The 57,086-nt window shown below is 45.9% G+C and carries 48 protein-coding genes and 1 other RNA gene; 15 read left to right on the top strand and 34 right to left on the bottom strand.

Annotated features, from left to right (window positions below):
• Nucleotides 1-128: 128 nt before the first annotated feature.
• The 4 genes from QUA03_RS15270 to QUA03_RS15255 form a co-directional block, all read right to left on the bottom strand.
• Nucleotides 129-752 (bottom strand): precorrin-8X methylmutase, encoded by a 624-nt coding sequence (locus QUA03_RS15270; RefSeq protein WP_333152258.1) that lies wholly within the window; start codon nt 750-752, stop codon nt 129-131.
• Nucleotides 753-873: 121 nt separating this feature from the next.
• Nucleotides 874-1,680, bottom strand: a complete 807-nt coding sequence (locus QUA03_RS15265; RefSeq protein WP_333082425.1) for a TPM domain-containing protein — start codon at nt 1,678-1,680, stop codon at nt 874-876.
• A 292-nt stretch (nt 1,681-1,972) separates the two neighbouring features.
• A complete protein-coding gene (locus QUA03_RS15260; protein WP_333213126.1) occupies nt 1,973-7,447 on the bottom strand; it encodes a WD40 domain-containing protein in 5,475 nt (1,824 codons plus the stop codon).
• A 683-nt stretch (nt 7,448-8,130) separates the two neighbouring features.
• A complete protein-coding gene (locus QUA03_RS15255; RefSeq protein ID WP_333213125.1) occupies nt 8,131-9,462 on the bottom strand; it encodes a P-loop NTPase fold protein in 1,332 nt (443 codons plus the stop codon).
• A gap of 338 nt (nt 9,463-9,800) precedes the next feature.
• Between QUA03_RS15255 and QUA03_RS15250 the strand changes: the two genes are divergently transcribed.
• Entirely contained in the window at nt 9,801-10,703 is a 903-nt protein-coding gene (locus QUA03_RS15250) for an FtsQ-type POTRA domain-containing protein (protein WP_333213124.1), read from the top strand.
• A gap of 370 nt (nt 10,704-11,073) precedes the next feature.
• Complete coding sequence (ftsZ, locus tag QUA03_RS15245) at nt 11,074-12,348, top strand: cell division protein FtsZ (RefSeq protein ID WP_190660599.1); 1,275 nt, start codon at nt 11,074-11,076, stop codon at nt 12,346-12,348.
• Nucleotides 12,349-12,461: 113 nt separating this feature from the next.
• Here the strand turns inward: ftsZ and QUA03_RS15240 are convergent, their stop codons facing one another.
• Nucleotides 12,462-13,241, bottom strand: a complete 780-nt coding sequence (locus QUA03_RS15240; RefSeq protein ID WP_333213123.1) for an MBL fold metallo-hydrolase — start codon at nt 13,239-13,241, stop codon at nt 12,462-12,464.
• A gap of 208 nt (nt 13,242-13,449) precedes the next feature.
• Between QUA03_RS15240 and thiD the strand changes: the two genes are divergently transcribed.
• Nucleotides 13,450-14,259, top strand: coding sequence for a bifunctional hydroxymethylpyrimidine kinase/phosphomethylpyrimidine kinase (thiD, locus tag QUA03_RS15235; protein ID WP_333213122.1), 810 nt, complete (start codon nt 13,450-13,452; stop codon nt 14,257-14,259).
• A gap of 84 nt (nt 14,260-14,343) precedes the next feature.
• Here the strand turns inward: thiD and dndE are convergent, their stop codons facing one another.
• The 3 genes from dndE to dndD form a co-directional block, all read right to left on the bottom strand.
• Nucleotides 14,344-14,745, bottom strand: coding sequence for a DNA sulfur modification protein DndE (dndE, locus tag QUA03_RS15230; protein ID WP_333206025.1), 402 nt, complete (start codon nt 14,743-14,745; stop codon nt 14,344-14,346).
• An 80-nt stretch (nt 14,746-14,825) separates the two neighbouring features.
• A complete protein-coding gene (locus tag QUA03_RS15225; RefSeq protein ID WP_333213121.1) occupies nt 14,826-15,215 on the bottom strand; it encodes a GxxExxY protein in 390 nt (129 codons plus the stop codon).
• A gap of 312 nt (nt 15,216-15,527) precedes the next feature.
• Nucleotides 15,528-17,525 (bottom strand): DNA sulfur modification protein DndD, encoded by a 1,998-nt coding sequence (gene dndD / locus QUA03_RS15220; RefSeq protein ID WP_333213120.1) that lies wholly within the window; start codon nt 17,523-17,525, stop codon nt 15,528-15,530.
• A 5-nt stretch (nt 17,526-17,530) separates the two neighbouring features.
• Here dndD and QUA03_RS15215 point away from each other — a divergent pair, with 5 nt between their 5' ends.
• Nucleotides 17,531-17,692, top strand: coding sequence for a hypothetical protein (locus QUA03_RS15215; RefSeq protein ID WP_333213119.1), 162 nt, complete (start codon nt 17,531-17,533; stop codon nt 17,690-17,692).
• 12 nt (nt 17,693-17,704) lie between these two features.
• Nucleotides 17,705-17,842: a hypothetical protein gene (locus QUA03_RS15210; protein WP_333213118.1), complete on the top strand. Its 138-nt coding sequence runs from the start codon at nt 17,705-17,707 to the stop codon at nt 17,840-17,842.
• Nucleotides 17,843-17,960: 118 nt separating this feature from the next.
• Here the strand turns inward: QUA03_RS15210 and QUA03_RS15205 are convergent, their stop codons facing one another.
• Together QUA03_RS15205 and dndC are read right to left on the bottom strand one after the other, a co-directional pair.
• On the bottom strand, nt 17,961-18,524 hold the full coding sequence (locus tag QUA03_RS15205; RefSeq protein ID WP_333213117.1) for a GxxExxY protein: 564 nt from the start codon (nt 18,522-18,524) through the stop codon (nt 17,961-17,963).
• A gap of 129 nt (nt 18,525-18,653) precedes the next feature.
• A complete protein-coding gene (gene dndC, locus QUA03_RS15200) occupies nt 18,654-20,321 on the bottom strand; it encodes a DNA phosphorothioation system sulfurtransferase DndC (RefSeq protein WP_333213116.1) in 1,668 nt (555 codons plus the stop codon).
• Nucleotides 20,322-20,506: 185 nt separating this feature from the next.
• Here dndC and QUA03_RS15195 point away from each other — a divergent pair, with 185 nt between their 5' ends.
• A complete protein-coding gene (locus tag QUA03_RS15195; RefSeq protein ID WP_333213115.1) occupies nt 20,507-21,685 on the top strand; it encodes a DNA sulfur modification protein DndB in 1,179 nt (392 codons plus the stop codon).
• Between the two features lie 67 nt (nt 21,686-21,752).
• Nucleotides 21,753-22,364 (top strand): hypothetical protein, encoded by a 612-nt coding sequence (locus QUA03_RS15190; protein ID WP_333198801.1) that lies wholly within the window; start codon nt 21,753-21,755, stop codon nt 22,362-22,364.
• A 1-nt stretch (nt 22,365) separates the two neighbouring features.
• Here QUA03_RS15190 and dndB read toward each other — a convergent pair whose 3' ends face one another.
• Complete coding sequence (gene dndB / locus QUA03_RS15185) at nt 22,366-23,499, bottom strand: DNA sulfur modification protein DndB (protein WP_333213114.1); 1,134 nt, start codon at nt 23,497-23,499, stop codon at nt 22,366-22,368.
• A gap of 245 nt (nt 23,500-23,744) precedes the next feature.
• Here dndB and QUA03_RS15180 point away from each other — a divergent pair, with 245 nt between their 5' ends.
• Complete coding sequence (locus QUA03_RS15180; RefSeq protein WP_333213113.1) at nt 23,745-25,337, top strand: DGQHR domain-containing protein; 1,593 nt, start codon at nt 23,745-23,747, stop codon at nt 25,335-25,337.
• 362 nt (nt 25,338-25,699) lie between these two features.
• On the opposite strand, the gene QUA03_RS15175 is transcribed toward QUA03_RS15180, so the two are convergent.
• The 16 genes from QUA03_RS15175 to QUA03_RS15100 form a co-directional block, all read right to left on the bottom strand.
• Nucleotides 25,700-27,640: an alpha-amylase family glycosyl hydrolase gene (locus QUA03_RS15175; protein ID WP_333213112.1), complete on the bottom strand. Its 1,941-nt coding sequence runs from the start codon at nt 27,638-27,640 to the stop codon at nt 25,700-25,702.
• A gap of 255 nt (nt 27,641-27,895) precedes the next feature.
• Nucleotides 27,896-28,474 carry a hypothetical protein gene (locus QUA03_RS15170; RefSeq protein WP_333213111.1) on the bottom strand — a complete coding sequence of 193 codons (579 nt, stop codon included), beginning with the start codon at nt 28,472-28,474 and terminating at the stop codon, nt 27,896-27,898.
• A 53-nt stretch (nt 28,475-28,527) separates the two neighbouring features.
• Entirely contained in the window at nt 28,528-30,120 is a 1,593-nt protein-coding gene (locus QUA03_RS15165) for a M36 family metallopeptidase (RefSeq protein ID WP_333213110.1), read from the bottom strand.
• A 720-nt stretch (nt 30,121-30,840) separates the two neighbouring features.
• Entirely contained in the window at nt 30,841-32,262 is a 1,422-nt protein-coding gene (locus QUA03_RS15160; RefSeq protein WP_333213109.1) for a methyl-accepting chemotaxis protein, read from the bottom strand.
• 349 nt (nt 32,263-32,611) lie between these two features.
• Nucleotides 32,612-33,460 carry an endonuclease/exonuclease/phosphatase family protein gene (locus QUA03_RS15155; RefSeq protein WP_333213108.1) on the bottom strand — a complete coding sequence of 283 codons (849 nt, stop codon included), beginning with the start codon at nt 33,458-33,460 and terminating at the stop codon, nt 32,612-32,614.
• 208 nt (nt 33,461-33,668) lie between these two features.
• Nucleotides 33,669-34,139, bottom strand: coding sequence for a DNA phosphorothioation-associated protein 4 (locus QUA03_RS15150; protein ID WP_333082402.1), 471 nt, complete (start codon nt 34,137-34,139; stop codon nt 33,669-33,671).
• Between the two features lie 88 nt (nt 34,140-34,227).
• Nucleotides 34,228-34,548 carry a nucleoside triphosphate pyrophosphohydrolase gene (locus tag QUA03_RS15145; RefSeq protein WP_333213107.1) on the bottom strand — a complete coding sequence of 107 codons (321 nt, stop codon included), beginning with the start codon at nt 34,546-34,548 and terminating at the stop codon, nt 34,228-34,230.
• A gap of 12 nt (nt 34,549-34,560) precedes the next feature.
• Entirely contained in the window at nt 34,561-35,214 is a 654-nt protein-coding gene (locus QUA03_RS15140; protein ID WP_333213106.1) for a Uma2 family endonuclease, read from the bottom strand.
• The gene (locus QUA03_RS15135; protein WP_333213105.1) at nt 35,204-37,267 is read right to left on the bottom strand and encodes an AAA family ATPase; all 2,064 of its coding nucleotides are present in this window, start codon (nt 37,265-37,267) and stop codon (nt 35,204-35,206) included. Before QUA03_RS15135 ends, QUA03_RS15140 begins: the two co-directional genes overlap by 11 nt.
• Nucleotides 37,264-37,539 carry a hypothetical protein gene (locus QUA03_RS15130; RefSeq protein WP_333213104.1) on the bottom strand — a complete coding sequence of 92 codons (276 nt, stop codon included), beginning with the start codon at nt 37,537-37,539 and terminating at the stop codon, nt 37,264-37,266. The genes QUA03_RS15135 and QUA03_RS15130 overlap by 4 nt, the downstream gene beginning before the upstream one ends.
• Nucleotides 37,540-37,626: 87 nt before the next feature.
• Nucleotides 37,627-38,994, bottom strand: coding sequence for a DNA phosphorothioation system restriction enzyme (locus QUA03_RS15125; protein WP_333213127.1), 1,368 nt, complete (start codon nt 38,992-38,994; stop codon nt 37,627-37,629).
• 96 nt (nt 38,995-39,090) lie between these two features.
• Nucleotides 39,091-39,660 carry a Uma2 family endonuclease gene (locus tag QUA03_RS15120; protein ID WP_333213103.1) on the bottom strand — a complete coding sequence of 190 codons (570 nt, stop codon included), beginning with the start codon at nt 39,658-39,660 and terminating at the stop codon, nt 39,091-39,093.
• A 34-nt stretch (nt 39,661-39,694) separates the two neighbouring features.
• Nucleotides 39,695-40,138 (bottom strand): hypothetical protein, encoded by a 444-nt coding sequence (locus QUA03_RS15115; RefSeq protein WP_333213102.1) that lies wholly within the window; start codon nt 40,136-40,138, stop codon nt 39,695-39,697.
• 198 nt (nt 40,139-40,336) lie between these two features.
• A complete protein-coding gene (locus QUA03_RS15110; RefSeq protein WP_333056143.1) occupies nt 40,337-40,717 on the bottom strand; it encodes a phasin-related domain-containing protein in 381 nt (126 codons plus the stop codon).
• Between the two features lie 23 nt (nt 40,718-40,740).
• Nucleotides 40,741-40,837, bottom strand: an RNA gene (gene ffs / locus QUA03_RS15105) — signal recognition particle sRNA small type.
• A gap of 23 nt (nt 40,838-40,860) precedes the next feature.
• Nucleotides 40,861-41,127 carry a YciI family protein gene (locus tag QUA03_RS15100; protein WP_333213101.1) on the bottom strand — a complete coding sequence of 89 codons (267 nt, stop codon included), beginning with the start codon at nt 41,125-41,127 and terminating at the stop codon, nt 40,861-40,863.
• Nucleotides 41,128-41,247: 120 nt separating this feature from the next.
• Here QUA03_RS15100 and QUA03_RS15095 point away from each other — a divergent pair, with 120 nt between their 5' ends.
• Nucleotides 41,248-41,802: a 2'-5' RNA ligase family protein gene (locus QUA03_RS15095; protein WP_333213100.1), complete on the top strand. Its 555-nt coding sequence runs from the start codon at nt 41,248-41,250 to the stop codon at nt 41,800-41,802.
• Between the two features lie 266 nt (nt 41,803-42,068).
• On the opposite strand, the gene QUA03_RS15090 is transcribed toward QUA03_RS15095, so the two are convergent.
• Nucleotides 42,069-42,773, bottom strand: a complete 705-nt coding sequence (locus tag QUA03_RS15090) for a ComF family protein (RefSeq protein ID WP_333213099.1) — start codon at nt 42,771-42,773, stop codon at nt 42,069-42,071.
• Between the two features lie 72 nt (nt 42,774-42,845).
• Between QUA03_RS15090 and QUA03_RS15085 the strand changes: the two genes are divergently transcribed.
• The 3 genes from QUA03_RS15085 (at nt 42,846) to QUA03_RS15075 (ending at nt 47,595) form a co-directional block, all read left to right on the top strand.
• Nucleotides 42,846-45,332, top strand: coding sequence for a putative PEP-binding protein (locus QUA03_RS15085; protein WP_333213098.1), 2,487 nt, complete (start codon nt 42,846-42,848; stop codon nt 45,330-45,332).
• Between the two features lie 456 nt (nt 45,333-45,788).
• Nucleotides 45,789-46,235 (top strand): hypothetical protein, encoded by a 447-nt coding sequence (locus QUA03_RS15080; RefSeq protein ID WP_333213097.1) that lies wholly within the window; start codon nt 45,789-45,791, stop codon nt 46,233-46,235.
• Nucleotides 46,236-46,560: 325 nt separating this feature from the next.
• Complete coding sequence (locus QUA03_RS15075) at nt 46,561-47,595, top strand: VOC family protein (protein WP_333213096.1); 1,035 nt, start codon at nt 46,561-46,563, stop codon at nt 47,593-47,595.
• Between the two features lie 33 nt (nt 47,596-47,628).
• On the opposite strand, the gene QUA03_RS15070 is transcribed toward QUA03_RS15075, so the two are convergent.
• From QUA03_RS15070 to QUA03_RS15055, 4 genes are all read right to left on the bottom strand, one after another.
• Nucleotides 47,629-48,540, bottom strand: coding sequence for an IS630 family transposase (locus QUA03_RS15070; RefSeq protein WP_333213095.1), 912 nt, complete (start codon nt 48,538-48,540; stop codon nt 47,629-47,631).
• A gap of 464 nt (nt 48,541-49,004) precedes the next feature.
• The gene (locus QUA03_RS15065; RefSeq protein WP_333213094.1) at nt 49,005-49,811 is read right to left on the bottom strand and encodes a DUF1838 domain-containing protein; all 807 of its coding nucleotides are present in this window, start codon (nt 49,809-49,811) and stop codon (nt 49,005-49,007) included.
• A 147-nt stretch (nt 49,812-49,958) separates the two neighbouring features.
• Complete coding sequence (locus QUA03_RS15060) at nt 49,959-50,246, bottom strand: RNA recognition motif domain-containing protein (protein WP_015179076.1); 288 nt, start codon at nt 50,244-50,246, stop codon at nt 49,959-49,961.
• Between the two features lie 971 nt (nt 50,247-51,217).
• Nucleotides 51,218-51,436: a hypothetical protein gene (locus QUA03_RS15055; protein WP_333040721.1), complete on the bottom strand. Its 219-nt coding sequence runs from the start codon at nt 51,434-51,436 to the stop codon at nt 51,218-51,220.
• A 182-nt stretch (nt 51,437-51,618) separates the two neighbouring features.
• Here QUA03_RS15055 and egtC point away from each other — a divergent pair, with 182 nt between their 5' ends.
• From egtC to egtD, 3 genes are all read left to right on the top strand, one after another.
• On the top strand, nt 51,619-52,407 hold the full coding sequence (gene egtC, locus QUA03_RS15050; protein ID WP_333213093.1) for an ergothioneine biosynthesis protein EgtC: 789 nt from the start codon (nt 51,619-51,621) through the stop codon (nt 52,405-52,407).
• Entirely contained in the window at nt 52,379-53,671 is a 1,293-nt protein-coding gene (locus tag QUA03_RS15045) for an ergothioneine biosynthesis protein EgtB (protein ID WP_333213092.1), read from the top strand. Before egtC ends, QUA03_RS15045 begins: the two co-directional genes overlap by 29 nt.
• Before the next feature lie 380 nt (nt 53,672-54,051).
• The gene (gene egtD, locus QUA03_RS15040) at nt 54,052-55,095 is read left to right on the top strand and encodes an L-histidine N(alpha)-methyltransferase (RefSeq protein ID WP_333213091.1); all 1,044 of its coding nucleotides are present in this window, start codon (nt 54,052-54,054) and stop codon (nt 55,093-55,095) included.
• Between the two features lie 170 nt (nt 55,096-55,265).
• Here egtD and QUA03_RS15035 read toward each other — a convergent pair whose 3' ends face one another.
• Both QUA03_RS15035 and QUA03_RS15030 read right to left on the bottom strand, forming a co-directional pair.
• Entirely contained in the window at nt 55,266-55,877 is a 612-nt protein-coding gene (locus QUA03_RS15035) for a hypothetical protein (protein ID WP_333213090.1), read from the bottom strand.
• Between the two features lie 415 nt (nt 55,878-56,292).
• Nucleotides 56,293-56,601 (bottom strand): RNA-binding protein, encoded by a 309-nt coding sequence (locus tag QUA03_RS15030; RefSeq protein ID WP_333213089.1) that lies wholly within the window; start codon nt 56,599-56,601, stop codon nt 56,293-56,295.
• Nucleotides 56,602-57,086: the final 485 nt, after the last annotated feature.

Raw genomic sequence — 57,086 nt, 5'->3', positions numbered from 1 at the left:
AAACTTATCTCGTCAAGGCGATCTCGAATTCACTCATTTTTCGCAATGCTGTTTTCTGACTTTTTCAGCAAGCCCTAAATAATCCAGAACGACTAATAACTAATAACTAATGACTGCTGACTTGTCGATCAACTGTTTCCCTCTTGCCCATAAGCTTGCCAAGCCAAATCCACCAGCCCGTTAACAATAGCCACAGCCACCACCGCAGAACCCTTGCGGCCCTCAATCCGAATGTGAGGAATCATCGAATCGTGCAGCCGTGACTTAGCCACGTCAACCCCCACAAACCCAGAAGGAGTCCCAATCACCAAAGCCGGTCGAATTTCCTCCGATTCAATCAAATCCACGATCGCCGACAAAGCAGTTTGAGCCTGGCCCACCACAAAAATCCCTTCAGGATAGCGTCTTGCCAAAGTTTCAATCCCCCAAGCCGCCCGCGTCCTTTCCTTTTGGGGGCGTGTCAAAGCCTCCATCGAACAGTAAACCGGATTCGCAAAGGTACTTTGGATTTGTGGCGTAATGCCCACCTGCACCATCGGCACATCTACCACGATCGTAGTTCGAGCAGCCAAAGCCGCCGCCCCAGCCTGCAAAGCCTGATCGGAAAAACTAATTAAAGACTTGTACTCAAAATCAGCAGTAGCATAAATCACGCGGCGGACTATTTCGTACTCCGCCGCGGAAAAACCGTGGTCGCCAATTTCGTTATCGATTAATCCCAGACTCTGGGCATCGCTTACGTGCCATTCCATTTGTTGGATAGCTGTCGCCTCTGAGTTGTCAGGTATCAGCTTACCAGCTTTTAGTCATTTGTTGACTGGTGAGTAACATCTACCAACTGCCAACTGCCAACTGCCAACTGCCAACTGAAAACTAAGTTTCCGACGATGAAGAAGATTTGCCCAACACCGGAGTCAGGAATGCCACCAAAACTCCGATCGCAAAACCAGCCACATTCCGAACCACAGGCAACCAGTCAGAAGTCCGAGTCACCACCGGCCCAAGTCCGAAGGCGAAAAACAGAATGCCCCACAGCGGCGAAAAAATCAGCGCCCACTGCCAAGCCACAACCTGTCCCGGCTTCCGAGGTTGAGCCGCAAACCCGCAGATGACGCCGCCAACCACCGAGGTAATTAACGTCAGAACCCACTGTTCCCTCGGCAAACCGGGAACCACGCGGCATCCGCCCTGACGCAAACAGCCTTCTATCGACTCCAAAGATTCAATAATTGCTCGATCTTCCCCATTGTCCCGCACAAAAAATTGATTACCGTAGCGGGTTTGCAGTTCCACCCAAAAAGTGCGCGGCAGCAGCGGATACAGCGAGTCGCCCACATTAAAATTGAGCAAATTGCCCCCTCGGGGGTCAGCAACTAGCAACACACTCTTGTCATCTAGCCCCCAATAGCTTTTGACAGCCAAACCGGGCGTGCGATCGTACTGAGTCAGCACTCGCAGTTTCCAGCCGGTTTCGGCTTCAAATGCCTTTAAATTTTTTGCCAAATTTTGTTCTTCAATATCTGTGAGGGCTTTAGCTAAATCAATGATCGGCGTCTGAGTTGACGGCAACAAATCGGGATTATTGAAAGCGTGGGCTGCTGGTGCGATCGTCCACACGGACAAAGCCAGACAAAATGCGACAACAGATGCTAGAAATTTTCGCGGGAAAAGCTGTGACATAGGAACTTATAATCCGGGTCTTAATTGTGAATGCTAGCTGGTGGTCTTAACCAGAGGATAAGAGAAAACTCATATTTCTTTACAATTATTTACTTTACAGGAAGCCGAGAGCAAGGGGAAGGAAAAAATAGTTTTTGAGAAAGGGGGAGGGGGAGGGGGGGAGAGAGGGAGAAAGTAGCGATCGAGCTCATCAAGGGGGTGAGTAAAATCTAAAATGCACTGAATCCCCCAATCGAAAATCTAAAATCTAAAATCGACTGAATCCCCCAATCGAAAATCTAAAATCGAAAATCTAAAATCGATTTGGTTTTGCCCCAACCCCCTCACAAAGACCCCGATCGCGATCGCTCACATTAGGATTAGTTCTCAGATAATCCCCCACCCAGTCGCAGCCCCTCACCAACAAATCATCAAGATCCAAATTCCACAAAATCACCCGATTATCTCGGCCCGCAGAAGCCAGAACCTTCCCATCCGGGCTAAAACTCACGCTCATCACGCTATCCTTGTGACCCGTCAAAGTTTTCAGCAAAGTCCCGCTGCGACTCCAAAGCTTCACCTTATGATCGTAACTACCCGAAGCAACCAACAAACCATCCGGGCTAAAACCCACGCTAGTCACGCTGTCGCTAGAACCCTTCAGCAGCGTCGCCACCAAAGTCCCATCTACCTTCCACAATTTCACCGAATTGTCGTAACCAGCCGAAGCCAGCATTTTGCCATCAGGGCTAAAAGCAACCCCCAACACAAAACTGTTGTGAGCTCCTTCAAAAGTTCTCAGCAAACGACCATCCCGATTCCAGAGTTTGAGAGTACCATCATCGCTGGCAGAAGCCAGCATCGAGCCGTCGGGACTGAAAGTCACCCCAGTCACCCAGCCTGTGTGTCCCGTCAAAGTCTTAATCAGCCTGCCGTTTCTAGTCCAGAGTTTCACAGTCTTATCCTTGCTAGCCGTTGCCAGAACCTCGCTATCGGGGCTAAAACTCACGCTCATCACGCTATCGGCGTGGGCGTCGAGAGTGAACAGCACAGAAGGCGAACACGGGAATAGCGGAGCCGAAGGACAAGGCAGAATATTATTCATGCCATCTTCTGTCAAACTCCAGACTTTCACCGTTTTGTCGTAACTCCCAGAAGCAAGTAGCTGGCCGTCGAGGCTGAAACTGACGCTGGCGACTCTCTGAGTGTGTCCTTCCAAGGTTTCTAGCAAAACTCCCGTGCGACTCCAGAGTTTGATAGTTTTGTCCGTAGAAGCAGAAGCCAGCCTTTGGCCGTCGGGGCTAAAAGTAACGCCTTGCACCCGGTTTTGGTGTCCGTCGAGGGTTTTGAGCGGCACGTCATCGAGTCGCCACAGCCTGATAGTTTTGTCAAAACTTGCCGAAGCCAAGGTTTTGCCTTCCGGGCTAAAACTCACCTGAGTAACTCGATCGGCGTGTCCCTCAAAAGTTCTCAGTAAGCGACTCTCTGGTTTAATGTTGCTAGCATCGGTTGGGCGTTTGTCGCCAACACCAGCAAGATTCCAGAGTTTGACAGTTCCGTCTGCACTTCCCGAAGCAAGTGTTTGACCATCGGGGGAGAAACTGACACCAAATACCCACTTGCTGTGTCCCCGCAAAGTTGTTAGCAGTTCACCTTTTTTAGCTGGTGTTGAATTTTCTGTTGGTGGGTGTTTGAGTGCAGCGATGCTCCAGATTTTTACAGTTTTATCTTCACCCGCACTGGCGATCGTTTCACCATCGGGGGAGAAACTGACGGTGTAAATTTTCGAGGGTTGTTTGTTTTCGCTGTGCCATAAATTAGCGATCAACCGGCCGTCAGAACTCCACAGTTTCACAGTACCGTCATCGCTCGCCACAGCGATTATTTTGCCGTCGCGGCTGAAGCTTAGCCAATTTACGGGAGCAAATTGTTCGATCGTTCGCAGCAGCGTGCCATCGGTTTTCCAAAGTTTGATAGTTTTGTCTGTAGAGCCACTGGCGATCGTTTGACCGTCCGAGCTAAAAGCAACGCTGGTAACGCTATTAGTATGCCCTTTGAAAGTTGCCAGCAAACTGCCGTCATTTTGCCAAATTTTGACAGTTTTATCTAAACTTGCCGAGGCTATGCTTTTGTTATCGGGACTGAACGCCACACAGGAGACACTGTTAGTGTGGCCTTTGAAAGTTGCCTGCAAACTGCCGTCGCGCCGCCAAAGTTTGACTGTTTTATCTACACTGGAAGAAGCTATTGTTTCGCCGTCTGGACTGAAGCTAAGACCCCAAACTACATCGCCGTGTCCTTCCAAGCGGTTGCGTTCTTTAACTCCATAAACTGCCTGCTGCAGGGCGGCAGAAATCAGAATTTCGGTGTCTTTGAGAGTAGACATTTGTTGGGAGTGTTCGATCTGTTTCCACTTTTTACCAGCTCTCAAACTTTCCATCATGGCGTCAAATTTGTTGTTTGAGAAATAAAGTGCTTCAGAAGCGGCTGTCAGGGTACTGATTTCCGCTCGCTGAGTTTGAGCGACAGCTAGCTGTTTTTGACCCACAGCCCGCCACCAAAAGTTTACGGCGGCGATGGTGGAACTGGTTAGCAGCATGACGCCGATCACTGCTAATCCCAGCAGTTGTTTGAGAAAAGTATTGGCTCGGTAGAGCTGTACTTGACTCATTTTTTTGTCTGCTTCTGCTTTGTGCAGTCTGGCTTCTAAGCCGAATCTTTGGCGGATCGGTCGCACTAAATAGTCGTGTACTAATTGATAGCGGTCTTCGGGCGCTTCCCGTAGCAGAAATAGCAAACCATGACCAACTAAAATGTCTAAAATTAAGTCGAGGTTGTCGGTTTTATTTGGTAGGCTTTCAGGGTCTTTGGCGAACTGTCGCTGTAGGGAAATTCTGTTTCTGCCGATCGCCGATAATTCGGTTTCGCGGGCATCGACTGGCTGCTGACCTGTAACTAACGAGAGTTCGTGTTTGGTTTTTATCAGTCTAACGCCTCTTTCATCTGTCAGAGAAAACAAGATTTTCCAAGCTGCGTCTTCGTTAACTGGTCCACAGTCAGAGATGACTCTTTCGAGCGATCGTTTCACTAATTCCGCTTTGGGATTGTCCCCCAACTGCTGGTATTGTGCTAGACTGGTAATACCTTCTTCTTGCAGTTGCGCTCCTACTACCTGCAATTCGATTGGTCGCACTTCTTGCAGTTCGTCTGCTAAATCTTCTACGAAGGCATCGATCAGTGCCGGCTCTAAATAAAATTCTGCCCGTTCTGTTAAGTGTCCGATGACAGCCCGCGCGTCTTTGATAGAAAAACTCCGCAGTTGGTAGCGGATGCTTTTGTCGAGAATATTATTGTTAATAGCATCAAGATTTGGGAAGCGATCGCAATCTAGTAAGTAGTGCAAATAATCTTCGCGCAAGCACAGAATTATTTTGACATAAGGCAAATTCAAAAACAAACGCAAAAAATTATAAAAAAGTTGTCTTTGTGCCACTGAAGTCGAAACAAAGAAAAACTCTTCAAATTGATCGAAAATCAGCACAGTCAACAAATTATTTGTGGCATTTTCGCGCAACTGCTCTATAATAAAAGAAGAGACTTCCGAGCTGCGAGCAGGAATAACCGAGCAACTTCTTTTGTGGATTTCCTGTAGTCCTTTCGAGATTAATTTACTTTCCTCTTCGGCTTGTTTGTCGTACAGTGCGCTGTTCAAAGCATTTTCTAACTCTACCAACCAGTCGGTGTAAACTTTGACTACTACGGGCAATGTATCGCGCGCGCCCGGAGTAATATTTTTCAAAGCTGGTACTAAGCCGGCATTGACTAGAGAACTTTTCCCGACTCCGCTGGGCCCGTGAATAATAGTTAATTTATGGTCGTCCCTGCTAATTCTTTCTAGCAAGCTATTGATATCTGTTTGCCGCGAGTAAGCTGTCATGGAGGCTGCGATGGCAGCTTGGTTTTGAGCTGAGGGGCCTGAAGGATTGACCGCTTGGCGCTGCTGCTGCAATTGGCTGGCTCCGATAAAAGCTCTAAATCCGTATTGATATTCGATCGAACGCTGGGTTTTTTTAATCCGAAACGCTTTAAGATACTCTCCCTGCTCGAAATAAACCGCTTGCAATTCCGTCAAAATATCGATGTAAAGTCGGGGGTCGTACTTCGGCTCGCTTTGAGATTGAGCCAACTCCAAAGAATGAACCGCGGCTTCCCACTGCCCTAGCTGTCGCAAACTTCTGGCTAAAAGTAAAAGATACGAACTCCTGTCGGATTTGGGATGTTGGATTTTAGATTTGGGTTCGTTACTTAACTCGTTAGAACCCACAATTTCTGGATAATTTCCCTCAAAACCCAATCTCAAATCTTCAATCAACAATCTCAAATCATTAGGCGTTTGATCCAAAATCGCCAAAGCCAACTCGGCTAGTTGGCGGGCTTGACTCCACCTCGACTCTTGCAGGGCAACTTCAGCCAAAAAGCCGTAATCTTGAGCTAGTTGGCTGGGAGTACCGTAAGTGAAGTGCAACTGCAAAGAATTTTCAGCTAATGCTTGCAACTCTCCCCAAGCTTTCAGGCGCTGCAGCACTTCTCCGAGGTGTGCTGTGACCTCAGCTACCAATTCCGGGCGTGAGGCAAGGGAGAAAGCGTTTCTAGATTTTTCCAGGCTAATCCACGCTTGTTCCCAGTGCTGGCGGTTGGCTACCGGGTTTCTGGCTGCTTGTAAGCGGTGACACAGGGCTATGTGAAACAGCACTATGCCTTCTCTCTCTAAAAATAAAATTTTGGGGACAGGATTCGACAAGGAGGAGAAGGTTTCTGGGTTTTCGGAATGTTCCAAGTTTGCTAGTTCCCAGTTGCCCGTTTTCTGCTGCCAAAATACTAAACTTTCTTGGTAGTGAATTAAGGCAGTTTCGGTTTGGTCGCTGACATAGTAATCTCGACCGAGAACGAATTGCAGGCTGGCTTTGAGGGCGGGTTCTAATTCTTCACCGCGATTTTGTAAATCTCTTAAAGCTAATTCTAGTTCTCGGCGTGGCAAAGAGCCGATCGCCAAATCGAAGGTATTGCCCGGACTCAATGGCGAATAGGAGTGGACATCTGATTGTCGTCGGTTTTGTGGCCGTGAGTTAAAAGTTAGAAAGCGTTCTCCAGGGCTGATTTCGCGATCGAGGTCGCTTTTTTCGCACTGGCTTTCGCAGGTCTCACAATTAGCGATGGTGCTGACGTTGCTACTGGCGAGTTCTTGATTGAGTTCGCCTATTTTAAAGATAGTATCGGCTCGCCTAGCGAGAAAATTAATTAATTCGTCAACGCCCATTTCAAATTTAATTGTGGCTGCGGCCCAACTTTTGAAATCCGGGGCCAGACGAATCATTTTGGTCACGATGTCATCTGTTACCCACAAAATCACTGGGCAGGAAAAATTTTTGCGAAACTCGTCTCGCACTTGATTGGTAGAAGCCATCAGTTCGTCGATCGCTACTACTGTTTCTAAACCAAATACCATCAAAGCCGAGGCAGAAACCACAGACGAGTACCCCTCCTGGAAAGTGCTTGCCTGCAGAGTAGTGTAAAGGGTTTTGACTGAAGCTGGCAGGACGATATCTTGAATTGGAACTGGGGACACTTCTCGCAGCCGCTGCGCTATTTGCTGGCGCAACTGCTTGTAGTTGCAGCGCACCAAAATTAGCGAGAATTGGTGTTGAGACATTGTGATTGACCTGACCAGAGTTTTGAGCGATCGCTCGTTGTAGTTGGCAGTTTCTTGTACCTTAATTAGATCGGTCATGCGTGCACCTCTTTTGCATTAATCAATTACCTAACGCTCGCCAATCGTGACTGAAAGCGTATCTACTTAGACAGCGCCGTCTCTGTCTGACGCCTTATCTCTGTATAAATACGTAGTTTTTCCTACTTGTTCTATCAATACTTACATAGTTATTAGATCCAATGTAAAGATATCATACCTCTCAATCTCAGAGAATGCTAGACTTCCCAATAAAATTTTAAGGTTATCTTAGATATTTTTATTCAGCTATACATAAAAGACTACAGATCATAAATAGCCAACTGCTAAGTTCACGATCATACCGACGGCTAGCTATTAGTAAACAACTCCGATATATCTGTAGCAGGCATTTAACACAACAGCAAAAAAGAATGTCGTCCGGGATGGGATTATGTGAAATTAAGAGCAACAGGTAAAAACAGAAATAGGGGGTATGACATTGCAGATATGGGAGTTGAGAGTGGGGAAAGTCCTTAGTGGTGGCAAAGTTGTACACGACAATAACATTCACCGCCTATAGCCAGCATTCAACAGAAATCAGCCAGTGGCAAAAACCGCTGACTGATGTCTTTATTAAATTGTAAGATTTCGGAGTTGTGAGCGATGAATTTTCAGTTAAATACTTTCTAATTCCCTGGTGATTAAGGGTTCTTAGAGTCACGAAGCTATCTCAAAAATCCCAACTATTTTGCTTCAGTGCGCTGCAGCCACTCCTTATATTTTCTGGTTTCTGCTAGGGCTGGATTAATCCCAAACCAACGACCTTCTTGATCGCGGTATTCAAAGACAAACATACTTCGCAACAAGATTTGAGACTCTTCTTCGCCAGTTACACTTTGTCGCTTGACGACTTGAAACAGCAATTCCCATTCCAGGTCATTGATGGCTCCCAAAAGGTCATCGCGATATTCTTGAATGACGCTTTCGAGGCATTCGCGAGAGAAGGGAGGGTCTTCGTGCTGCAAACAGCTATACAAAAGCATCAGTAGATTGCGAACGTGACCGCCACTAATCCGACAAAGCCGATCTAAAGTTTCGGGAGAGTCAAACACCTGGGAAATCAAATCAATGCGTTGATCGGGAGCAACTTTCGGGAAAGCTCTAGCTAATACTAGCTGCCGCAGCAGTGCCATTCCTTCGAGGTGGTCTTCGCCCGATCGCACTTGCACTGGTACCATCGGCATCACCTTGGGCTTGACTCCAAATCGACTGGCGAGGCGGCCGAAGTCGTTGGAAAAAATCAAAGTCAGGGGAATCGTGTAGACGACATGGCAATTAAGTTTTTTCAACTGTTCGCCACGGTCTAAAAACAGGTATTCTGGCTGGGTGCGTCCGCTGGGTTTGAGGGAGGCGTCGAGGCGATCGAGGTTGTCAACGATGACTGCGAGTCCTTTTTTGCCTTGCTGCTTGAGTTCGGCGTTAGCTTTGTTGAGGAGTTCTTCGTTGATCGACTGCAAAATGCTGTTGGTGCGGGGTTCGAGATATTGCCTAAGTTGCGATCGCAGTTTGGGAGAGTCTTTAGTTTTAGCAGTAACTCTAGCAATGCCTACAGATAACTCGGCTTCCGCGGACAAATCTATGGGAGTCTGCAAAAATTCTGCCACTTCTGCAAACAGATTGGTGAAATAGCTCGGTCTGAGTTTGATTTTAGCAGATTCCATAGTTTCGCTGACTTGGCGCGCAATGCTCAGCAAAATATCGCTGATGTCTACATCACCCATGTCTAAGTCTTGGGAAGACTCGAAGTAGACGACGCAAAAACCCTCTTGCTCTAACTCAGCTTTCAGCCGAAACAATTCCGTAGATTTGCCACAGCCGATATGTCCTGTAAATAGCTGACAGGTTGGCTCGTTGGGGGAGATGCGGGTAATGGTTCGCTGTAAAGATTCAATGATTTTGCCGCCACGCACGGAACCAAAATCAATGTAGTATTGATAATCCCCTGGGTCTCCCGCAACAAGGGTCTTGCTGGGGTTGCAGGCTTTATAGAATCTGTCTAATTCGAGTGCGATCACAATGGAAGCCGAATAAAAGTTAAAAAAGTTAATCGAAAGTCTAAACTTTCTTTAGTTGAGTTTAGTTTGATTTGTAACCTTTTGCCCTGTGGGGTAATGCCCTAAATACCCAAAGAACCTTGATCTAGTAAGGGGTTTTCCCGGCGCTGGAATTGAGAATTTTTAATTAATAATTTTTTATGACTGAGCGGGATCAGTGATATTACTGATATCAACAGGAGTATGGGTAAATTTGCGGGGATCTGGTTAAATGGTAGGGGAAAACAGGGTTCAAGAGAAAGAGATTAAACAGTTTTGAATTTGTGCTAATCCTTAATTCCTATATTGTCAAGACGTAGATGGCTAGTTTTGGAGCGGTTTCTCAAACAGAGTTAGGGCGCAGGCGCCAAAAGTTGCGGCAGCAGAGGCGCGCTCGATTGGCGGCTGTTGTGTGGCAAATGCTAGCAGCGAGCGCAATCGCTGGAGGTTTGCTGTGGTGGATTGCTCAGCCGGCTTGGTTGATTGCCCGATCGGAACAAGTGAAGGTGGAGGGCAATCAGTGGCTGTCGGATAAGGCGGTGCGGTCTTTGGTGCCGCTGTCTTACCCGCAGTCGCTGTGGGGGATTCAACCGCAGGCCCTGGCCGAAAAGCTGGAGTCAACGGGGCCCATAGCCCAAGCGAAGGTGACTCGTAACTTGTTTCCGCCAAGTTTGACTATAGAAGTGGCAGAACGCCTGCCAGTGGCGGTGGCCCAGCCGAATACGGTGTTGAGATCGAACAGTGACAAGGAAAAAGTGGGGTGGCTGGACGCTCGCGGAGGTTGGATGCCGTCGGATAGTTATACTGCTGCACGATCGCAGAATAGTTCGATCGGGTCCGGCAGCATTCCGGGAACGCAGCCTCAGCGTTCTTTGCCCACTTTAAAAGTCATTGGGCCTTTGGAACAGTATCGCGCCTCTTGGCCGAAGTTTTACCAAGGACTCAGCGGCTTGACGGTGAAAGTGTTTGAGATTAATTGGCAAAACCCGAACAACTTGATCTTGAAAACAGAGATCGGTACCGTACACTTAGGGCCTTACAGTTCCAGGACTGCGGAGCAACTTAAGGTTTTAGACCGAATGCGACAATTGCCAAAACAGCTAGATTCAAGCAAAATAGCCTACATTGACTTAAAAAATCCTGCTTCGCCGATCGTCCATTTGCCCGAACTACCCGGCAGTTTGGAGAGTTCAACTCCGGCACCCACTCGCGCCCGAAATTGATCCTCTGTCAACAAAAGGTAGAAGGCATCGATCGGACGGCAGAATTTTTAGCCATCAGGATCAATACGCAGCACTGGAAATAAGGACTGTTTTTTGATATCGAGTCGGGAAAAAAAATCTGATTTTTCTTTCCATCCCGATGCCTCTGAGGCTAGTATCCATTTTTTTTCCTTCTGCCTTGCTTACAACTGCCTTAATCCGGTCAAGTACCTGGATGGCGTCAAGCGAGGTCTGGGCTAGCGAGGTCTGCCAAATCCGAGATTGCTAACATTAAGCATCGACCAGTGTTAGTTTTTCGCGCAACTTAGCCTATAGTTGATTGTGAATTGGCGTTTAGTTAAAAAGCTGTAATCTACTATCCCCGACTCTAATGAAGCTTAATAATAGACAGGGGTCTGACCAAGACAGTCCCCCTTCGGAAGAAGTAAAAAATTTTCCGGTGGCTGCAGATTCCGCCAATCCCTTTAGACGCAAGTCTGGTTATGTAAATGTAGATAGTATTGATATCGATCCTATGGTCAATCCCAAAGACATAATGCCCAGCAGTGCCGCCAAAATCAAAGTAATTGGCGTCGGCGGCGGTGGGGGCAACGCCGTTAACCGGATGATTGCTAGCGAGGTTTCTGGTGTCGAGTTTTGGTGCGTGAATACAGATTCCCAAGCTCTGGTTCTCTCAAATGCTCCGAAACGCTTGCAAGTCGGACAGAAGTTGACGCGCGGTTTGGGGGCAGGGGGCAATCCGGCGATCGGTCAAAAGGCTGCGGAGGAATCTCGCGACGAGGTTGCTAATGCTCTGAATCATGCGGATTTGGTATTTATCACAGCCGGCATGGGCGGCGGTACCGGCACGGGCGCGGCTCCGATCGTGGCTGAGGTCGCTAAGGAAATGGGCGCCTTGACTGTAGGGATAGTGACGCGGCCTTTCACGTTTGAGGGACGGCGGCGCACCAGCCAAGCTGAGGAAGGAATTGCGGCTTTGCAAACTCGGGTGGATACGCTGATCGTGATTCCTAACGACAAGCTGCTGTCTGTGATTTCCGAACAAATGCCGGTACAAGAGGCTTTTCGAGTTGCTGACGATATCCTGCGCCAAGGGGTTCAGGGTATTTCTGACATTATTACTATTCCCGGTTTAGTGAATGTTGACTTTGCTGACGTGCGGGCAGTAATGGCAGATGCGGGTTCGGCTTTGATGGGCATCGGCGTGGGTTCTGGCAAGTCGCGGGCTAGGGAGGCTGCGATGCAGGCTATTTCTTCGCCTCTGCTGGAAGCTTCGTCTATTGAGGGCGCTAGAGGTGTGGTGTTTAACATCACTGGCGGTACTGACATGACGCTGCACGAAGTGAATGCGGCGGCTGAGACGATTTACGAGGTTGTCGATCCGAATGCCAATATTATTTTTGGAGCGGTAATTGACGAGCGGCTTCAGGGCGAAATTAAGATTACTGTGATCGCTACTGGTTTTTCGGGGGAAGTTCCTTCGCCTCCGACTCCGGGGCGGACGCAAAATGTTAATGCTCCTTGGCGGGCTGCAACTGTGCCGACGACTCCTGCTCAACAGACGCCCGATCCGAAAGCGAAACCGCCGCAGGATTTGGGATTGGATATTCCTGAGTTTTTGCGTAACCGTCGCCCGCCAAGATGATTTTAGATTTTAGATTTTAGATTTTGGATTTTGGATTTTGGGTTGAATCTCCAATCTCCAATCTCCAATCTAAAAAATCGAAAATCTCCAGTCGAAAATCCCCAATCGAAAATCTAAAATCTAAAATCCAAAATCTCCAAGGTTTGGCCTGGTTCGGGTTCGAGGAGTTGGGTGGAGAGGCCGGATTTTGCTAGTAAATCGCGAAATTCGGGAATGCTGCCGATCGATCGCACTAACATTGGTAAAATGCCTGTGGCTCGGATGTCTCCCGCCGCTGTAGGCAGAAAAAACCGAGGTTTCAGTGTTTGGGCGAGGCTGATGGCTTCCGAAGGCCCGATGATGACTTGTCCGAGGAATGGGAATATTTGACCGATGACTGGGGCGATGGCTACGTCTACTGTGTCTATTTTCTGTTTGACTTTTTCTAATGGTGGCAGGTGCGGTTCGTAATAAAGTGTCTCGCCGCTGCTTAAATCTTTGAGCAAGTAGCCGTTTTCTTCTTGTCCGGGCCCAATTTCGGCTCCGGGTACGGCGGTTATTTGTAACTTTTCTTTAAAATTCAAGTCTTGCCAATTTGCTAAAGATGTGATATTGGTGTAGCCTAAACTGCTGAGGACTTTGGCGGCGGTGGGTGAGGCGATCGCGGGAATTGTACGATCGAGCAATTCGAGTGTTGGCCTGTGGCAGTGGTCGTCTAATCCTTGGGAAATTAGGATGAGGTCGATCGGCGGTAAGGTGCTGGGAGTGAAGGCGACGGGGGTGTTGTGGTAGGCGGTGAACAGCCAGGGTTGACCGTAAAATACGAGCGGATCGACCAGCCAGGGATCGACGAGGATGGTTTGGCCACAGATGTGGAAGATCCAAGAGTTGAGGTCGATTCGGGTGATTTTCACAGTTGTTTGCAATAATTCTTTACATTGGTTTTAATCATAGCTAATTTTGTTTGGAGAATTTTAACCGCAGATGAGGGCGGATGAGCGCTGATGAACGCGGATAAGATGGGATTTTGTAACCGCAGATGTGGGCGGATGAGCGCTGATGAACGCGGATAAGATGGGATTTATCTGCGTTTGTTTGCGTTTATCTGCGGTTGCAAAAAAGATGATTAAATCGAAGATTCCTGTGGCTTTGACTGTGGCTGGTTCGGATAGTGGCGGCGGGGCTGGGATTCAGGCGGATTTGCGGACTTTTGCGTTTCACTGCGTGCACGGTACGAGTGCTTTGACTTGCGTGACGGCTCAAAATACTTTGGGGGTGATGCGAGTTGATGCTTTGTCTGCTGAGGCTGTGGCGGCTCAAATTGAGGCGGTGGTTGGGGATATTGGGGTGGATGCTGTGAAAACTGGGATGCTGCTAAATCGGGAAATTATGGCGGCTGTGGCTTCACAGGTTGAGACTTTGGGAATAGGGAATTTGGTTGTCGATCCGGTGATGGTTTCACGATCGGGCGATCGATTGATTGATGAGGGGGCGATCGCCTTTTTGCGGGATATTTTGATTCCAATGGCTGCTGTCGTGACTCCGAATCGGTTTGAGGCTCAAATTTTGAGCGGTTTAGAGATTGTTTCTCTAGACGATATGCGATCGGCAGCGCAGCAGATTTATCGTTTGGGTGCGAAAGCTGTTTTGGTGAAGGGCGGCGGGATGGCGGGAGATTTGCGGGGAATTGATGTTTGGTTTGATGGTACGCGGTTGGAGACTTTGCAGGTTGAGACTGTTGATACTGGGAATACTCACGGGACTGGTTGTACTTTGAGTGCTGCGATCGCCGCTAATTTAGCTTTGGGGAAAGATTTGTTTACAGCGGTAACATTGGCTAAGGATTATGTGACTAATGCTCTCAAATATGCTTTGGATATTGGGGAAGGCCAAGGCCCAGTAGGTCATTTTTTCCCGCTTTTAGTGAAATAAGAAGTCATTGATTATTGGTTATTTATTTGTTGCTAGCTTGGGCCTGCTAATAACAACTGTCAACTGTCAACTGTCAACAATTAGTTAATTTCTTAATTTTTCAGGCGATAAAGCGATCGCCACCAAGTCTTCGATTTTCTTAATATTCGGATCGCCCGCCAAATAACCAATCCCTCGGTGCAAGTGCAGGCGAAACTGTTTGGCTAGAGTTTCTTTTTCTGTGCCTAAATTGTCTTGATAACAGCGCTGCTTGAGGGCCATTATTAGGATATCGGCCATGTCGCCGCCGAAGACATCCCAGCTTAATTCGACGTTGCTGTCGCTGGGAATTGGTACTGGGGATGGGATGCTGGGCTCGGCGAGCGATCGGCAAAATCCCCACCTGCATAGAATATTCCACTGATCGATTTTGGTCGATCGTTTCAGTTTTGATAGTTGGTCTTTGCCTGTTTGGGAGAGGCGGATGCGATCGACTGGTGGTTCCATAGGTTGATGATTTGTTACCGCAGATGAGGGCAGATGAACACGGATTAACGCAGATGATAGCATGAGATTGGAGCTGCGGTTTAGAAGTTGTGGACTATTCGTTTAATTTCTACTTTGGGGTTGCCGAAATTAATTAGCAAGCAGATGGTTATTTTTGTAGCTTTTATGACATTGAGACACTGTGCTGTTTCTCTTTCACCCAGTGATTTGATAGCTTTGAATTCTACAAGCACGGCTCTTTCCACTAACACATCTGGCACAAACTTCCCAACAATTATATCTTCGTAATGGACATAAATTGTAAACTGAGGTTCAACCAACATTCCTGTTTTCCGAAGTTCATAAACCAAAGCATTCTCATAAACTTTCTCTAAAAATCCGTAACCCAACCTATTCCCAACCTTAAAAGCACACCCAATAATTTTTTCCGTAATCTCATTAAGTTCCAATCTGCGTTCATCCGTGTTCATCTGCCCTCATCTGCGGTTCCAAAAATCCCACATCCAAAACTCTACCAAAAATCACCTTCTGCTACAATGTAAAATCAAATCTGCGTTCATCAGCGCTCATCTGCCATCATCTGCGGTTCATTAACAAATTTTTACACGGCGCGGGCTTGATTAAATCGGCGGTTTTTGGTATTGTATTTCTAGTAGGATTTATCCTATATAATCGGATACTAGCAAAAATAAAATTTTCACAACCATCCCATTATTATATACATATTACCGCAACTCCCCAGCAAAGTCAAGGGAGTTGTGGCTATTTTTTAGGGCGAATTTTTATTCCCAGAAGTAACCTTTTTCGACGGTGGTTTGGTGTTTGGCGGAGTCGTATTTGAGGAGATAGCTGTGGGCGATCGCCTCTAATTCTTGGAGTTTTTCGTATTCTACTTTTCTAATTTCCGTGTCGGTAGAAAGCAGGATGACTTGGTGGCTGGCCGAGGGGAAATAGCGTTCCACTAGGTTGTTTCTGTGGGAGGAGTCGAGGCGGCCCAAGGGAGTGTCGATCGCGACTGGCAATTGTCTCCCGGATACTCTAGCCAATCCCCACAAAAAGGCGATCGCCAGCAATTGTTTTTCCCCGGCTGAAAGTCGGTGTTTGGGTACCGGTTTGCCTTCTGGATCGTAAATGGAGAGGCTAAATGTTTGAGTGTCGATCGCAACTCTGTGCACGAGGTCGGTTTTGTGCAACAGGTAGCGGAAACAGTCGGTAATTTCTATTTCGAGTTTATTGAGTTTTTTGAGGGTGAGTTTTTCTTTAAAGAGTTTCAGAGTAGCTTGGGCTTTAGCGATCGAAGCGATGACGTGTTGGCTGTTTCTGATGGTGATGTATTCGCTGCTGTAGTTTTCTAGTTCTTTTTGGTTTTTGGCTAATTCTCTCTCTAATTCATCGACGCGGCGGTTGGCTGATTCCAAGGCTGCGGCTGCGATAGCGACTGCTTTTTGGGCTTTTCTGACCTCATCTTCTAGTTTTTCGTAGGCTTCGGGGGAAGCGGCGGCTGCGAGTTGTCTGTCTGTAAAGTCGATTTCTGCTTCGATGCTTTTGATTTCTTCTATTTGATCGCGGGCTAGAATTTGCTGGGCTTTGATTTGGTAGCTAAGGAGGTTTTCTAGTTGCTGGATGCTGTTGTTATCGGCGTTCATCCAGGGAGGAACGTTTGTTCCGGCTTGCTGTTCGAGTTCTTGGTTTTCTTGGCGGATGAAGTCTTGAATTTTATCTAGCTGTTGGGGATTTAAGGAGATTTCCGCAATATAGTTGAGAAGGCGATCGCTTCTTTGTTTGATAACATTTTGGGCAATCTTTGCTTGCTGCTGGCTGGCTTCTGTTTCTGCTTGAATTTTTGCTTCACTTAGCAATGGCGAAATTAAGGCTAGTGGTAGCGTATTTGATGCCAATTCCATCATGGCTTGACGGGTTTTGTCTGCCTGATTTCTGTAGTCATTTAGCTTGCTGTCTAGCTGACTGCGATCGGCGGCAATCTTCCCGCCTTCATAGATAAATTTTTCTGATGCTTGTTGCTGATTTTTTTGAGCTTTATCTAACTCGTTTTTAAAGCTGGCTTGTTCTTGCTTAGCTAACTCTATTTCATCAGTAATTTTCTTAAAAGTTTGTTCAATTTTTTCTAAAGCAGCCAAGTCTTTTTTGCCAGCAATTTCTTTCCGCTTGCGGCCGGCCAATATTTCTAAATCGACGGCGAGGCGTTCTGCTAATTCTAAACCTAAAAGAGATTTAATCGCCCCGACGACGAACTCCGGCGGTGTTTCGAGTTCGGCGAGTTCTTTTACTTGTTCGCCGTCAAATAAAAATAGGTTGGATATTCCGACGGGTAAAAGGGTTTCGATGTATTCGTCCCAAGTGTTAGTAATTGCTTTGTCCGACCACCAATCACTGACTATCTCGCTGTATATAAGAATGCTTAGGTTGTCTTTGATATCTAATTTTTTCCAGTATCTAACTATTTTGAATTGAGTTAATTTGTCGTCTTGGACTTGTTCAAATGTTAGTTCGACGCGGGTATCTTCTAATGGGGGAGTGTGGCGGTTGACGCATTGATTGAGAAAGTCGCTGTAGCTTAAATTGCCTCTGGTGGAACATTGGGCGCGGCCACCGTAGAGGGCGAGGCGAATGGCGTCCATGAGGGTGGTTTTGCCGCCGCCATTCATGCCGCCAAATAAAATGACTGGGCAGGGATTTCCGTCTTTTTCGGGGCGGAGATTGATGGTTTGGGTGCCTGCATAGGGGCCGAAGTTTTTGAGGACGAGTTCGAGGAATTGCATTGTAGATGTATATGTTGTTGGTTGGTGGGGGGGCGGTTAGCAGCGGATTTGGTAGCGGATTTAGCGGATGGGTGGTTGGTGGGGGGCGGTTATTGGCAAGGGATTTGGTAGCGGATTTAGCGGATGGGTGGTTGGTGGGGGGCGGTTATTGGCAAGGGATTTGGTAGCGGATTTAACGGATGGGTGGTTGGTGGGGGGCGGTTATTGGCAAGGGATTTGGTAGCGGATTTAACGAATGGGTGGTTGGTGGGGGGCGGTTATTGGCAAGGGATTTGGTAGCGGATTTAACGGATGAATGGTTGGTGGGGGGCGGTTAGTAGGGGATTTAACGGATGGGTGGTTGGTTGGTTGGTGGCTAGTAACGGATTTGGTAATCAGCCACTAATTATCCGCTACATCCGTTACAAAATCCGCTGCTAACCGTTCCCTCCCTTGCTACCAATCAATTACATCGGTTGAATCTTCCTCTTCGTTTTGGGACTGAATGTTAGGAGGTAATGGGAGTTCGTCATGTGTTTCTTCATAGGTTCCTGCACTTCCTCTCGTCCAACCTCTGCCATTTGTTTTCGGCCGCCACAAGTATGGTTGAATGTGTTGTTGCCAACCTTGTACGGATTTTGGTGGGAGAATGCGGTGATATTCTAATTTACTGCGACCAAAGTTGATAAATAAACCTACTTTCGCTCCTGTCGATGCTAAGTAAGCTATGATTTGAGCTTTGTCTTTATCGGTCATTGGATAATTTACGGCTTTATCTTCTACTACAATACCTTCATTCACCCAATGGTCTAGATAGAGGATTCCCATCCAAACTTGACCGTCATAAATTTGTCTGGGATACTCCATTTCTGTTGTTAAACTGGATTCTATCATTTCTGCATCAAAGGCTCTTTGGTAATGTTTTTCTCTTAAACCTTTTTGGGTCCTCCGGTGTACTCTCATTGCACAGCCGATGATGCTGTATGTAAGCTCCTGATGGGGAATATTAGGATTAATCATGGTCGTAAAAATTTTGTAATTTCAACGATGAGGGTTGGGTAATAATGAGGTTAGTTGACAGCCTATTGTATCCGATCGATCGGGGGGTGGCTGTCAACAAGTTTGGGTTTAACCGCAGGCTAGCGCGTGCTAATCGCTAGGTTTTTCCTCTCCTGAATTGGGCGGTGAAAATTTAATATCCGCCCAAGATAGCTGTCTGCTTTGATTGCTGTTGCTTTCCAGTTCTTCTTTAAGTTTGGCAATATCAACGGTATCGTTTTTGGCGGAACTGTTGGTTTGGGCGATCGCATCTTTGAATTGCTGAATGTTTTCCGTCGGATTTGCTTTAATATCTTCCACCGCTTTTTTTAAATTGCGTTGATAGTGGGCGTTGCCAATCGCTTCTTCCTTCGATCGCGAACTGGTTTCAAAGCATTTGTCCAAATCGGCGTAAATACCTGTACGGCGGGGCTTCGTGTAGTATTGGCGTTCTGTATCAAGGAGTTTTGCCATCAATTCGAGGTGCATTTTGTCCTCGCTGCAAATCTCTTCGATCGCAGTCCATTCATCGCTACCGAGGAGTTTTCTTTCAGCGGCGGGACGGGAATCTTCAAAAGGTTCGCCCGTAACTTCTTCGTAAATCCGGGGTAAACTGTCGTCGAATTCGTGCTTTTCTTCCAGCCAAATTCGGCGGATTTCGCTAAGTTCTTCTGGGGTAATTAAGGTGATATCGCGCATTTCTAGGGGTGCGGTTTTGCGGATTTGGGTTTGTGCTTCCAAGAGTCGTCTGAGCCAGTGTTCTCGCCAGAATTTGGTGTAGGGCCCTGGGATGGGTTCGACGGAGGTTGTGTCGTCGCCCATGTTGCGTTCAAACAGTTCTACTCTACCGTAGATGCGGCGGAAGTCTCTTTTATCGTGATCGTTTTTAATGTCTAATTCGTTGCGAATATCAAGGAGAGGCTGCATCCATTCTTTTTCCTCATCGTTTTGAATCATTGCCTCCATAGATTTATCTTTGTCAACCATTGTACACACCCAGCACCCAAAGCGAGAATCGCCACAGCTAGGAGTAGAAGTATCAACAACTAAAGGACACTCATTGTCTGCGGTTGCACCCCGATACATGGCAAATAAATCTTTATTGTTATTTCCCCAAGGATTGTCCCACTGCATTAGATACAGCCAAACTTCATCATCACGCCAATTCTCAATAGGGGTATAAATTAAAGAGTTAGGTAAGCGACCATTAGGACTGAGGCGATCGCGCAATCTACCTGCTTCATACTTTTTCATTGTTGCTGCACGTTTGCTGCTTTCAGCCTTGCGAGTACCCAAAACAACAATAGTTTCACCATGTACTCGAACTAAATCTCGGATAAATTGATTGACCGGCTGAATTTTCATCCTATCTGTACACCACCGAAATCCATTGCGAGGCGCTGGATAGCCTTTACCAATTAAGCATACCCAGAATGTTTCTTTCACCTCTGGATGAAGCAGATGCGGAGAAACAGGCATTTTTTGCTCTTGAGCAAGTATCTTGAGCTTAGCTAAAGATTTACGTACCCAATTTGAAATAATCGGATTTTCCGCGAAAGTATCCGTTGTAATTACATGGATAGTTTTTGTGCGTTTCTCGATCGGAAGTGCTGCGATTGCGTTCCAGATAAGCTGCAATACTGCGGTGCTATCTTTCCCGCCACTCCAACCGATTAACCAAGGTATAGCGTCTGAGCAGTATAATTCTTGAATTTCTTTAGTTAGCTCTTTTATCTCATCGAGTAACTCCTTAACAGTTCGCGGCGCAAATAATGACATCTGCTGAATTTCTATCACGTTTTAAAACCCCTATCTTGCTAATTTTTAAGTTTTATGATACAATCTGCTTGTTGGCTAGCATACTGATCCATGTGTCTTTGTTATTGGCCTTTTTGCACAATAGCATCCCTGATTCACGTACCATCAAAAAAGTTATAATAATTAAATAAGCTTTTACCCCCATTATGTCTGAAAACAACTACCCAGAGACTGATTCGAGCCAGAAACTGGAGGAGGTTCTAGAGCCTTACTTTGCCAAGTACCACCGTCAGAAGTGCTATCCAGGGCTAATTTTCCAGCAGGGGAAGCGGAAGATGGTGCAAATAAATATCCCGGCTGATGACTTGCCTACTCTCCTCCAGGCCAAACCCTCAACTGGCAACGATCCTGATTCTGGTAAAAACCGCCCAGAGATAAAGGGTCATGCTGAGGAAGTAAAACAATATATTCTTAAACGTGCTAGAAACGATCAACCCTGGATTTTGGGGACACTGACAGCAAATGTCGATCCAGAAAAGATTGACATTATAGAACTAGGTCGGGGGATTTGTCTAGTAGTTATTCATCGTGGTGTTAAGTTAGATATTACCGATGGGCAGCATCGCAAGCGCGCTATTCACGAGTTAATTGAAAGTGCTGACGGCGAGTTAATAGGTGATAATGATTTCCCTATTACGTTGGTTTTAGAGGAAGACTTTAACCAGTGTCAGGCGGATTTTCGAGATATGGCGCAGACAAGACAACTTGATAAATCCTTACTTTTGTCATTCGGTGAGTTTGAAGGTAGGGTTGGTATTACCAAAAACTTACTTGAAAAAGTTTTAATGTTTCATGGAAAAACCGATAAAATTAAAACTAATCCCGACAGTAAAAGGAAACTTATATACACAACTAATTTTATAGCTAAATTGGTGAGTTGTGCGTTTACTGACGGCCCAATTGATGAACTCCAAGATTATGACGTTGCTGAATCCTCAAGGATTCTGGCTAGATGTCTTAACAATTTCTTTTCCGAATGTAGTCAGAGTAGACATATTTGTGAAACCAAGGTTGAAGATTTGACAGTTGAAGATGTGAATCATTTTAAGGAATACTGTATCTTAGGTAGAAGTGTAGGGCTAGAAGTTTTAGGTCGGTTGCTATACTATACCTATGACACAGATAGCAGCCAAGATTTTGATCCTGAAAAAGTATCGGAAGTGGCACAACTGGATTGGTCTAGACAAAGCCGTATTTGGGAGGGAAATGTTGTTTTATCTAACTCCAACCCTAATAATCCAAGAGCCTCCTATAAAATAACAGCAAGTGCTAGTGCTGTAAAAATGGCGGTCGAGGCAGCAAAAGCCGAGTTAGGATGGATTTAACTAATATTATCGGCGTTCATCTGCGTGCATCTGCGGTTCTCAAATCCATTCCATCCGCAAACTAAATATGTCCTACAGCGACTTCAAAACGATCGACCAAGCCGTCTCAACCCTGGATCTAACCGTTGAAGACATTCCCCACTTATTCAGCCAAATTACCCCGATCGCACCTTCAGAACGCCTCAAAGAAACTCTAGACGAAGCTTTAGACTTAGCCTCAAGTATCAGCACCGAAAAAGCTCGATCGGAATTAATCATTACCCCCATTTTACTCGAAATACGGCGCACTTTCAACAACAAAATTGGCTACTTTTCCGGCAACACATTTAACGTAGAAGAGAGCAAAGGATTAACCGGGGCTTGTGACTTTCTCCTCAGTGCGTCGAGCAATCAATCATTAGTTACAGCCCCAGTCTTGACATTAGTGGAAGCCAAAGACAACGATATTAGAATAGGATTGGGACAGTGTGCGGCTCAGATGGCAGCAGCTCAAATATTTAATGCCCGCAAAGGGCAAGAACAATCTGGGATTTATGGAGCAGTTTCAACAGGTACAAACTGGAAATTCCTAATTCTAGAAAATCAGTTGTTAAAAATTGATTTGACTGAATATTTCATTACTCAGCTAGACCAAATTTTGGGCATTCTTGCAGAACCATTCAGACGCTATTTTAATTAGCCTAGTTTTTGGAGGCATTTGGGCGCTGCTGTGCTGTATCTGCGGTTTCCAAACCCAACCGATTTTTCAAATAATCAGTCATCCAACTAACACTCGCCCTCGACTTAGAAATCCCCCCTTTCAACAAAATACCCCCCTCCCAATCAGGATTAGAAATCGACCAATCAACCTGCTGCAAAAGGCTCAAACGTTCCTCCCAACTCTCAGGAAAAACCGATCGCAAAGCCGCCCCAACTTCCCCCAAACTCTCAAGCACAACACTGTGACAGTGTACGCAATCCCGGCGCATTTCCCCCGCCGCAACTTGCTTATGCAGAACTAATTGCCAATCGGGAATAAAACTGCAAACCGCATTCCAATAACTAACCGCCAGTTGTATTTTTTGAGCAAGTTCTTCCTCTTTCTGTTCTTTTTTGGTGCGAGAACCAGAGGGTTTTGCCTGTTCGCTGCCCTCAATATTAGACAGCAAAGCCACGATCGCACGATCGATCGCACTCAGCGTAAACAATTTGTGCGATCGCCCGTTCAAACTCCCCTTCTCCATCTCAGTCAAACACCGGAAAACCTCAACCTGCTTAACAACAGCCTTCACCACAAAAGCGCGATCGTCCCGGTGGTTGTAAAGTAGACTGAGTGACGCCTCCAAAGGAACTTGAAAATTATTCAAATCAGCAAACATCTGCTGCGATTTTTCCAACCCAATATCGAGAAACAAAATCAGCGCCACCGTCTCATATCCCAACTGCGGATTTTCCCTCAAAGCCATCTCAAAAGCCGCCCGGCGATGCTGTCCGTCATTAATAGTAAACTTAGCATCCATCGGCACTCGCAAGCGACCGATTTTCCGTTCTTCGGCCTCATTTCCCACTGCTTCAAAAGTAATATCCGCATCAATCGAAGCAGCAATTGCCCCACAAGTATAATTTGTAGGATTCTTAACAAAATAATCAGCAATTTCGGGAATCCTAGCTTTGTTAAGCGCCCGTTTCGCCCGCATAGACGGCGGCAAATCTTCAGATTCAAAGGGAAACAATTTCGGCAAAAAACGCACCGGACACATCGACACGTAATATTCGCGGCCCGCTTGAATGCCCCGAATTACCGGCAAAATGTATTCAAAGGAAGGAGTAGACATATTTTAGAATGGGGCATTGGGAATGGGGAATGGGGCATTGGGAATGGGGAATGGGGCATGGGGCATGGGGCATGGGGCATTGGGCATTAATAGCTATTGACTTTTAGCAAAGTTTATGGTAATAAGGTCGGCTAGTAGGGCATAAATTAAGTATTTCACAAGGTTTTTTTAAAAACAAGTGTTGACATAAACTTTAATATATGATATTTTTTGAAAAAAATAGCCTAATTATATAAAAACCGCCGATGAACACCAACCCAGCGGATGACCTCGCTAGCAAAATTTTAGAGAAAGAAAATAGCGACAGACAGGAAATCGCACTTTTATTAGATAATTATTTAGGAAAGGACGATCGCATTTTCGTCCAAAAAACCCAGATGGGAAACAGCGAAGCATACATCGGTTCAGTCACCCTAGAATGGTTAGACTCTCGCGTCCGTTTCGCCTCCCAAATGCCGCTTTTCCGCCAAAAATTTGACCTCCAAACCAACAACATCGTCCGCGACGACGAAACTATTGACGAAATAATCCAGCGTCCCTTAGATTGGTCGCGGCAAGCCGCCCTCACTCAATATTTAGCCGCCCGAAAATCGCACAAATTCCCCGCAGTTTTAGTAGTCGTCAGTCCCCCGTGGGTAGATAATCCTTTAGCCGAGGAATGGGATAAGAATGGCGTAGCAACCAAATCCGCGACTGAATTTACATCCTTTGATAAAAACGAGAACTTAGGGCTTTTGAATGTTTCTCAAAAAGTCTCAATTTTTGCCTTAGACGGCCAGCATCGGCTGATGGGAGTTCAAGGTTTAATGAGTTTAATTAAAACCGGAATCCTGCAAAGATACAACAAAAATAAAAAACCAGTCGGCGCTGCAATTACTCTGGAAGATTTAGCAGAAGAGTATCAAATCGACCCCGAAACAGTGTATAAATTAGCTCACGAAAAAATCGGGATTGAGTTTATCCCGGCGGCGGTAGCGGGGGAAACGCGACAGCAAGCACAACGACGCGTGCGATCGATCTTTGTGCACGTTAACCTAATGGCCGTAACGCTGAGTCAGGGCCAGCTAGCATTATTGAACGAGGACAACGGATTTGCGATCGCGGCCCGAAAAATTGCCGTCACCCATCCCTTATTAAAAGAACAAGATGACAGAAACCCCCGCGTCAATTGGGACAGCGCCACAGTCGCAGCAAAATCAACTGTCTTAACCACATTGCAAGCGCTGCAAGATATGTCCGAACGATATTTAGAATACAAATTCCCTCATTGGAAGCCGGAACGAAAAGGTTTAATTCCCATGCGTCCAGAAGATGAAGAACTAAAAGAGGGAATTGAAGAGTTTAAAAAATTGTTCGATCATTTAGCAACTTTACCCAGCTATCAAAGAATTGAAAGCGGCGAAGAAACGGCAGAATTGCGCCGATTTAGTTTTGAAAAGCCAGGGGGCGAGGGAAATATTTTGTTCCGTCCAGTCGGCCAAATTGCTTTAGCTAATGCTTTGGGAATTCTAGTATTTAGAAAGAAACTTTCCCTGAAATCTATTTTCGACAAACTCCGCAGATTCGATGTCGATGAAGGATTTAGCCACATGGACAATCCTGAGTCTGCGTGGTACGGGATTTTGTACGATCCGAACAAAAAGCGAGTTCTAGTTTCTGGAAAGGATTTGGCGACGAAGTTAATTGTATATTTGGTGGGGGGAATTCAGGACGATATGGATCGAGCTCATTTGCGGCAAGCGGTAGCGGAAGCGAGGACTTTTGAGGATAAAGCTATTAGTTTTAACGGCCGATTTGTGCAGCCGCAAGAGGTAGGATTGCCGCCAGTGCTGAGTTAATTTTGTTACTGCAGATGCAGGCAGATGTTTTTTCACGATCGGCGATCGACTGCACATATAGCCTTTCTCAGTAACATGAGGTACTATCTGGCCACGGGCATAGGGCATAGGGCATAGGGCATAGGGCATAGGGCTTGAGAACCGCTATAGCTGCGGCAATTTATTGTTTTTCTCGTACTCTAGATTTGCGATCGCACGGCGTTGCAAAGTTAATCAAATCAGTGGAGTTGAAACTGCACTGACTCGATCGCTCCTTTCGCCCATTCAAGATATGCGATCGCACGGCGTTACAAAGTTGATTTGCTCAAGGTCATGTCACCGACTGATTGATTCCGGCGATCCCACGGCGCCTCAGCTTGACTTTAGGGATAATTCGTCAAAATCAAAAATTCGGATGCTGGAAGCGGTTGGATCTCGACATAGGCAGTCCCATCTTGTCGCTGCACTGACACCGTTGATCCCACCTGATGAGGACCCGTGTAACCCGGATTCCCTACTTGGGCCGTATTCAGAATTACCGTCATTGAACTCCCGATCGGATTGAGATTGGCATCCACTAGCACTCTCGCTCCTCGATAATCCGTTCCATGACTGTTTAGCACACAAACCGCTTCTTCATCGTCTAAAACCCGTGACCAACCAATAATTTCTCCACTCAGTCCGTGCTCGCCAAAGGGCAAGTTCAAGAAGGAAATCGCGGTTGGTCGCAAATACTGTCGTCCCAAACGCAGCACAGGGAACTTTTTGCGGAGTGCCGCCATTGCCGCAATCCGAACATAGACTGGGTGATTCGGATCGAAACAGTGAGCACCCGCTGTCCCAAACGGCCCAAAGCCGGGTAAGTTTTGATCCAAGGCTTGTAGTCCTGCTACTCCCGATTGCCGGGGATGCGAGGGGCCAAACATTGCTTCCCGCAAATAGCGATCGGATCGCTTCCAGTCGGGCAACCACTTGCGTTCAGACGGTTCTGGCCCCGCCAATGCCTGCTCGGTTCCCGCGTAAATGCAAGGAATCCCCAACGTGAACAGTTGCAATCCCACTCCGGCAATCACCTGATGGTCCGATGCGGCTTCGCTGGAAAAGCGGATTTTGTCACCAAATACATGATCGTGATCGTCCAAAATAGAAACGTGCCGCCGTCCGAGATTCCGATGTGAACCCATCACCGCGTTCATTGGATCGAACCCGTTAAAGTAGGCTGTTGGAGCCATGAGCCCTTTAGCAACCTGGTTAAGATTTCCCCGCATCTCGCCGATATCGAGAGCCGCGTTTAGATTCTGCCCCACCACATCCAGATAACGGTCTTCGTTGTAGTCTCCGCCTGCTATTTCTCCTACCAAAAAGAAGTCATTCTTACCCAGATTGGCCGCAAACTCCTTAATCGCCCCGCAGAAATTTCGGGCTTGCTCGTAGGTAACGTGCTTGAGCGTATCAATCCGAAAGCCATCGCAGTCTGTCAGGGCGATCCAGTATTTATAACACCGGGCTAAGTAATCTAAGAGATGGGGATAGTCCAACTGGAAATCGCGCAGCGTAATGAAATCCGAACGCCGGAATTCGGCATTGGGATCGTCGAGATCTCCCCGCCCTAAATCGCCCTTTCCGGCACGAGTATAGCAATCTGGTTCCTGGAGTTCGATCGGCCAGACTCCTTCCGTCTCGGTTTGAGGTTGCCCCGCAATTGGTTGTCCGCGATCGCCTACCCACGACCCAAACTGATACCAACCAGGTGTATAGGGTGGTTCCTTTTCTCCCCCAGGGGTATCGGGAGCATAAAGCCAGTTATATCCTGAATGGTTAAAAATGATATCAATGATAATGCGTAGCCCCTGGGAGTGCGCTTTATTGACCAGACTGACCAAATCTTGGCGCGTCCCAAAGCGAGGATCGACCTCTAGAAAATCTTGAATGCCGTAACCGTGATAGCTATCCAAGTGACCCCGTTGCTGAAAGATTGGCCCTACCCAGATCGTTGTCACGCCTAGTTGGTTGAGATAATCCAGCTTTGACTCTAATCCTTTGAGCGTCCCACCCTGCCAGCGATCGCCTCCCGACTCTGCCCATTTGTCAAATTGCCAAGACTGTCCATTGGGCAGATTAGGTCGGGCCTGATTCAGTTGCTGCCGATTAAGTAGAGGGCGTGTATCTTCTTTACCATCGCTAAAGCGATCGGGTAAGAGAAAGTAAAGTACCTCATTTCTCCAATCTGCAGAGGATGGAAAGTAACTCTCACGTCGGGGTAAAGAAAAGTCTTTTAGACTAGCTGGGCGCTGATTAGTGAGATTTTGATCGGTAAATGTCATAGGAATTATCTCAAGATTCGTGAATAGCTTTGCTCGCACTTCTGAAGTTATGTTTTTTTGGTTAATGTGGGGCGATCGGCGATCGCACTCTGGCAAGAATGAACTGGACTCAGGCGATCGCCCGATCTTGTGTGGACTGAGTTAAACTTCTGTGAAACCCAGATTTTTTGTTGTGGTGAGCAGTTTGGGATGATGGGTTTCGTGCCCGAAACCCATCTTGCTAGAAGATGGCGATCGCACTTACTTAGCAGCAGACTAATTGTCCCCGCAATGCTGCCGTACAAGTCGATCGATCGCCTGTGCAATAGTTAGGAATCTCGATCGAGGAGTTTCGGGTTGATTATGGAGTGTTCTCAGAACATTCTCAATACTTTGACCTGTTGGCAATACCAATGTTGATGATTTCTCCCCCAGGCGAATAGTGAGCCGATGGGGGTTGAGGGTAGGTTCAGATGGGATATCAGAGGGTAGGTCGGCAAAATCCCGATCGGACAGAATATTGGCAAGCATTACTAAATCCTGTCGCTCTAATTGACATATTTGATGGGGAGATGACACTGTATCGTTGATAAAACGACTAGCCTGACAAGTCCCATTAGGGAGAATTGTCCAAGTTATGCCAGAAATCCCCACAAAGCCCATCTGTCCATCTCGGAACTCTAACTCTGCGATCGGGTGACCATCTTCCGTGAGGAAAGGATTGTTACGAGGTGTACTCATCGCCATAGCAGTCATAAACGCTAGAAGTGATACCAGAATGGTTACTGGAATGAGTTTTTGGTAAAAAGGCTTCTCCATAGCAAAAAACCTATCTCTGGGGCATGGTTTCACCATAACCCCAGTCCTAATTAGACTATTCTTCTAGTTGACATAGACAAAGCAAACTACTAAACAGGGATGCCTCGTTCAGTTTCAAATATCCGCTGGATCGTTGCTTTGTATTCTCCACCACACCAGGATTGGTCAACCGCGAGTAGCATATCCTTGGCATACTTGAAGGTCGGTGAAGTTGTTCCTAGAACCAGCATACTCCCAAAGATCAGGAAGTCTGCCACTTCTTGTCCGAGTTTTTTTCTCAAGTGCCAGCAGGCCCCGGCCCAAGCTTGACCACGGTCATGGGACTCTGTTGAAGTTTCGGAATATTTCAAATCATTATCGCAGTTGCGAATCATCCCCGCTTTTTCAGGAGCAGGTACGACATACTCCCCTAAGTCAGGATCATTCAATAAAGAGCAAGCGAAATAATCAGCGTAACCTTCGTGCAGTGCAGCTCCCTCACTTCCAAACATAGCAGGGTGATATTCATCAATCACGGCATGGGTGAACTCGTGAGCAACTACATCAAATTCCTTGGCTAGGTCGCGAAGTCCACCGGGATTGCCGGGATAACTGCCATCTCCGAAGTATATCTGCCCCGTACTGGAAGAGTAATAAGCATTATCGTATTTTGTTCCGGTATGGACGTTAGCAGCGAGTTGTCCACTGTTAGCTTTGCCATAGGGGTTATTGACTGTAAACCCTCGGAATCCCAGATCCGAGAAGTATTGATAGACTTTCTCCACAGCGTAGTAGACTTGGCATTCATCAAAGTGCGTATCTTCAGGAGGAAAGTCAAATCGGTAATTGCTGCCTACCACTGCGCCGGAAGCATCCTCATTAATCACCTTACAATACCGACCATCTAACTTGTTGTAAGGAGATTTGACATCGCGCAGCATCACAGTTGTTAGGGGCGTTTCCTCGGGATTTTCAGAGTAAACTCGCGCCCGAGGTGCAAAGTAAAATGAGTGAAACTTCATCGAGTTGTAGCTGTCTACAATTTCTCCATTCTGGACATCAATAAAGTATTCCCAGTCACCGAGGGGGGTTTCTGCCGGAACAGTTAAGTGATAGACTCGCACATCACCCTGTTGGGTCGGATAGAGGACGGTTTTATGAGTAATGCCACCCCTCAACTCAACAGCTTCACCGAGATCTTTTCGGGCAATCTGGCGAGCTTCTTTTAGGGAGATAGCTGTCTCGCCCGGTTTGACAGAAATTTGCGATCGCAGGCCACTCGTCACTATCCGAACTTGATTTTTGTCATCTACACCTACCAAAACGCTGGCACCAAAGACCGGTAATCCCTGGTGATTTTGCTGGCGACGAATGAATTTCAGCCCGCCCCACTTAAAGGAATCAACTTCAGTCAGTTCTTCAGTATCTTCTGCGCTCAGTCCTAAAATGCCAGGGTTTTCCATCAGGAAGGAACGGCTGGCGTCAGCGGCAGTGCCTGTCATTTTCATGGACAATTTTCCTTCTAAGTAAGCAGGATTTCCGGTCATGGTGTTCACCACTAAGGAAGATCCCGATCGCTGCGCTAGGAATGTTTTCCTCTGGGTCGAAGCAACCGCGACTGGCTCAGTGGCTACACCAGAGACGAAGGCATCAACACGATTTCGGTTAGCTGGATGACTAAGGCTAGACTCTTTATAAAACATAGGTTTTTCTCCTTCAATTTATGCAATGAATTCCTGAAAGTCGGATTTCTAAAGACGCTGGATGACAGCGTTTGCTCCAATACTCCTTCAAATAAACTTGGGAAACAATACGATGATCTGCGTATAGGATTATGAAGATATTGCAACCAATTCTCCTTTAAGCAGTCCCAACTTTTCTTGGCAACCATCACCGCACCCGTTCGAGTTTGTATAGTTTTTTGTAAAGATTCTCCCAATGTTTTCGCACTGTTCCTTCAGTGCAACCCAGCACTTTAGCTATAGCAGTTTTCAATCGGACATCTGCACTTAAGCTGTTGCGGCTTTTAAATTGTCTGTCAAAAAACAATCAAAGTTTTGTGGGGTGCGCGTCCCGCCCGCCTTGAATATGCAATTTAAATGCGCGACAGCTTAACTCAACTGAGAAAGGCTATATTCCGGCATTGCTATTATTTTTGGCAATCCAAAACAACGCCGGGGCCTCGCGTTTGGTGAGTCTTAGGAATTCCCAAGCAGCAATAGAGAAGGATTGCGGTTGTTGTTCTTCCCGTAGCCAGAAATATTGCTTCCCCATTTGATCGGGAATGAGACGGATGATCTGTCGTCGGAGTAATTTTAGGAATATTTAGCTAAGTTTTTGCGAACAGTCGCTACCAGCCATGAAAAAGGGGGATTGAATTCGTTAAGTCCCCCTTGAGAACGGAGATGCTGAAGGGTGGAGGATCAAACAACTGCTTGCAGCTTTTGAGCAGCAGAATTGAGTTGGTGCGTGCTGACTTTGATTTGCGATACACCCGAAGCCGTCTCCCGCGCACCGTGATTAATCGCATTCATCGCTTCGACCACTTGATTAATCGCAACTGCTTGTTGTTTGGCATTCAGCGAAATCTGTTGACTGCTGATGAAAACTTTGTTGATTGAGTTAGACACACCTGTGAATGCCTCTGCCATGCTATGGGCAAGGGACAAGCCTTCATTCACTGTCTTGTTGCCTTCATCGGTGACCATCACGGTGGAGTCGATCGCCGTTTGGATTTCCGATACCAGCCTGTCGATCTTGACCGCAGACTTCTTACTTTCGTCAGCAAGTTTGCGAATTTCTCGAGCAACTACCGCAAAGCCTTTGCCATGCTCGCCAGCACGGGCGGCTTCTACGGCGGCACTCACGGCCAGCATATTGGTTTGATTAGCTAAGTCACCCACCAAGCCCGAAATATTGCCAATCTGGTTGGTTTGTTCGCTCAGGCGCAAAATTTGTTGGGCGATCGCCCCCACTTTGTCCTTAAGGGTAGTCATCTCATCAAGAGTTTGGCGCACCGCTTCAGTACCGCCTTCAGTCAGCGAGAGGGCGTGACGTGCCCCTGAAGCTGAGACTTCAGCCTGTTCCGCCGATTGGCGCGAAGATGCGCCGAGTTCGTCCATCGTGGTCGAGGTTTCATTCACTGAGCTAGCTTGTTGCGAGACGGTGCGTTCTTGCTCTTCGACCGCACTGACGATTTGTGCCGAGGAGCTAGCAATTTCGCCGGCAGTTTGGTTGAGGGTGTTGGCGATCGCCGTGGATATCAAGTATGCCACCACCAAGGCAATAACTAAAGAAGCAACAGCACCCAATACCGACATCATGACCAACACACCGAGCGCATTTTTGGTGTTAGTTTCCGACTGCTTGACTAGCTTAGCTTGCTGAGTGTCAAACTCCGTCATAACAGCCTCGAAAGCCTTGAGATTTTCTGCACCCTGCTCTGCTGTGTCCATTACCAATTTACGGTTACCAGCTTTGGCTGCTTCAATCAGATTGCGGGCGCTCTTGTCATACTGGGTTGAAAATTCAATCATCTTGGTCATCCGTTCTTTTTGTTCATTGCTGAGGTTGTGAGTCAGATCTGAGGCTCGATCTTCAGTTTCCTTCAGCTTCTTGACACCCGCTTCGTAGCGATCGAGCGCTTCTTTGTCAAGGGTCAGAGCATAACCCCTTGACTGCCGGGCAATTTCTGACACTCTCAATTCAATGTAGTCTGACATCCTAGCAGCTTCTACTGCTTGCAATGCTTCCTCAAAGTTCTTACTAACTGTTTGCGATGTACTATAGACACCGATCGCTAGTCCTGCGATTAATCCTACTGGCACTGAGTAGCCCAGTAGCATTTTTCCTCTGAGTTTAAAGCTGTTCAACATAGATTCGATCCAAAATTTGACTTCAATCAATAGCTACACTTCGGTAGGAAATGATCGATGGCGGGTGGCGCCATTAATCGCCACCTACTCAACTTCTTCATCTCAACATCCCAGGAGACCCGCACTCCCTTTCACTGCGTAAGGGGTCTTCTGCGAGTAGGGGTCTATAATACTGGTTACCAAATTTTGCACGGGTAGATGTAAATTATACCATTATGTACTGTGGTATTACCTTGAGTAGTTAGTGGAGTTTTCCGAGGAGTTTTCCGAGAGCAGGCGATCGATCTTAAGTTTGGTTGATGCTGTGGCTTACACCGCTTCATTTTAACAAAATAAGTTCAGCTCCTACAGGCAAATGATCGGACTCGGTTGCCTCCAAAACCGAACTAGATTTAGCACCCCAATGATTTGAATACCAAATATAATCAATCCGGAAAATAGGATAATTTAATCTCCAATTCGACCTTTTTACCAAAAACTTAAGTTCCCAACCGTGAGGCCAGGTAAAACCAAACCCCCATCCCGATTTTCGGAAAGAATCTTGCATGACTTTCTGCACCCTGTCATAGTCTTGAGTTCTGTCTGTCATATTAAAATCGCCCGCGACAATTACTGGCAGAGTTTCTCGCTCAACTCGCTGCACTAAGTCTTGAATTTCCGGCGATCGTTTGTCATATTTGTAAACTGGAACTTTGAGAAAACGCCATTTTTTAGAGAGTTTCAACCACGGCCCGGTAGCTTGCATATTATAAATCACTACTTCTTGTTCGTTAAATTTAATAATGGCCCGCTGCTGCGTTTCTGGATGGCCGGCTAAGTGCAGTATTTCGCTGGATACAATTGGGTATTTACTGAGAATTCCTACAGGGGGAGTGCCAATTTGATAGGGGTAGTCTGCTTTTAACCAGGTGAAAGCTCTTTCGGTATGTTTCCTAACGATTTCTTGTAAAAATATAATATCTGGTTTTTGCTGGTTAATAAGTTTTAGTAAAGTAGGTGACTGAGTTTTATGCCAACTGAGGTTATGAGATAAAACTTTGATGCTATGCTGCGAATTTGTGATGTTTATTGGTTTGGGGCTAAAGTATTTAATGTGCAGCCAACTTATTAGGATAATGCAGGCGATCGCAGAAATAACAGTGAACCATCTTTTTTTGATAATTGACACTCCGATGATCGGAAGCAAGAAAATTGGGAATAAAATTAAGGGGCTAAAAGTGCTAATTAAGGCAATAATTCCTATTCTATCCCAAAAAAATAGTTTGAGAATGAAATAGCAGATAATAAATGCTGAGTAACTGTAAGCAAGAAATTTTGCAGATTTCTGTAAGCCTCTCTTGATTATATTTTTGGGGATGTGCTTCATTGGGAACCTATTAAAATAAAAACTTGCTTAAATCGAATTCTTCATTTGATCGATGTTGGTTGTCTCTTTCAGAAATCAACACCAACAAAAGGCGATCGGTATAATCCGCCGCACCCCGCAACTCTTCTCGCAAAATTTCCAGTCCGCCATTAGCATATTCTTCAAAAATTTGCAAGCGTTCTGCTTCCAATTTTTCGTCGAGATGGGAGAGAATTTGAGGATTTTTGGTTTCGGCGATCGCAATTAACTTAATCGCCATATCGTAGCCCCTCGATACAAAAATATCAACATCTATCGCCCCCGGTTCTCGTTTAGAAATTTCCCCCAAAGGCGATCGTTTTTTCCGCTGCTTTCCCAAGGATGCAGCGAAGGCGATGACATCAGCGTAAGTCTGAAATGGCGCGGAGTTGTTATCCGATAAAGTTAATGATTTGACTAACTCCGCTTTATCTTTAGCAATTCTAATTTTGTTAGCAGCCATTGGGATTAATATGTAATTTTTAACTGAGTAATTTGATAGAGTAACCGCAGATTAGAGGCAGATAAACACAGATTAACGCAGATAATTTTCAGAATGTCCGCAACAACATAATTTTTTGGGCAAAACCTCCTCTTGCTTCCCGCCGCTTCATTTGTTCGGCCAAAAGTCGATCGCCCGAAATGCCAAAACTCACCATCACCGCATCTATTACCTCATACAAATCCGCCAATTCTGCCACCAAATCTTCCTCATCAGCCTCTGCAGCTTCCCCCGCTTCTTCAATTAATTTATGCAGCAAAGCTTGACGGTATTCTGCGTCCGACAAAATTACAAACTCGCATTCATTCCCGCTTTGGCGAATAATTTCAGGAATGCGATCGCGCACCAACTTATGATACTCTTTTTCCACGTCAAACTCCCTTCAACCTTGACTAAAAGTTTGAATCAACCAGCGATTAATTTCCCCATCATCTTGCGTTTGACTCCGATTCAAAGCTTCTTCAACTAACGCTATTTCTAAGCCAGGTAAAACAAGTGAATTTTGAATTGTCCCACTCCCTACAGCAGTAATAGCTAATGCAAATACTGCATTTGTATTAGCTATTACTGCCCAATATTCTTGGACTTCCGAATGTTCGTAAATTAAACGCTTTACTCCCAAATCATCGGCACTAGAAGATGCTCCTATTTCCACTACTAAAGCTGGAGGTACAAACATATTCAAATTAATTGGCCTATTTGTGCGACGAGGCAATTCAAAATCTGCACCTATATAATAAGACAAATCAGGTTGAAATTCCCGAATACCTGTTTTGCGAAAACTGGCATTAATTAACTCCACTATTCGGATATTTCTAAAAGCAGTATAAAAATTGACAACTCTCGAAACTACTGAATTATGACGACTGTGCAATGCCCCTACTGGTGACATTTCTACCCTCATGTGTTCTTGATAGTAATAAAACTTGCCCTTTTCCCATGCTGAATCCTCAGCAAAATTCAGAAACTCTTCCCACGTCGCCTTCACCCAAATATCTGTTTCCAAAACCTGCGTAATTGCCGAATTAGAAGCCATAATCCACCTCTACAATTTCCGTATATTCAAATTCATTTGGACTGCGCCTAACTAAAGGATAGCGCGTCCCCCCCAGTTCGATCGCATCTTCTTCACAATCAGCTTTCGGAGAATTGTACACCAGGACGTATTCCCTGCCTGTGCAACTTTCCATCTCTTGAGCAACTTCTCCGCGCCACTGAGTTTTTGTCACCAAAACCACCAATTGATTCGCCAATTTCGGCAGCTTATTTGCAATTTGCTTGCGATAAATCTCGTCCAAACTCCCAAAGGGAGAATCCATCACAATTGGAAACGTACTGCTATCCGGGCCCATCAAAGTATTTTTTTGACTCCACTCCCGCACGCCCTCAATAATCCCGCCGATAAACGACAAGCTGAGAATTTGATTTTCTCCTGTAGAAGCGGCAACCAAAGAGTTTTGTCCCGACGTATTTTCTACTAGCGTGAGTTCGTATTTATCGCTCAACTTGGGGATATAAGGAGTAAAAGAAATGTGACTGAAAATATCTTGCACCCGCTTTTCCAACTGAGAACAAAACTGTTTTTCTAAGCGCGATCGCACTTCAGTTAGGCGATCGATCGCATCTTGAGCCGCAGCAATCCGGCGCTGGGCTAATACTTGCCTTTGCTCATTCAGTTGCTGCTTATCGATTTGCTTGTCTAGATTGGCGATCGACGCATTCAAACTCTCAATCTGCTGCTGGTTAGAGCCTGTTTCCCGGTGCAAATCGCCAATTTTTGCCTCAATTTCATCCAAGCGCTTTTGCAAGCGGCTGACATCACCTTCAGGAAAATTTCGCAGCTTGTTGTGAATATCGTCTAACTGCGTTTCCACCCGAGAAAGTTCGGTTCTGTCGCGACTGATATTGGCTTGCTGTCTGTCAATTTCTTCCCAAAAATCAGCCACTTGCCTATCAATTTCATTTACCCGATCGCTAATCCGAATAGTTGTTTCTTCCACATCGCCAACACCCGCCTTATCCATCCAACCCCTAACCTGTTGGTGAGATTCAGAACCCTCCACTAATTCCGCACCGCAGATACACCGCTGCTGAGCTAATAACTCTTCCAAAAACGGCCGCTGAATCCCCGAAAGCAACGAGCCACATTCTCGTAAACCCCCGACAATCACTTCAAATTCAGCCGCCGCATCAGACAGAAATACCGCGTAACCGCGCATAGATATTGAGCGTTTTAGAGCATCTGTAGCTTCTGAAATTTGTTGCTTAAATAAATGGCGCTGCTTTTCCAATTCGTCTCGCAAATTTTGCAATTCGGCGGCACCGCCCAGTAGCAGCAAATCACCGTTAACTGCTTTTCTTAACTCGCCTTGATGAATCAATTCTTGCTCAAGTTCTAATTTTTTTTGCAAAAATTGTTCTGCCTCTTTTTGAGATTTTTGCTTCTCTTTCAAAAGTTTTTTAATTTCGGAACTGCCAATCATTCTTAAATCTGTTTCTAGAGACTTTCTGGCATCTCCCAAATGTCTAATCGAGCGGTTTAGCACCTCTACTCCTAGCAATTCCTTAGTAGCTTCAGCAATTTCTGCTTTCTTATCGTGGCGGACTATTTGCTCGATTCGCTCTCCGTCAAAAAAGAAATATTGATGCAAACTTTCCGGCAAAATTCGTCCGATAATATCATCAGGATGCTGGGGCGGTAGCATCCAGCGACCGTCATCTTTAGCTACCTGCATAAACAATTCGCCTTTGCTATGTTCGACACTATTTTGACTTTTGTAAGCATGGCAACTGCGCCTTACTTGGTAGCGTTTGCTGTCGTGTTCAAAGACGATTTCCACCCAACAAGGTACTCGTTTGCCCGGTTTAGCTTCCGCAATAGCGCGTTTATTTACTGATTGTTCTTCCGTAAAACCCGCGCTCAGATTTCCGTAAAGTCCCCAAGTAAAGGCATTCATCAAAGCTGTTTTTCCAGCACCGTTATTGCCGTGAATCACTGTAATATTTTGCGCGCCCCAGGCTAGCTTAATTTCGGGTGTTTGGCCGAAAAACTGCCGGAAATTGCACAGACTAATTGAAATCAGCTTCATACAATTGCTTCCTTAATAACTTTCAAAATGTCATCGCTAATATAGCGGGGAGCCCTCATGTACAGTTTATCTTTTTCAATTTCTAATACCCGTTCGATAATTTGCCGGACTTCGGGCGGCGCGCTAGTAATTGGTTCCTGTACGTCGCTCAATTCCTGATGAGTTTGATAAGAAGAACGATTTTCTGCTAAAATACTTGTCGGTACGGCTGCGATCGCACTATCTTCATATCTAAATGCCATAATCAGATTTTCATTCAGATTTTCAGTCATATTCTTTTGACAAACATTAAAACTAGCAACTAAAACTACAATCAAATAATTCTCTATTCTCAAACATAAACCGAACCTTAATAAATGTCAAATGTCTAATAGCCCGTAACGCCTCTGAATTTGCAGCAATTTCACTCTCGCTTCCCCAGAATTGTCGGCTAAATCCGCAAATTCCAAGAACCGCTTTAACTCTTTTCGCAGCAAATTGCGCTCGACTTCTAACGTTTCCCGACCTAAATCTGGAGGCAAAACTATCATGTCAAATAAAGTTGCCCTTTCCTTCCCCGGATGCGGCCGCAAAATCCGTCCCCGGCGCTGAATAAACTGGCGCGGATTGCTGCTGCTTGCTAAAATTACAGCATTGCGAATGGCTGGAATATCAACGCCTTCATCCAAACAGCGAATCGCGACTAAACCTTGCAATTCTCCACTTTCAAATTGCTGACGCAATCGTTCTCTTTCTGCTAAAGGAGTTGCCGCCGTATAAGTGTTAACTCGGTAGCCTAATTCTGAACCCAATAACTTCGCGGTTTCTGCTAGTTGGCGGTTGTTATTTCGGCGGCCACCTCCTTCAATCGCACCGTCGCCGCAGTAAAATAAAGTATGGCTTGTGTCGAGACGGTGAATCATTAATTCTCGCAAAGCTATTAATTTATTAGCCGCTGCCCCAATTAACCGGGCCCGCTGCATTAATAAAGTTGTTAAAGCATCGTTTTCTTCTACTTTTTCATCACCCCAAAGCGCCCAGCCAATCTTTTGAGTTAAGCGGGAATACTTGCGGGTTTCGGCTTCGGTCAATTCTACTAAAATTGGATAGTATAAATAATGTACTAATGCTTTTTGGCGGATGGCGTCGGCTAAGGTAAGTTCCGGCTGCAAAACAGGGCCAAAATAATCTAAAATAGCTTCGGTTCCTTGTTCGTCGAAATGCCTTTCTGGGGTGGCGGAAAGGGCGAGTCGCAGTCCAATATTGCGCGGCAAACTTTCTCCTAAACGGGGCGCGCCTAAGTTGTGAACTTCGTCTCCAATAATCAGGGTTTTTTCTGGGAAATAGCGCAGTTGCGATCGCAAACTATCTCCCATTAAGGTAGCATTGGTAGTGATGATTGTGAGAAATGCTCGCTCGCCCGTTAGCGAAGCCCTCGAAGAGGATCGCACTTCATACAAACCCGCAGCCAGCTTATTTTGCCAACTGCGGGCGCTATCAAAAGCCAAAATAGGTTTTAAACCAAATTTCTCGGATTCGCGCGCCCACTGATTCACCAGGTGGCAGTAAGGGCAAATTACGAGCAGGACTTGCAGGTTAATTTTATTGTATAATTCAGTGGCGATCGCCAGTGCAGTAATCGTCTTGCCGCTACCCGTCGCCATCTTCAGCGTACCGCGTCCCTGATTCGCAAACCAATTAGCAACCGCCACTCGCTGATAGTGTCGCAATTGCAGCGATGGCGGCATATTCGGAAACCCAAATTGCGAATTATTAGCCGTTGAGCGATTCACCTTTAAATGTCGTTAGATGCAAAATTACCCTGACTCAACTGTAACTCATTTCTAATTAAAACTTAACAACTCAAACAAATTTGTCGCCGACAATTGCAAATCCGACAGCACATCCAGTACAGGTAAAATATCTTCATTCTCTTTAATCTCAGGTTCCTGCTGCGGTTTAAAAACAATTACCAATTCTTCTTCCGGGTCAATCAGCCAACCTAATTTAGTATGATTCTTGAGGCAAAACAGAATCTTATTAATTACGCGAGTTGAACTTTGCTCCGGCGATAAAATCTCAATTGTCCAATCCGGCGCAATTTCAAACCTATTTTCAATCTTTCCCTGAGAATTCAGAGGAATGCGCGGCCACTCGAACACTGCTATGTCTGGAACAATAGAACGTCCCCCAAAAGTGCAGCGCAATTCTGGAAACGCATAAGCTAATTTCTGCGGCTTGCCAACTCGATTAATAACAGATGGAAACTCGAATTGTAACGTACTGTGTTTTCCTTGTGGCATATCTTTTTGATAAATTTCACCGTCAACATACTCGCTAGCAGGCTTAGTCTCTGGCAATAGCAGAAACTCTTCCAGAGAAATCTTTGACGGAGACTGAATTGACGTTACCATAAGCCATTAACCCCTCAACAACTCAACTGGGCCATTAAAAATCTGCATCGCCGTCTGTTTCCCAATCCGCACAACTCTCCGATTCCACACCAGTAGGGTGCATCGCACAAACCAACAAATTTCCACCGTAAACTTGACCGTGATAATTGCGACAACCGCGACAAGCTGGCTGCTGCGTCGGCGAAGGGTCTACATAAGTCACCATCGACAAATCTATCTCATCAAACTCCGGGTCGAAGTCGCGGCAAATTTCAATTATCGGTTCGATAAATTCATTAAATAAACCATCAAATTCATTGAAATAACCGTCAATGTCGTTAATCAGATTATTTTGTACTTGTTCTGTAAACTCTTCCGACATTTTTGCCAAAACGTCCAGCATTTCGACAAACTCTTCGCCCATTTCGCTGAAAAACTGCTCTACTTCAGAAACAGCATTTTCCATTACTCCAAAAAAATCTTTAGACCAATCTTCCATGAATTTGACAGTTGGCTATTACAAAATATTTTACAGACAGGTGCAGCCAGCCTCATGCGAAGCGATCGCACCTACTTTCAATTCTATTACCTATTGCCTGATATCCGTCCACATCTGACAGGGCAGATATTCAAAAAGGGAACTCAAGATTATTATCCTGAGTTCCCCTCATGCTTTGCTGAGCGAGCTTTTTCCTGCTTAATCCCGCTTCAGCCGCCGCAATTCCTCTTGTAAATTCTGCACCTGTTCGCGGAGCTTGTCTACGCCGCCTGTCTCTTTAGCATCTTTTGCCGAGACATCTTCTTCCTCAGAAACAATTTCAATCCGCCGAGGTTCAGCGGGTTTTTCGTTCCCAGCCGAGGCTACGGGGGGCTGCTGCTGAGCCTGTTGCACCATGTCATCAACAAAGCGGCGAGCTTCTTCCGTGGACATCTCGCCCCGCTTCACCAATTCGTCTGCCAGCTTTTGGGCTTCAGTGCGTAATTCAGTTAACTTGCTGCCAGCTTTTTCACCCGCATAGGAAGCGAGCCCGACACCAAGGTAAACTGCTTTTTGTAAAATATCTCCGAAACCAGGCATAGGAGCTACACCTCATAAAACTGGGTGAACCGGAGACCACGCCTATTACAAGCATCCCGTGTTGCTGCTACCTTCCGGTCCTGACAAGATTTGGGCGTTGGAATCGCGTGGGTCCAGTTCATATATGAGTATAACACAGTTATTTATTCTTCAACCACACACCAGTGATAAATTTCATAAATAACGCAACCGTTCTTCACCAGCGGGTCTTCAGCGACGATCGCCTTCGCCTCATCCATCGAACTCGCCTCAAACATCAACATACCGCCGCCCCGCCGCGCCCAGTAGCCAGTTTTCGCTCGGTGTCCTTTAGAAATCAACTCTCGAACATAAGCTCTGTGAGCTGGCACGTATTGGTCAAAAACAGGCTTTTCGACAATTCCTTGCTCAATTTTGACAAACCAAGGCATTTTTATTTGGGATTTTAGATTTTATATTTTAGATTGGGAATGGGCGATCGGCAACGGGATCTAGGGCAAATGCTCTATATTCCATTTTCCACCATCCTTTCTTAACTGCGATGTTATCCTATGAACCAGTCAAAACAGCGATTTTTTATTGCCCTAGTGCCGCCTCCCGATATTGAACAGCACATTACTGAGATTCAACAGTATTTTGCGGAACATTATAACAGCCTCGGAGCTTTGAATTCGCCGCCGCACATCACGCTACAACCTCCTTTTCACTCGTTAGCGAAGGATGTTCCCAAATTAGAGGAAAGTTTGAACCAGTTTTCTGCAAATCGGCTGCCAATTCCCGTTACTCTACCCGGTTTTGCTGCTTTCGCGCCCCGCGTCATTTACGCTGATGTTGTCAAATCACCCGAATTGCTGGAAATTCACAAAGATTTGATGAGTTATATGGAGGCAAGTTTGGGAATTGTCGATCGAGTTTCTCAAACTCGCCCATTTGTACCGCACATGACAGTAGCGTTTCGCGATTTAACTAAAGAGAATTTTCAAACGGCTTGGTTAGAATTTGCAGGGCGATCGCTCCACTTTGAGTTTACCGCTTCGGCATTAACTTTACTGCTTCACGACGGCAGCCGTTGGAACATCAGCAACCAATTCCCGCTTTCCGCCTAAACTCTCTCCTTTCTCTTTCTTCGCGTTCTTCGCGTCTTCGCGGTTCGTTTTCCCAAAAAAATCTTATTAGCAAATCCTGATAAATATCATTCCCTCACTACAAACCTGTTGAAAATTAAAGCCAGTCACAACTTACCGAAAGCATCAAGGATATAAGCCCCGGATTCATCCGTGGTGGAGAAATAAAAAACCTGTGTCCGATAAACTTGCCTCCCAATTTATCCGTGGGATCAATGCTTCAATGCTTCAATTCTAAAATCTAAAATCTAAAATCTAAAATCGATTGACCGATCGCTCTTATTCGGAGTTGCAAGTGCCACAGTTCCATAAACCGAAATTCCCGATTGTTCCAAAATTTTAATAGCCGACTTAACAGTAGTACCGCTAGTGTAAATATCATCAACTAACAGCACTCGATCGCGCGGGAGGCGACGACGAAAATCTTTCCCCAAACTTAAAGCATTTTTCATTTCCGCTTGGCGCTGCTGTGGCGTCAGAGCGAATAAAGCCTGAGTATTTTTCACCCGATCCAAACCGTGCCGCTGCAAAGGCAAACCAGTCACCTCGCAAAAACTTTCAGCCAAAAGTTCTGCTTGGTTAAAACCGCGGTCCTTGAGCTTTTCTTTGTGCAGGGGAATCGGTACAACTGTTAGATTGTCTATAGCTAACTCGGGAAAACTCAGCCAAGCTTCTGCTAGCCAGCGGCCGAGAGGTTTCGCTAATTGCGGATTGCCGTCATATTTCAAAGCTGCGATCGCCCGTTTGAGAGCCCCGCCATACTCACCCCACACAAAAACACGCTGCTGTGAATGCCAAAATCGACCGGGATCGCTTAACTGACATCGCTGAAGTTGCTTGTGACAGTAGGGACAAAACTCTCCGGCGGCCGGTCGCTGACAAAGAGGACAGTTAGACTTAAGAAATAGATTGAGAAAAGATTTGACTAATCCCGTCCATTGTCGCTTGTTCATCCTAAAATTGTCGTAAGTGATTAATGGGAAAAACTTTCAACTTCAATCAGTTTCCACCGACAGGCTCGCAGCGTGAAAAACCTCTACTGGTTAGACAAAATTCAACCTTCAGACAGAGATGCAGTGGGAGAAAAAGCATTTTACTTGAGCTGTTTGCTCCAGAAAAATCATCCTGTTGTACCTGGTTTTGTCGTACCGGCTACCACATTCTGGCAGTTTTTAGAGTCGATCGAGTGCCTAGAACCGCTGTTTGCTGACTGGCCACACTCTTCACTGCACTTGAATGTCGATGAACCCAGACAACTGCAATCGATCGCCCGCAGCATCCGCCACCAAATCCTCGCCGGCAAACTGCCAGATTCACTGCTCTCCACCCTAGAGTCTGCTGTTTCTCAACTCAACTCCAAGTCAAACTTAAACTCCACAGCTTTAATTTTTCGCCCTTCCCTGACTTCCTGGAACCCGAAAACAGTGGGCATTCTGGCATCTCAGGCAGTACGGGCAGAACCCGAAGCCATTGGGGACGGACTCAAACGAGCTTGGGCAGAAATGTTCAGAGCCCGAAGTCTATTTTACTGGCAGCGGTGCGGCCTGCGGGTACAGCAAATCAATCCCGCAGTTTTGGTGCAGCCACTTCAAGAAGCCATCGCCGCGGGCGAGGTGAAAACAAAGGCGGGTGCACAGTGGGAAATCCAAGCCATCAGCGGTTTGGGATTGTCCCTCGCTAAGGGAGAAACCATCCCCGATTACTATCAAGTGCAGCCGGAAACAAGCGCGGTTAAATTCCAGCGGATCGGTTACAAAACATTAGCCTACAATCTCAAAGTCGGCGATGGTGAACCGAAAAAAAAACTCCTGCTGGGCAAGTTTGCTGCTTTCCCAATTCCCGATTCTCCCTTTATAATTCCTGATTTTGCTGACTGTTGCGTGCAAGTTTTAGCGCTGGGAGAGGAAGCACAAACAGAATACGTTTTAGAGGAATCGCAACTGCAAGAAATCATTGAATTGAGTAAAAAAGCGATCGCCGAATTTGACTCAGATTTAATTTTGGAGTGGACGCTAAACCAGACAGCAAACAGCGGCGAACCGCAGTTTTATTTCACTCAAGTTCGTCTGGTGAAAGGGGAAAAAGTCGCGCCACTAGAGGAAACTTCGATCGCCCTCCGGCAGCCCAACTCGATCGCCCCAGCCCGAACTCCTGCCATACTTAGAGGTGTGGGAGCAGCATCAGGAAAAGCCGAAGCAATTGCCCAAGTTATGACTAATTCCCACCCAGAAAACGCGGAATTCTTAGCGGGAGGCATTTTGGTAGCTCGGACAATCGATCCGAATTGGCTGCCTTGGCTGAAGGTTGCTGCTGGGGTGGTTGCCGAACAAGGAGGTATGACAGGCCACGGCGCCATTTTAGCAAGAGAATTGGGGATTCCCGCCGTTGTGGGAGTGACCGGGGCCACGCGGGCGATCGCATCGGGCGATTCGGTTTTGGTAGACGGCGATAGCGGAGAAGTTTTTGCCCTCGCCCAACACGATGCGATCGACAGAGGAGACAGCAGCCGACTTCGGGACACAGCAAAAAAGGCAAATATATACAGTACAGCAGCAAAAATGTCAATAGCCAAGCACCAATCTTCTACCTCCGAGCGATCGTCCAATTCCGGGCCTAAATCTCGACAATCTGAGTCTACTCAATATGTTTGGGGCCCACCAACGGCGACTCAACTGCTAGTTAATGTCAGCCAAACAAGTTCGATTGACCGCCTCAAAAATCTGCCAATAGATGGCATCGGATTGCTGCGATCGGAATTAATGGCATTAGAAGCTTTGGACTGTCAAAACCCCAAAGTTTGGCTACAAGACGGCCGCCAATCGGAATTTGTCGATCGCATGGCCGATTGCCTGAGCTTATTTGCTGCTGCCGTTTCGCCGCGACCAATATTTTATCGCTCTCTCGATTTACGGGAGTCAGGCGCCCACGGCAGTTTCAGTTATACCTTTGAACCGGAATTATTTGATTGGGAACTCTGCGTACTTCAAAAAGTCTGCGAGTCAGGCCATACCAATGTTAATTTAATTTTGCCTTTCGTGCGCTCGGTTGACGAGTTTATCTACTGCCGCCAGCGCTTAGAAACAATTTGGAAAAACCGTTCAGCCGAATTTCAACTGTGGATTATGGCGGAAGTTCCTTCAGTGTTATTTTTATTGCCAGATTACGTAACAGCAGGAGTTCAAGGAATTTCCATCGGCACCAACGATTTAACCCAATTTCTGTTAGGCAGTCACCGCAACTCCGACCAGGTAGCAGGTGCTTTCAACGGGCGCGATCGAGCAGTGATGAGGGCGATCGAACAATTAATCAAACAGGCCCGGGCCGCCGGCATTCCTTGCTCAATCTGCGGCGACGCTCCCGCATTGTATCCCGACACAGTTGAATCCTTCGTGCGGTGGGGAATTTCGTCTATTTCGGTCAATGTCGATGCTGTAGAACAAACTAGCAGGGCGATCGTCCGCGCCGAACAGCGCCTGCTGCTAGAAGCCGCTCGATCGATAATTAACAATTAACCACTCCCGGACGCACTTGACCTCAGAAATCCCGTTTCTACTCTAAATCATAGTTTTGGCAAGCAGTCACCCGCTCAGAAATCGGATTTCTAGACAACCCGTGCGTCCAGGAATATTAACAACTACAGAAGCCCCGTTTCTGAGTAGATATAGCAACCGCGCCCGACGGTTAGGAAATCCTTAATTTCTCAAACCCTGGCTTTTATTGCTTTTACTGCTTCTTCCCTCTTCCCTCTTCCTTCCACTAACATCGGATTTTAAAGCTAGAATAGAAATATAACCAATTCTTGACCACGAATTTCAAAGGTGGTACCCGCCACGTGATTTATCCGTGGAATCAATCCCAAATCGAAAATCGAACATCCTCAAGCCCCCGCATTTATCTCGCGCAAGTCAATCCAAAATCTAAAATCTAAAATCTAAAATCTAAAATCGAATGACCCGGAGGTAAAAACCGTGAAATCAAAAATTATTGCAACCGCAGCAATACTTGCCGCCCTAGCCTTTCTGCATCCTCACCCAGCATTAGCTCAACCTGCAACTGACGGTGGCAAAAAACCAGGATTCTGGCAACCTCAAGCGCAGGTTGACAATACTCGCAACATTACCCTCAGACTGTTAAATGAAACGGGATTGAACCTAGAATACGGTGAATCAGGTGGCAGCTTGTCATCCTTGCCAGTCGGAGCCAGCAGAAACATCAGTGTTCGCATCAGCAATCGTATCGGCGACATTGCCAATATTCCGATTAATGCCACCGGAGGAACCACAACTTTGAAATACGACTATAACGTTGACTCGCAGACAAACATTTTGACGATTCGCATCACCAGATCAGACGGCAGCACTCGGCAAGACAGATCAGTTTATATTGATGAAAAAGGGCGAGTTTACTCTTTCTAAGATTAACGCTCATCAACCCGGTTTCTCGTGATAAATCTTGGTTTGATCGGCGATGTATCGGAAGCATCCCGGTTTGGTAAAAAGCGTTTTTTTAGGAGTGCGATCATCCTGCAAAGCTTTGCCTATATATCTGGCTTGGAACACCCTGCAAAGCTTTGCCTATATATAGCCTTTCGAGCTCTCATATGAGGTACTCATGGCCTCCGTGGCCTCCGTGGCCTCCGTGGGCATACCTCACCACGCTTGAGAACCGCTATATATCTCGCTTAGATATCTCACAGCGAACACTCCGATGTAAAAGTGCGTAAATTATGTTTCAAAAAGTATGAATCAAGTGCAGCCCCTTTCCATCGCAGGCATTTACGAAGTGTGTATTGGCGTAGCCGATGCGATTCCACAACTGCAATATTGGGAGCAATTTGGATATCGGATCGGTAAAATAGGAGAATTCTCGGCATCCGAAGCTGGCGAATTATATGGAGTTAGTTCAAAAGTGCGATCGATTCGACTCTATCACCAAGATGCGGATCACGGATTAATTCGCTTGATGATTTGGGAAAAACCTACAAACGATGGTTTGCAAATGTCGTCAATGAAGGTGAAAGGCAACCGTTGGGCAACTACTTTAACTGCTGATTTGTTGAATATCCTCAACCATGCCGAAGATGCTGAATCTGCCAATTTGTCGGTCAAATATACATCCCCGCACTGGGAGATTATTTACAACAAAGAGCGAAAACCGCGTCCTTTTGTCGAGGCGGCTGTCGGAGTGCGTGAGATGATGCTTTTGCAGCCTTTGAGTCGGCAAGTTTTTTTTCAAAGATTCAATTATGCTTTGCCTAATTACGGGAAAATTAATCCAAATGCTTTTTTTAAAACCAGTCAAATTACCCACATGGGAATGGTAATTCAAGATGACAGCAAAGAAACGCTGCTATTTTATGAAGAAGTTCTGGGGTTGATTCGGGCGCGCGACGATGTAGAAACTACCTTTGAGTCTTCCCTCGCCGGAAGGGAGATTTTTGAGCTTCAGTCTGGGGAAGGATTTGTGGTGACAGCTTTTGATGACCCCCGATCGTCGAAAACAGATTTTCAGGTCGCGCGATCGGGTAGACTGTATATTCTGAGGTTTCCGAGTTCGATCGCACTAAGCGATCGATTTGATCGCGCCAATCCCGGATGTTTGGGAATGTCGCTGTACACATATCGAGTGTCTAGTATTGCAGAATATTTTGAGCGAGTCAAAGCCAGCAATGCACAAAAAATTACAGAAATAGTCGCTAATGAATTTGGGGAACAAAGTTTTTCCTTCATTGCACCTGACGGATATTTTTGGACATTGATAGAATCAGGTTTGTAGTGAAGAATGCAAGTCTTACAGCACTTTGCGTGACTAAGAGGTACAGTAACAGCAGTGAGCAAAATAATTTGCGATTTGCTTAGTTGAACATAATTTCACTCCCAATTCCAATAGTTTTTCCACAATCTGTACACTTCGAGGTACAAATCTCCTGAGCCATGCCCTTAATTCCCACCATAAATGTTCGATCGGGTTAAAATCTGGTGAGTAAGGTGATAAATACACTATTCTTGCTCCCACTGCTTCAATCATTTCTTCTACCCCCTCTACTTTGTGCGCCTTCAAATTATCCATGACTAATACCGCTCCTTTCCATAATTTTGGAACCAGTTGTTCTTGCACAAATTTTTTGAACTCCTCTCCGTTTATCGATTTTTCTATGGTCTTCATGGCGATGACTTTCTTATTGCTTATTGCTCCCACCACTGTTACCCTACTTCCTCTATAAAATGGCTTGATATCGTAGCTTCTTTCTCCCTTTTTACTTCTAGCTCTAAGTCTCATTATCCCCAGCAATACGCCCATTTCGTCCAAAAATATCAGATTTTCTGGTTCGACATCTCGGATTTTTTCCCAATATTCTACTCGCTTCTTTTGATTAATTTCTTTATGGGCTTGACTACTCCGTAGTGTTTTTTTTTTCAAAGTGAGTTGCTGCTTTTGTAAGAATCGGCACATGGCACTCTCGCTCAACCATACTCCTGTTTTTTCGTGCCAATACTCACAATATTCTGCAAGTGTGTAATCTGGATACTGGGCTACCATCTCTTCAATCTGTTGTTCGTGACCAAAGAGTTGGCTCGGTTTACCACCATGAGCCTGACTAGGGAGTAGTCTTCCTGTCTCTTTTTTTCGCTTTAGTAGTGCCTGTACCGTACTTTTACTCACTTGAAATCTTTCTGCTACTTTCCGAATAGAGGTGTTACCTGCTTCTCCTTGTGTCAATAATCTTTTGACGTATATCTAGGGAGTAGGGTTTCATTTTTCTCTTTCTTACCACCTCTAATATTGTACCTAATCGTTAAGCAAAGTGCTGTAATAAAAATCACAAGACTTGCATTCTTCACTACAAATTAATTTGACTGATATCAGTTCCGGTTACACTCCTTATGATATAGAGGAGACTGCACGTGCCGCTTCCCTACGCCCGATTAATTGTAGGGGCCCGGCAGTACCGTGTCCTGGCTGTAAGTAATATTAATTCCGATGCTACCGGATTTGATATGATGCGGTAATGTCCTGGTGCGCGCACCCTACATTGACAGTTCGCGATCGCACTCCGACTGCTCGAAACCGGGGAAAGATGGATGAAAAGACGCGTTAGGGCCTGCAGATTCAGTAAACAACCCGGTTTCGCATGGGCCGCCATGCGATAGCGAACTGATTGAGGGCATTCATCTATTATGAGCTTATGCTTCCGGTGCTGGCAGAGGGAATCTTTCTCCCGCGAGATAAGCATCAAAGTTCTGTTGAAAATAAATCCAAGAAGTCATATCTTCCACATCTAATTGCGATTTCGGCGCATCTTTATACAAAGGAATGCGAGTTTTGATTTCATCTTGCAGCAATTGAGGTAATTCTGTCCAACTATTGACTTTGGAACCCGTGGCACTGTAAATCATGTTACCGGGTCGATTTCCCATTTTCATCCATGCCAGCCACGGCCCGATTCTATCCCAACTCAGAATTACTTGAGAAACTGAGACAAGTTCGGGATTTAATAATTCTGCTGTGGGCACTGTCAGCTTAAATAATTCCGTTGCTTGATAGATGGGATTTGGACTGTAATCAACAAATCTGGCATCCTCAGCTAAAGGATTAGGATAGTTGGGAAATAAGTCAAAGACAAAAGTCGTAATTTCAGGCTCTACTTTAGCCGGGAAAATTCCTTTAAAATTCCCTTGGACGGGGTTGTTAGCAACGTGAGCAACCGTTAGGGTTTCTCCTGTCCAAGGGTTCTCCCATTTGTGGAGAATTTTTCCGCTGTTGGGGTCTAGATAGTAAGTTAGTTCTCGCGAGGTGAATTTCCAGCCGCCCTCGCCGTCAGCAATACACCTGCTTGCACTCATGCCAAGTATTTTGAACAAGCGCTTTTTCGGTTCGTTGGGAACAAAAGAGTAAATATAACCGTTCCATGTGAGAAATGTTGCTTCACCGTCTAGGGAACTGCGCGTTTTCACCCATTCTTTGGCATCAAATTCTTGTAATAAAAGCATACCGCAGGCTCCTGTAAATAATCGATGTTTTTGTGCAGCGGATTTGACATTGCATCCCCAAAATCAACTGCTGCTTGCAATTCGGCGCTACTGGCGTACTGGTGCATCAGGTGGGTTTCGAGAGGATGTCAACCGCCGCCTCGCGGACTAATATCCGTCGTTTCTCTTGATACCTGCGCCTCGATTTCCCTCTTCTTTCGGTTTAGCTTTGTTCACTCGCAAGGGGCGCCCCATCCACTCTGCACCGTCTAATTCGGCAATTGCAGCGTCTTCTTGGGCATCCTCCATCATCTCAACAAATGCAAAACCGCGCATCCGACCGGTTTCCCTGTCGGTAGGCAAGACAACTCGCTTGACTGTGCCGTATTCTGCAAATACTGCTTTGAGGTCTTCTTCGGTGGCGCGGTAAGACAGATTTCCAATGTAGATAGTCATGTCGATCGAACTGAACTTGTTGTGCTATACATAATAACCTTTTAATTTAACTGTCAAGTGCTATCTAGCATACAACTGGGCGATCGACTCTGACTAAAAGGATTTGTCGCACTCACCAACCCTTGGTACTGGCTGCAATAGTTAGTTTAATCAAAACTCATATCCTCACTCGCCCTGCGGATGAGTGAGGATATGAGTTTTGGGGCGACGAGAAATCCCACCCCTGAACAATACTTGATTTTAATCAGATCACTGATGGGCGGGCGAGGAATCACCAAGCATCTTCGGAAACAAAGCGACTAGCAAGGTATAGCATTCCTAAATCATTTGTGAATTTCTTACTCCCTCAGAGCAGCTAAGGGGAGGGTTTGGGTGAGGTAACAAAATTACGGCTCCTGCAAGGATTGCTATATAAGGGTTCATGAAGTTCTAATATAAGTTAATTTAAAAAGAAAATGATACAATTACATTTGATACTTTTATGATGCGGCAACCTACCAAAACCAGGGAAAAATACTTTATTAGTGATGGAAAATAGTCATATAAATAGAGAAAACAAGTAAAGAAACTAATCAAAAAAGGGGCGAAAGTAATATTATTTTCGCCCCCTTCGCGCCATTGATCACAAACCTGAGAATTTATGGTAAAAACTTAAATATATTTTCAGTTTTATCAACATAACAAATTATCAATAATTAGGAAAGGCGATCGACTTGGGATTCCGTCAAGTTTCTCATCACAATATTTGGAACTGGTTTACACACTCCTGTTATTGTACTTCATCTATCTGAGAAAGGTTATACGGGAATCGAAAGTGTCTGTACAGACTTTCTAGCGGGGACTGAGCAATTCAATCTACCCCAGTGTGGAAATCCCGTAAGGGAAAAACGCGAAAAGCCAAACTGTGAAGTTTGGAAACCCACGCCATAACTGTAATCAGTTTGGCGTTGGGAGGATGTTACTGCTTTTCCTTAGTCGATCGAGATTGACTGAGGCCCCGTGCTTTTACCGTTGGTGGGTTCGGCTGGGGGAGTAGTGTAGGAAGTTGAACCAGCTTGCTCGTCGATCCAGCTTTTAACGGGATCTTCGTGAAGGTTGAGTCGAAGCAGGCCAGATAAAAATCCGCCCGCGAAGGCGATCGGCTGTTCGATCAATTCTTTCGCCATTGGGATGAGTTCGTCGATGAACATTCAAGAGTCTCCTTGTGTTGCAGGGGTTCTACCTTAACTGTATCGTTTGTACTGCGATGCTGGCAGCGGCCTACAAAAAACCTTCCAGCCCTGAAGATGGGCGATCCTCTTCGAGGGCTTCGCTAACGGGCAATTTTTCGGCTCATGACTTACAATGCTAATCACATTGCTGCAAAAATTTTATGTGCCGTTTGCTTGGCTACCTCGGGGAGCCGATTTTACTCGATGCTATTCTGTACAAGCCGGAACATTCCCTAATTGTGCAGAGTTACCAGCCCCGCGAAATGACTTCTGGCCTACTCAATGCTGACGGTTTTGGTATTGGTTGGTATCACCCGCACTTAGATACTGACCCGTTTACTTATAAAAATGTACAGCCAATTTGGAGTGACATTAACCTTCCAAGTATCAGTCGATACGTTGAATCTGGATGCGCGATCGGATATGTTCGCAGTGCAACTTCAGGACAATCTGTAGATTTGAGCAACTGTCAGCCGTTTCAGAACGATCGCCTGCTGTTCGTACACAACGGCTTCGTGAAGAATTTTCGGCAAACTCTTTACAGACCAATTCGCGATCGCCTCAGCGATACGCTTTATCAATCAATTAACGGCACTACAGATTCAGAGCATATCTTCGGCTTGTTTGTCAATGAATTGACAGCCGGAAATCTGACTCTAGAAGCTGCTTTACAAAACACGCTGAAAACTTTGGCAGAGCTAGCAAACTTTCACCAAGTAGAATTTTCAGCTAATATAATTATCAGCGACGGACACCAGCTCGTTGCCTCTCGCTTTGCTTCCCAAAAAACCCCTCCTTCCCTCTATTGGCTGCGAGATGATTTAAATTTCCCGGATTCTGTCATCATTGCTTCTGAACCTTTATTTGCTGGCAATTGGCACGAGTGTCCAGTCCAGAGCATTATCAGTACCGGAGTAGACCGTGATATCGAAATCTATCCTATCTTGTAGAGAGGCAATTTATCGAGATTTGCAGCAGTGTCGCAGCGGCACTTTCAAGCTATTTGCAGACATCGACTACGATACTTTCTGCCGCCAAGCTCATCCTGATTTCAGTCCGGTTGGCTGGCATTTAGGTCATATTGCTTATACTGAGGATTTGTGGCTGTTGCAGCGGTGTGCGGGGTTAAAGCCAGTCTTTCCTCAGTATCACCAACTGTTTGCTGCTGATATTTTGCCGAAAAAACAACGGGTTTTTTTGCCCGCGTTACCTGAAGTTGAATTATATCTGGACGCGGTGAGAAAAAAGGTGTTAGATTATTTGGAAGTAGCGCCGATCGAGGAGCAAGAACGTCTCTGGCGGTTTATTATTCAGCACGAAAGCCAGCACTGCGAAACTGTTGCTTTCGTGTTGCAAATGCACAACAAGAAGGAAGAAGGAAGAGGGAAGAAGGAAGAAGGAAGAGGGAATGAGGAAGGAAGATTAATTTCCAATTACCGATTACCAATTGCAGATTACAAATTACCAATTACCGATTCCCCGGCGATTGAAATTCCGGGCGGGGAATTTTATATGGGAAGCGATGCTGCTGAGGCTTTGGATAACGAGCGATCGCGCCACCTGTGTTATTTAGAAGCATACTCGATCGATCGCTATCCCGTCACTTGCCGTCAATACCGAGATTTCATGGAATCCGGTGGCTATCAAAACCCTGATTGGTGGTCAGCGGACGGCTGGAAATGGCTGCAAGGCGAAGCCGTCTCTCGACCGCTTTACTGGTCAGAAAATCCAGCTTTCAACAACCATCCAGTCTGCGGCGTGAGTTGGTACGAAGCCGAAGCTTACTGCAACTTTATCGGCAAGCGTTTGCCATCGGAAGCCGAATGGGAAAAAGCTGCAACTTGGGATGCCACAAATCAAAAATATCGCATCTATCCTTGGGGAGAAGAACCGCCAAACGGCAGCCTGTGCAATCACGGTAATAATATTGCCAATACCTCGCCAGTGGATGCCTTTCCCAAAGGAGCAAGTGCGGTGGGTTGCTGCGATATGTTAGGCAATGTTTGGGAGTGGACTGCTTCAACTTTTGACGCCTATCCGGGATTTGAAAGTTATCCTTACAGGGGATATTCTCAAGTTTATTTTGATGGAGAACACCGGGTTTTGAAAGGCGGGAGTTGGGCAACTTTTCCGCAGGCTCTGCGATCAAGTTTTCGGAATTGGTATTATCCGGGCGTGCGGCAAATTATTGCTGGTTTTCGGTGCGCTAAGTAGTTCGCTAGGTAATTGTAACTACCCTCAACTTTGTTCATAGTCAGGAATTTATTCATCGGAAAAGTCCGATGAATAAATTCTTTAATAATTGCATTATAAAGCTTATTTGACGAACATCAAATAAATGGCTGGAGAGGGAATTGGGGACAAAATTTGTTTGTGAAATGCCCAACTTTTTTCCATGTAACAAGCTCAAACAAAACAAGTTTGGTTAAGTATTCAATAATTTTTGTGGATAAATTTTAAGTTTTAATTGTGGAAGCGAGATCCATCGGGTGAGACAATACAGAACGGAGAGTGGCCTGAAAAATCTGACTTGAGCGCGATATTTGGCAACGCGACTGCGTGCTATACCGATATGTGCATCTAAAAATTACTTTATGAAATCCCCAAGACTGTCCGACACGACAAACTCAGCCTCAACGAAAGAAAACCGGCTGCACTTAGAGCGACTGGTGAGCTCTGCGGCACTGACACCCGCAGAAATCAATGCTGGCAGCGATGTAGTTAGCGGGTTGACTCAAACCCCCAAATCCCTGCCTCCAAAGTATTTCTACGACGATCGCGGCTCGAACCTGTTTGAGTTGATTTGTCAGTTGCCGGAATACTACTTGACGCGCACTGAAACGGCTATTTTGCAGGGGTGCGCGGGGGCGATCGCCAATTTAACTGGCCCCTGCGAAATCGTCGAACTCGGCAGCGGCAGTTCCACCAAAACTCGGATTCTCCTTGATGCTTACAGTCAACTGGAATATCCCCTGCACTATTTGCCGATCGACATCAGTCCTACTATCCTAGAAAGCAGCGCTTGTCAACTGTTGGCCGATTATCCGTCGCTCCAGATTCACGGACTTGTCAGCACATACGAATTAGCCTTAGCTAAAATTGCACCGTCGCCCTTGCCAACCCGAATGATTTGTTTTCTCGGCAGTACCCTCGGCAATCTCAATGCTCAAGAATGCGATTTGTTCTTCTCGCAAATTGTCGGTGCATTGCAGCCGGGAGAGTATTTTTTGCTGGGAATTGACTTGGACAAATCTAAGGATATTTTAGAGCCTGCCTACGATGACAGTCAAGGAGTAACAGCAGCATTTAACTTGAATATGCTGCGACATTTAAATCGAAAATATGAGGGAAATTTTGATTTAGCACAGTTCGAGCATTGGGCTTTTTACAATCAAGAGGAATGTCAAATAGAAATGCACTTGAAAAGTAAAAAAGCGCAAACAGTGCAGTTGCGTTCTCTCAATTTAACGGTTGAATTTGCAGCGGGAGAAACTATCCGCAGCGAAATATCGCGCAAGTTTAATCTCAATACTGTAAAAAAAGAACTTTCGCAGCGTGGTTTAATTCCAGTGCAGGTTTGGACAGATCCAAATCAGTGGTTTGGCTTGATGCTTTGTCAGATGTCAGTTGACAGTTGACAGTTGACAGTTGACAGTTGACAGTTGACAGTTGACAGTTGACAGTTGGCAGTTGGCAGTTGGCAATTGCCAATTGTTATTTGTTATTTGTTTTGAATATCTCCCAATAATCAGTAACTACTGACTACTGACTGCTGACTACTGACTACTGACTACTGACTACTGACTAATTAACAAATCGGCCGCTGTCCGGGTTTGACGGCGTGAATGTACTCGCTGCCCGATGTCGGCCATCCCCGCTTATAATAAGCTTCCTCCGGCTTCCCCCAGCCCAACTGCAACAAAATTTCTAGAAAATCCAACTTTTCCCACTTCGAGAGGCTGGCCCATTCTGTGCGCTGGGCTATAGCCTCTACATCAACCGACTCGATCGCTCGAAAATCCTTTCCGCTGTTAACACTTAAATACAAGTCCATCCCGGCAGTTACCTGCTGCCAGAATTCCAACATAGCAATCTTAGCTGCCTTCAACGTAATCAAATCAACCGGTAGAGCTATTAATTCGTCATCCACTGCCGGATAGCGTAGAGTATTGCCTTTAACCGCAATTTCCCGCCAGACAATCCCAGAAACTTGATGTTCCCGCTGGTATTCGTGTACGGCTGCCTTAAAATTTTGATAAGCGGTGAACTTCTGTACGCCCTCAGATTTGAGAAAGCGGTCAATCACGGGGTTGCCTGTAGCAGGAGTTTCGGTCAAGTTGAGGCGCCGCCCATACAAGCAGGCTTGGCGCTCTTCTTCGAGGATTTTAATGAGTTCCGCCGTGCTGTAGACCTTGGACATCTTTATTCAGGCAAAATCAAGATATTGGCTGATATTCGGCTGGTTTTCTCGACTAATCTTCGGTAAAGATAGTTTTGCTGTTCTAGGCAATATTCAGTTTTGCCGTTATTCTAGCTTTTCTTGCTGCTTAATTCTAGTTTGATAGTTTACAGGCGTCGAGCCGCGAAATCTCGACAGCCTCTTAAAAAAAGCAGTTAAGAGGAAGAGGGTACTGAATCACGAACTAGAGTGGGAACTGGATCGCGAACGTATCTCGCCGGATTTTTCGCCAAAAACAAAGCCCCCTCCTTGGAGGGGGCAAAACTGATTTAGAGGTTTGGGAGTTTTATTGGATGGGTCGATCAAACAACCCGAAAAAAAGGCAGCATTCGCACCTGCCGTCAACTACCAAAACTCAAATTTTCAGTCTCAAAGCTTAGTAGCGTCGAGCAGAGCGATCTTTGTCGCCCCAGCCGCCGCCGCCACCCGGGCGTTTGTTGTCTTCGCGAGGTTTGGCTTTGTTGACTTTCAAGTCACGGCCCATCCACTCAGCGCCGTCTAAAGCTGCGATGGCTGCTGCTTCTTCTGCCTCGCTTGCCATTTCCACAAAAGCAAAACCCCGCATCCTGCCTGTTTCCCGGTCCATTGGCACTTGGACGCGGCTTACAGTACCGTACTCGGCAAATACTTCGTTGAGGTCATCTGATGTTACCTCATATGAAAGATTACCCACGTAAATCGACATAAAATCTCCAGAATCATTAGGGTGCAGAGACTTAGATTCGGAGAGACGCTTGTAAATAAACACCAACAAACTACGCAACCGAATTTAATTCTTGGAAAACCACTATAACATGAAGCCAGCAGAATCAGCAATTGGCTGTCATAATTTTCAATGTAGGGTGCCGAGCGGGCAATCGGCAACAGAAAGTATTCTTGATAAATGACATCTTACACTCTTGGCATCCTCCGCTTGGTTTCTTGCTGCGCGATCGACCTGATATCTGAGATTTTGCGTCGCTGTTACCAGGTTGATTGGGTCTGATTGAGACCAGTGCCTGAGATTCACTTATAACTAACATCACCCACTGTTATCCCTGGACAAGCCTCCTGCCCGTTCCACCAGAGATAAATGTTTTTAGCCCAGGATTAACCCTCTTTTGTCACTCTACGCAGAGGAAAAGTGTAAATAAGGGATATTGAGGTTTTGAAAAATTGAAGGAGTTAAAT

The sequence above is a fragment of the Microcoleus sp. S36b_A4 genome, assembly GCF_036700645.1.
GTDB lineage: Bacteria > Cyanobacteriota > Cyanobacteriia > Cyanobacteriales > Microcoleaceae > Microcoleus.
This window is presented reverse-complemented; position numbering and strand designations above follow the sequence as displayed.

Excerpts from the sequence above, each read along its gene's own strand:
- QUA03_RS15270 (WP_333152258.1), bottom strand. The coding sequence starts at position 752 with ATGGAATGGCACGTAAGCGATGCCCAGAGTCTGGGATTAATCGATAAC.
- QUA03_RS15265 (WP_333082425.1), bottom strand. The coding sequence starts at position 1,680 with ATGTCACAGCTTTTCCCGCGAAAATTTCTAGCATCTGTTGTCGCATTT.
- QUA03_RS15260 (WP_333213126.1), bottom strand. The coding sequence starts at position 7,447 with ATGACCGATCTAATTAAGGTACAAGAAACTGCCAACTACAACGAGCGA.
- QUA03_RS15250 (WP_333213124.1), top strand. The coding sequence starts at position 9,801 with ATGGCTAGTTTTGGAGCGGTTTCTCAAACAGAGTTAGGGCGCAGGCGC.
- ftsZ (WP_190660599.1), top strand. The coding sequence starts at position 11,074 with ATGAAGCTTAATAATAGACAGGGGTCTGACCAAGACAGTCCCCCTTCG.
- thiD (WP_333213122.1), top strand. The coding sequence starts at position 13,450 with ATGATTAAATCGAAGATTCCTGTGGCTTTGACTGTGGCTGGTTCGGAT.
- dndE (WP_333206025.1), bottom strand. The coding sequence starts at position 14,745 with ATGGAACCACCAGTCGATCGCATCCGCCTCTCCCAAACAGGCAAAGAC.
- QUA03_RS15225 (WP_333213121.1), bottom strand. The coding sequence starts at position 15,215 with ATGAACACGGATGAACGCAGATTGGAACTTAATGAGATTACGGAAAAA.
- dndD (WP_333213120.1), bottom strand. The coding sequence starts at position 17,525 with ATGCAATTCCTCGAACTCGTCCTCAAAAACTTCGGCCCCTATGCAGGC.
- QUA03_RS15215 (WP_333213119.1), top strand. The coding sequence starts at position 17,531 with ATGTATATGTTGTTGGTTGGTGGGGGGGCGGTTAGCAGCGGATTTGGT.
- QUA03_RS15210 (WP_333213118.1), top strand. The coding sequence starts at position 17,705 with ATGGGTGGTTGGTGGGGGGCGGTTATTGGCAAGGGATTTGGTAGCGGA.
- QUA03_RS15205 (WP_333213117.1), bottom strand. The coding sequence starts at position 18,524 with ATGATTAATCCTAATATTCCCCATCAGGAGCTTACATACAGCATCATC.
- dndC (WP_333213116.1), bottom strand. The coding sequence starts at position 20,321 with ATGTCATTATTTGCGCCGCGAACTGTTAAGGAGTTACTCGATGAGATA.
- QUA03_RS15195 (WP_333213115.1), top strand. The coding sequence starts at position 20,507 with ATGTCTGAAAACAACTACCCAGAGACTGATTCGAGCCAGAAACTGGAG.
- QUA03_RS15190 (WP_333198801.1), top strand. The coding sequence starts at position 21,753 with ATGTCCTACAGCGACTTCAAAACGATCGACCAAGCCGTCTCAACCCTG.
- dndB (WP_333213114.1), bottom strand. The coding sequence starts at position 23,499 with ATGTCTACTCCTTCCTTTGAATACATTTTGCCGGTAATTCGGGGCATT.
- QUA03_RS15180 (WP_333213113.1), top strand. The coding sequence starts at position 23,745 with ATGAACACCAACCCAGCGGATGACCTCGCTAGCAAAATTTTAGAGAAA.
- QUA03_RS15175 (WP_333213112.1), bottom strand. The coding sequence starts at position 27,640 with ATGACATTTACCGATCAAAATCTCACTAATCAGCGCCCAGCTAGTCTA.
- QUA03_RS15170 (WP_333213111.1), bottom strand. The coding sequence starts at position 28,474 with ATGGTGAAACCATGCCCCAGAGATAGGTTTTTTGCTATGGAGAAGCCT.
- QUA03_RS15165 (WP_333213110.1), bottom strand. The coding sequence starts at position 30,120 with ATGTTTTATAAAGAGTCTAGCCTTAGTCATCCAGCTAACCGAAATCGT.
- QUA03_RS15160 (WP_333213109.1), bottom strand. The coding sequence starts at position 32,262 with ATGCTACTGGGCTACTCAGTGCCAGTAGGATTAATCGCAGGACTAGCG.
- QUA03_RS15150 (WP_333082402.1), bottom strand. The coding sequence starts at position 34,139 with ATGGCTGCTAACAAAATTAGAATTGCTAAAGATAAAGCGGAGTTAGTC.
- QUA03_RS15140 (WP_333213106.1), bottom strand. The coding sequence starts at position 35,214 with ATGGCTTCTAATTCGGCAATTACGCAGGTTTTGGAAACAGATATTTGG.
- QUA03_RS15135 (WP_333213105.1), bottom strand. The coding sequence starts at position 37,267 with ATGAAGCTGATTTCAATTAGTCTGTGCAATTTCCGGCAGTTTTTCGGC.
- QUA03_RS15130 (WP_333213104.1), bottom strand. The coding sequence starts at position 37,539 with ATGACTGAAAATCTGAATGAAAATCTGATTATGGCATTTAGATATGAA.
- QUA03_RS15125 (WP_333213127.1), bottom strand. The coding sequence starts at position 38,994 with ATGCCGCCATCGCTGCAATTGCGACACTATCAGCGAGTGGCGGTTGCT.
- QUA03_RS15120 (WP_333213103.1), bottom strand. The coding sequence starts at position 39,660 with ATGGTAACGTCAATTCAGTCTCCGTCAAAGATTTCTCTGGAAGAGTTT.
- QUA03_RS15115 (WP_333213102.1), bottom strand. The coding sequence starts at position 40,138 with ATGGAAGATTGGTCTAAAGATTTTTTTGGAGTAATGGAAAATGCTGTT.
- QUA03_RS15110 (WP_333056143.1), bottom strand. The coding sequence starts at position 40,717 with ATGCCTGGTTTCGGAGATATTTTACAAAAAGCAGTTTACCTTGGTGTC.
- QUA03_RS15100 (WP_333213101.1), bottom strand. The coding sequence starts at position 41,127 with ATGCCTTGGTTTGTCAAAATTGAGCAAGGAATTGTCGAAAAGCCTGTT.
- QUA03_RS15095 (WP_333213100.1), top strand. The coding sequence starts at position 41,248 with ATGAACCAGTCAAAACAGCGATTTTTTATTGCCCTAGTGCCGCCTCCC.
- QUA03_RS15090 (WP_333213099.1), bottom strand. The coding sequence starts at position 42,773 with ATGAACAAGCGACAATGGACGGGATTAGTCAAATCTTTTCTCAATCTA.
- QUA03_RS15075 (WP_333213096.1), top strand. The coding sequence starts at position 46,561 with ATGAATCAAGTGCAGCCCCTTTCCATCGCAGGCATTTACGAAGTGTGT.
- QUA03_RS15065 (WP_333213094.1), bottom strand. The coding sequence starts at position 49,811 with ATGCTTTTATTACAAGAATTTGATGCCAAAGAATGGGTGAAAACGCGC.
- QUA03_RS15060 (WP_015179076.1), bottom strand. The coding sequence starts at position 50,246 with ATGACTATCTACATTGGAAATCTGTCTTACCGCGCCACCGAAGAAGAC.
- QUA03_RS15055 (WP_333040721.1), bottom strand. The coding sequence starts at position 51,436 with ATGTTCATCGACGAACTCATCCCAATGGCGAAAGAATTGATCGAACAG.
- egtC (WP_333213093.1), top strand. The coding sequence starts at position 51,619 with ATGTGCCGTTTGCTTGGCTACCTCGGGGAGCCGATTTTACTCGATGCT.
- egtD (WP_333213091.1), top strand. The coding sequence starts at position 54,052 with ATGAAATCCCCAAGACTGTCCGACACGACAAACTCAGCCTCAACGAAA.
- QUA03_RS15035 (WP_333213090.1), bottom strand. The coding sequence starts at position 55,877 with ATGTCCAAGGTCTACAGCACGGCGGAACTCATTAAAATCCTCGAAGAA.
- QUA03_RS15030 (WP_333213089.1), bottom strand. The coding sequence starts at position 56,601 with ATGTCGATTTACGTGGGTAATCTTTCATATGAGGTAACATCAGATGAC.